This is a genomic window from Mesorhizobium sp. BH1-1-4, assembly GCF_020165665.1.
Taxonomy (GTDB): Bacteria; Pseudomonadota; Alphaproteobacteria; order Rhizobiales; family Rhizobiaceae; genus Mesorhizobium.
In genome coordinates, this window is the sequence record NZ_JAIUIN010000002.1 from 1 (window position 1) to 55,299 (window position 55,299).

General features: G+C 63.6%; 57 protein-coding genes, 2 tRNA genes and 1 pseudogene (1 of these 60 only partly in view). 35 read left to right on the plus strand and 25 right to left on the minus strand.

From position 1 onward, the window contains the following. Positions 1-210: transposase (locus LB569_RS03670; protein WP_224691135.1), on the plus strand; the 210-nt coding region annotated here is incomplete at its 5' end. Between the two features lie 67 nt (positions 211-277). Here the strand turns inward: LB569_RS03670 and purN are convergent. Both purN and purM read right to left on the minus strand, forming a co-directional pair. Then, positions 278-991, minus strand: a complete 714-nt coding sequence (gene purN, locus LB569_RS03675; RefSeq protein WP_224541100.1) for a phosphoribosylglycinamide formyltransferase — start codon at positions 989-991, stop codon at positions 278-280. Then, positions 988-2,097, minus strand: coding sequence for a phosphoribosylformylglycinamidine cyclo-ligase (gene purM / locus LB569_RS03680; protein WP_224691136.1), 1,110 nt, complete (start codon positions 2,095-2,097; stop codon positions 988-990). The genes purN and purM overlap by 4 nt, the downstream gene beginning before the upstream one ends. Positions 2,098-2,314: 217 nt before the next feature. On the opposite strand from purM, the gene LB569_RS03685 reads away from it, so the two are divergent. The 3 genes from LB569_RS03685 (at position 2,315) to hdaA (ending at position 4,830) form a co-directional block, all read left to right on the plus strand. After that, a complete protein-coding gene (locus LB569_RS03685; RefSeq protein WP_224691137.1) occupies positions 2,315-2,869 on the plus strand; it encodes a CDP-alcohol phosphatidyltransferase family protein in 555 nt (184 codons plus the stop codon). 79 nt (positions 2,870-2,948) lie between these two features. Continuing rightward, the gene (locus tag LB569_RS03690) at positions 2,949-4,124 is read left to right on the plus strand and encodes an AI-2E family transporter (RefSeq protein WP_224691498.1); all 1,176 of its coding nucleotides are present in this window, start codon (positions 2,949-2,951) and stop codon (positions 4,122-4,124) included. Between the two features lies 1 nt (position 4,125). Next, positions 4,126-4,830, plus strand: coding sequence for a DnaA regulatory inactivator HdaA (gene hdaA / locus LB569_RS03695; RefSeq protein ID WP_224691138.1), 705 nt, complete (start codon positions 4,126-4,128; stop codon positions 4,828-4,830). A 193-nt stretch (positions 4,831-5,023) separates the two neighbouring features. Here the strand turns inward: hdaA and LB569_RS03700 are convergent, their stop codons facing one another. Then, positions 5,024-5,284, minus strand: coding sequence for a hypothetical protein (locus LB569_RS03700; protein ID WP_224691139.1), 261 nt, complete (start codon positions 5,282-5,284; stop codon positions 5,024-5,026). 45 nt (positions 5,285-5,329) lie between these two features. Further along, positions 5,330-6,291 (minus strand): annotated as a pseudogene (locus LB569_RS03705) (LysR family transcriptional regulator). 125 nt (positions 6,292-6,416) lie between these two features. Between LB569_RS03705 and LB569_RS03710 the strand changes: the two are divergent. After that, complete coding sequence (locus tag LB569_RS03710; protein ID WP_224691140.1) at positions 6,417-7,283, plus strand: NAD(P)H-binding protein; 867 nt, start codon at positions 6,417-6,419, stop codon at positions 7,281-7,283. 21 nt (positions 7,284-7,304) lie between these two features. Here the strand turns inward: LB569_RS03710 and LB569_RS03715 are convergent. Beyond that, a tRNA-Pro gene (locus LB569_RS03715) sits at positions 7,305-7,381 on the minus strand. A 124-nt stretch (positions 7,382-7,505) separates the two neighbouring features. Here LB569_RS03715 and LB569_RS03720 point away from each other — a divergent pair. Further along, entirely contained in the window at positions 7,506-7,811 is a 306-nt protein-coding gene (locus tag LB569_RS03720; protein ID WP_127276639.1) for an ETC complex I subunit, read from the plus strand. A 44-nt stretch (positions 7,812-7,855) separates the two neighbouring features. Further along, positions 7,856-7,932, plus strand: a tRNA-Arg gene (locus tag LB569_RS03725). Between the two features lie 315 nt (positions 7,933-8,247). Here the strand turns inward: LB569_RS03725 and LB569_RS03730 are convergent. Beyond that, positions 8,248-8,523 carry a hypothetical protein gene (locus LB569_RS03730; protein WP_224691141.1) on the minus strand — a complete coding sequence of 92 codons (276 nt, stop codon included), beginning with the start codon at positions 8,521-8,523 and terminating at the stop codon, positions 8,248-8,250. Between the two features lie 440 nt (positions 8,524-8,963). Between LB569_RS03730 and LB569_RS03735 the strand changes: the two genes are divergently transcribed. The 5 genes from LB569_RS03735 to LB569_RS03755 all read left to right on the plus strand — a co-directional run bounded on the left by LB569_RS03735 (position 8,964) and on the right by LB569_RS03755 (position 14,267). After that, the gene (locus LB569_RS03735) at positions 8,964-9,305 is read left to right on the plus strand and encodes an ArsR/SmtB family transcription factor (protein WP_224541114.1); all 342 of its coding nucleotides are present in this window, start codon (positions 8,964-8,966) and stop codon (positions 9,303-9,305) included. 1,237 nt (positions 9,306-10,542) lie between these two features. Next, positions 10,543-10,761 carry a hypothetical protein gene (locus LB569_RS03740; RefSeq protein ID WP_224541115.1) on the plus strand — a complete coding sequence of 73 codons (219 nt, stop codon included), beginning with the start codon at positions 10,543-10,545 and terminating at the stop codon, positions 10,759-10,761. Positions 10,762-10,959: 198 nt separating this feature from the next. Next, on the plus strand, positions 10,960-11,748 hold the full coding sequence (locus LB569_RS03745) for a GGDEF domain-containing protein (RefSeq protein WP_140707228.1): 789 nt from the start codon (positions 10,960-10,962) through the stop codon (positions 11,746-11,748). A 318-nt stretch (positions 11,749-12,066) separates the two neighbouring features. After that, on the plus strand, positions 12,067-12,897 hold the full coding sequence (locus LB569_RS03750; protein WP_224691142.1) for a glycosyltransferase family 4 protein: 831 nt from the start codon (positions 12,067-12,069) through the stop codon (positions 12,895-12,897). A gap of 143 nt (positions 12,898-13,040) precedes the next feature. Beyond that, complete coding sequence (locus tag LB569_RS03755; protein WP_224691143.1) at positions 13,041-14,267, plus strand: anion transporter; 1,227 nt, start codon at positions 13,041-13,043, stop codon at positions 14,265-14,267. Between the two features lie 122 nt (positions 14,268-14,389). On the opposite strand, the gene LB569_RS03760 is transcribed toward LB569_RS03755, so the two are convergent. Beyond that, entirely contained in the window at positions 14,390-14,983 is a 594-nt protein-coding gene (locus LB569_RS03760; protein WP_224691144.1) for a TetR/AcrR family transcriptional regulator, read from the minus strand. An 84-nt stretch (positions 14,984-15,067) separates the two neighbouring features. On the opposite strand from LB569_RS03760, the gene LB569_RS03765 reads away from it, so the two are divergent. Beyond that, entirely contained in the window at positions 15,068-15,964 is an 897-nt protein-coding gene (locus tag LB569_RS03765) for a crotonase/enoyl-CoA hydratase family protein (RefSeq protein WP_224691145.1), read from the plus strand. A gap of 88 nt (positions 15,965-16,052) precedes the next feature. Here the strand turns inward: LB569_RS03765 and LB569_RS03770 are convergent, their stop codons facing one another. Together LB569_RS03770 and LB569_RS03775 are read right to left on the minus strand one after the other, a co-directional pair. Continuing rightward, a complete protein-coding gene (locus LB569_RS03770) occupies positions 16,053-17,132 on the minus strand; it encodes an HPP family protein (RefSeq protein WP_224691146.1) in 1,080 nt (359 codons plus the stop codon). 207 nt (positions 17,133-17,339) lie between these two features. After that, positions 17,340-18,527, minus strand: a complete 1,188-nt coding sequence (locus LB569_RS03775) for a cystathionine beta-lyase (RefSeq protein ID WP_224691147.1) — start codon at positions 18,525-18,527, stop codon at positions 17,340-17,342. 347 nt (positions 18,528-18,874) lie between these two features. Here LB569_RS03775 and LB569_RS03780 point away from each other — a divergent pair, with 347 nt between their 5' ends. The 7 genes from LB569_RS03780 (at position 18,875) to LB569_RS03810 (ending at position 25,981) form a co-directional block, all read left to right on the plus strand. Further along, entirely contained in the window at positions 18,875-19,510 is a 636-nt protein-coding gene (locus LB569_RS03780) for a DUF1326 domain-containing protein (RefSeq protein WP_140707217.1), read from the plus strand. A gap of 9 nt (positions 19,511-19,519) precedes the next feature. Then, positions 19,520-20,419: a DUF2182 domain-containing protein gene (locus LB569_RS03785; protein WP_224691148.1), complete on the plus strand. Its 900-nt coding sequence runs from the start codon at positions 19,520-19,522 to the stop codon at positions 20,417-20,419. A gap of 436 nt (positions 20,420-20,855) precedes the next feature. Beyond that, the gene (locus tag LB569_RS03790; protein WP_140707213.1) at positions 20,856-21,884 is read left to right on the plus strand and encodes an amino acid ABC transporter substrate-binding protein; all 1,029 of its coding nucleotides are present in this window, start codon (positions 20,856-20,858) and stop codon (positions 21,882-21,884) included. Positions 21,885-21,946: 62 nt separating this feature from the next. Next, positions 21,947-23,134, plus strand: a complete 1,188-nt coding sequence (locus LB569_RS03795; RefSeq protein WP_140707211.1) for an amino acid ABC transporter permease — start codon at positions 21,947-21,949, stop codon at positions 23,132-23,134. 4 nt (positions 23,135-23,138) lie between these two features. Next, positions 23,139-24,296, plus strand: coding sequence for an amino acid ABC transporter permease (locus LB569_RS03800; protein WP_224691149.1), 1,158 nt, complete (start codon positions 23,139-23,141; stop codon positions 24,294-24,296). Positions 24,297-24,425: 129 nt separating this feature from the next. Continuing rightward, positions 24,426-25,175, plus strand: a complete 750-nt coding sequence (locus tag LB569_RS03805; protein WP_031240865.1) for an amino acid ABC transporter ATP-binding protein — start codon at positions 24,426-24,428, stop codon at positions 25,173-25,175. A 140-nt stretch (positions 25,176-25,315) separates the two neighbouring features. Next, positions 25,316-25,981, plus strand: a complete 666-nt coding sequence (locus LB569_RS03810; protein WP_224691150.1) for a TIGR02117 family protein — start codon at positions 25,316-25,318, stop codon at positions 25,979-25,981. A 260-nt stretch (positions 25,982-26,241) separates the two neighbouring features. Here the strand turns inward: LB569_RS03810 and LB569_RS03815 are convergent, their stop codons facing one another. Both LB569_RS03815 and LB569_RS03820 read right to left on the minus strand, forming a co-directional pair. Next, a complete protein-coding gene (locus tag LB569_RS03815; RefSeq protein WP_224691151.1) occupies positions 26,242-27,480 on the minus strand; it encodes an FAD-dependent monooxygenase in 1,239 nt (412 codons plus the stop codon). A 10-nt stretch (positions 27,481-27,490) separates the two neighbouring features. Continuing rightward, on the minus strand, positions 27,491-27,736 hold the full coding sequence (locus LB569_RS03820; protein ID WP_015318409.1) for a zinc-finger domain-containing protein: 246 nt from the start codon (positions 27,734-27,736) through the stop codon (positions 27,491-27,493). Between the two features lie 168 nt (positions 27,737-27,904). Here LB569_RS03820 and LB569_RS03825 point away from each other — a divergent pair, with 168 nt between their 5' ends. Then, positions 27,905-30,097, plus strand: a complete 2,193-nt coding sequence (locus tag LB569_RS03825) for an RNA degradosome polyphosphate kinase (RefSeq protein ID WP_140707202.1) — start codon at positions 27,905-27,907, stop codon at positions 30,095-30,097. Beyond that, complete coding sequence (gene ppx, locus LB569_RS03830; RefSeq protein WP_140707200.1) at positions 30,097-31,632, plus strand: exopolyphosphatase; 1,536 nt, start codon at positions 30,097-30,099, stop codon at positions 31,630-31,632. Before LB569_RS03825 ends, ppx begins: the two co-directional genes overlap by 1 nt. Before the next feature lie 7 nt (positions 31,633-31,639). Here the strand turns inward: ppx and LB569_RS03835 are convergent, their stop codons facing one another. The 4 genes from LB569_RS03835 to LB569_RS03850 all read right to left on the minus strand — a co-directional run bounded on the left by LB569_RS03835 (position 31,640) and on the right by LB569_RS03850 (position 34,988). Next, positions 31,640-32,044 carry a DoxX family protein gene (locus tag LB569_RS03835; RefSeq protein WP_140707199.1) on the minus strand — a complete coding sequence of 135 codons (405 nt, stop codon included), beginning with the start codon at positions 32,042-32,044 and terminating at the stop codon, positions 31,640-31,642. A gap of 122 nt (positions 32,045-32,166) precedes the next feature. Beyond that, positions 32,167-32,589 (minus strand): DoxX family protein, encoded by a 423-nt coding sequence (locus tag LB569_RS03840; protein ID WP_140707197.1) that lies wholly within the window; start codon positions 32,587-32,589, stop codon positions 32,167-32,169. Between the two features lie 366 nt (positions 32,590-32,955). Further along, the gene (fumC, locus tag LB569_RS03845; RefSeq protein ID WP_224541138.1) at positions 32,956-34,353 is read right to left on the minus strand and encodes a class II fumarate hydratase; all 1,398 of its coding nucleotides are present in this window, start codon (positions 34,351-34,353) and stop codon (positions 32,956-32,958) included. Positions 34,354-34,508: 155 nt separating this feature from the next. Continuing rightward, positions 34,509-34,988 (minus strand): cupin domain-containing protein, encoded by a 480-nt coding sequence (locus LB569_RS03850; RefSeq protein WP_224541141.1) that lies wholly within the window; start codon positions 34,986-34,988, stop codon positions 34,509-34,511. A gap of 105 nt (positions 34,989-35,093) precedes the next feature. Here LB569_RS03850 and LB569_RS03855 point away from each other — a divergent pair, with 105 nt between their 5' ends. After that, positions 35,094-36,059 (plus strand): LysR family transcriptional regulator, encoded by a 966-nt coding sequence (locus tag LB569_RS03855; protein ID WP_224691152.1) that lies wholly within the window; start codon positions 35,094-35,096, stop codon positions 36,057-36,059. Between the two features lie 12 nt (positions 36,060-36,071). Here the strand turns inward: LB569_RS03855 and LB569_RS03860 are convergent, their stop codons facing one another. Both LB569_RS03860 and LB569_RS03865 read right to left on the minus strand, forming a co-directional pair. Further along, positions 36,072-36,845 (minus strand): SDR family NAD(P)-dependent oxidoreductase, encoded by a 774-nt coding sequence (locus LB569_RS03860; protein ID WP_224691153.1) that lies wholly within the window; start codon positions 36,843-36,845, stop codon positions 36,072-36,074. A gap of 185 nt (positions 36,846-37,030) precedes the next feature. Next, positions 37,031-37,801: an NIPSNAP family protein gene (locus LB569_RS03865; protein ID WP_224691154.1), complete on the minus strand. Its 771-nt coding sequence runs from the start codon at positions 37,799-37,801 to the stop codon at positions 37,031-37,033. Between the two features lie 149 nt (positions 37,802-37,950). Here LB569_RS03865 and LB569_RS03870 point away from each other — a divergent pair, with 149 nt between their 5' ends. Both LB569_RS03870 and LB569_RS03875 read left to right on the plus strand, forming a co-directional pair. Next, the gene (locus tag LB569_RS03870; protein WP_224691155.1) at positions 37,951-38,574 is read left to right on the plus strand and encodes a TetR/AcrR family transcriptional regulator; all 624 of its coding nucleotides are present in this window, start codon (positions 37,951-37,953) and stop codon (positions 38,572-38,574) included. Positions 38,575-38,649: 75 nt separating this feature from the next. Continuing rightward, positions 38,650-39,783, plus strand: coding sequence for a metallophosphoesterase (locus LB569_RS03875; protein WP_224691156.1), 1,134 nt, complete (start codon positions 38,650-38,652; stop codon positions 39,781-39,783). 34 nt (positions 39,784-39,817) lie between these two features. Here the strand turns inward: LB569_RS03875 and LB569_RS03880 are convergent, their stop codons facing one another. After that, complete coding sequence (locus LB569_RS03880) at positions 39,818-39,997, minus strand: CsbD family protein (protein WP_140707182.1); 180 nt, start codon at positions 39,995-39,997, stop codon at positions 39,818-39,820. A gap of 146 nt (positions 39,998-40,143) precedes the next feature. Between LB569_RS03880 and LB569_RS03885 the strand changes: the two genes are divergently transcribed. Beyond that, positions 40,144-40,797, plus strand: a complete 654-nt coding sequence (locus tag LB569_RS03885) for a glutathione S-transferase family protein (RefSeq protein ID WP_140707179.1) — start codon at positions 40,144-40,146, stop codon at positions 40,795-40,797. A gap of 100 nt (positions 40,798-40,897) precedes the next feature. Here LB569_RS03885 and LB569_RS03890 read toward each other — a convergent pair whose 3' ends face one another. Further along, the gene (locus tag LB569_RS03890) at positions 40,898-41,704 is read right to left on the minus strand and encodes a helix-turn-helix domain-containing protein (RefSeq protein ID WP_224691157.1); all 807 of its coding nucleotides are present in this window, start codon (positions 41,702-41,704) and stop codon (positions 40,898-40,900) included. A 399-nt stretch (positions 41,705-42,103) separates the two neighbouring features. Here LB569_RS03890 and LB569_RS31780 point away from each other — a divergent pair, with 399 nt between their 5' ends. The 7 genes from LB569_RS31780 (at position 42,104) to LB569_RS03925 (ending at position 48,786) form a co-directional block, all read left to right on the plus strand. Then, positions 42,104-46,174 carry an autotransporter domain-containing protein gene (locus tag LB569_RS31780; protein WP_263494221.1) on the plus strand — a complete coding sequence of 1,357 codons (4,071 nt, stop codon included), beginning with the start codon at positions 42,104-42,106 and terminating at the stop codon, positions 46,172-46,174. A gap of 240 nt (positions 46,175-46,414) precedes the next feature. Next, positions 46,415-46,624, plus strand: coding sequence for a cold-shock protein (locus tag LB569_RS03900; protein WP_010915421.1), 210 nt, complete (start codon positions 46,415-46,417; stop codon positions 46,622-46,624). A gap of 319 nt (positions 46,625-46,943) precedes the next feature. Continuing rightward, positions 46,944-47,171 carry a hypothetical protein gene (locus tag LB569_RS03905; RefSeq protein ID WP_224541154.1) on the plus strand — a complete coding sequence of 76 codons (228 nt, stop codon included), beginning with the start codon at positions 46,944-46,946 and terminating at the stop codon, positions 47,169-47,171. Continuing rightward, on the plus strand, positions 47,171-47,575 hold the full coding sequence (locus LB569_RS03910) for a hypothetical protein (protein ID WP_140707173.1): 405 nt from the start codon (positions 47,171-47,173) through the stop codon (positions 47,573-47,575). Before LB569_RS03905 ends, LB569_RS03910 begins: the two co-directional genes overlap by 1 nt. Position 47,576: 1 nt before the next feature. Further along, on the plus strand, positions 47,577-47,726 hold the full coding sequence (locus tag LB569_RS03915; protein ID WP_224691158.1) for a hypothetical protein: 150 nt from the start codon (positions 47,577-47,579) through the stop codon (positions 47,724-47,726). A 4-nt stretch (positions 47,727-47,730) separates the two neighbouring features. Further along, positions 47,731-48,090 carry a YkgJ family cysteine cluster protein gene (locus LB569_RS03920; protein WP_224691159.1) on the plus strand — a complete coding sequence of 120 codons (360 nt, stop codon included), beginning with the start codon at positions 47,731-47,733 and terminating at the stop codon, positions 48,088-48,090. Positions 48,091-48,174: 84 nt separating this feature from the next. Further along, positions 48,175-48,786: a LysE family translocator gene (locus tag LB569_RS03925; RefSeq protein ID WP_224691160.1), complete on the plus strand. Its 612-nt coding sequence runs from the start codon at positions 48,175-48,177 to the stop codon at positions 48,784-48,786. A gap of 10 nt (positions 48,787-48,796) precedes the next feature. Here the strand turns inward: LB569_RS03925 and LB569_RS03930 are convergent, their stop codons facing one another. Together LB569_RS03930 and LB569_RS03935 are read right to left on the minus strand one after the other, a co-directional pair. Beyond that, positions 48,797-49,183, minus strand: a complete 387-nt coding sequence (locus LB569_RS03930; RefSeq protein ID WP_140707168.1) for a nuclear transport factor 2 family protein — start codon at positions 49,181-49,183, stop codon at positions 48,797-48,799. Positions 49,184-49,202: 19 nt separating this feature from the next. Then, positions 49,203-49,637 carry an OsmC family protein gene (locus LB569_RS03935; RefSeq protein ID WP_224691161.1) on the minus strand — a complete coding sequence of 145 codons (435 nt, stop codon included), beginning with the start codon at positions 49,635-49,637 and terminating at the stop codon, positions 49,203-49,205. A 173-nt stretch (positions 49,638-49,810) separates the two neighbouring features. Here LB569_RS03935 and LB569_RS03940 point away from each other — a divergent pair, with 173 nt between their 5' ends. Next, entirely contained in the window at positions 49,811-50,419 is a 609-nt protein-coding gene (locus LB569_RS03940) for a TetR/AcrR family transcriptional regulator (protein WP_224691162.1), read from the plus strand. Between the two features lie 246 nt (positions 50,420-50,665). Here the strand turns inward: LB569_RS03940 and groL are convergent, their stop codons facing one another. From groL to LB569_RS03955, 3 genes are all read right to left on the minus strand, one after another. Then, a complete protein-coding gene (gene groL / locus LB569_RS03945) occupies positions 50,666-52,321 on the minus strand; it encodes a chaperonin GroEL (protein ID WP_140707162.1) in 1,656 nt (551 codons plus the stop codon). Between the two features lie 62 nt (positions 52,322-52,383). Beyond that, positions 52,384-52,680 (minus strand): co-chaperone GroES, encoded by a 297-nt coding sequence (groES, locus tag LB569_RS03950; protein ID WP_006203049.1) that lies wholly within the window; start codon positions 52,678-52,680, stop codon positions 52,384-52,386. A gap of 231 nt (positions 52,681-52,911) precedes the next feature. Beyond that, positions 52,912-53,706 carry a class I SAM-dependent methyltransferase gene (locus tag LB569_RS03955; protein WP_224691163.1) on the minus strand — a complete coding sequence of 265 codons (795 nt, stop codon included), beginning with the start codon at positions 53,704-53,706 and terminating at the stop codon, positions 52,912-52,914. A 73-nt stretch (positions 53,707-53,779) separates the two neighbouring features. On the opposite strand from LB569_RS03955, the gene LB569_RS03960 reads away from it, so the two are divergent. After that, the gene (locus tag LB569_RS03960; protein ID WP_224541164.1) at positions 53,780-54,631 is read left to right on the plus strand and encodes a hypothetical protein; all 852 of its coding nucleotides are present in this window, start codon (positions 53,780-53,782) and stop codon (positions 54,629-54,631) included. A gap of 67 nt (positions 54,632-54,698) precedes the next feature. On the opposite strand, the gene LB569_RS03965 is transcribed toward LB569_RS03960, so the two are convergent. Further along, a protein-coding gene (locus LB569_RS03965; protein WP_224691165.1) for a TetR/AcrR family transcriptional regulator crosses the window boundary here: on the minus strand, positions 54,699-55,299 show its 3' portion. It continues 26 nt past the right edge of the window; only the last 601 of its 627 coding nucleotides appear in the window; its start codon lies off the right edge, out of view — the gene reads right to left on this strand; its stop codon occupies positions 54,699-54,701.

The following is a 55,299-nucleotide window of genomic DNA, read 5'->3' on the forward strand; positions in this document are numbered from 1 at the left end:
TCGGCCGGCGCCAGGCTGTTCTTGCTGCCGAAATACTCGCCCGACCTCAACCCGATCGAGAAGCTCTTCGCCAAACTCAAGCATTGGCTGCGCAAGGCTGCCAGGCGAACAGTCGAGGCCGTCTGTGATGCCATCGGCCAAATCCTCGGCACCGTCACTCCAATCGAATGCAGAAATTACTTCATCGAAGCCGGCTATGCGCCAACCTAGATTCATCCCGCTCTAGGTCGCCTTTCGTCCGGATCGCGCTATCGAAAACGTCCATTGGCCTTGGCTCTCAGGGCGTGATCCGCGCCAGATGCTCCAGGTCGGCTTCCTCGCGCAGCGGGTCGGGCGCCATCACCACCGAGGTGCCGTTGTCGGCATCGTCGGCGAAGTGGGCAAGCACCGTGCGGCCGGCCTCCATGCGCGCCTTGCCTTCGGCGACCAGGCCCAGCGCCAGCGGATAGAGCCGGTGCTCGGTTTTCAGCACGCGCGCGGCCAGCGTATCGGCATTGTCGCCGACCATCACCGGCACCGCCGCCTGGGCGATGATCGGGCCGTCATCCATCTCCGACGTGACGAAATGCACGGTGCAGCCATGGATGCGGATGCCGGCGGCCAGCGCGCGCGCATGGGTATCGAGACCCTTGAAGGCAGGCAGCAGGGCAGGGTGGATGTTGATCATGCGGCCCTGCCATTTCTGGACGAAGCCTGATGTCAGGATGCGCATGTAGCCGGCCAACGCCACGATTTCGGTTTTGAAAGCGGCAAGTGCCGCATCGATCGCCGCGTCATGCGCCTGCTTGCTGCCATGGTCGGCGCGGGAAATGACCTGGGTGGCGATGCCGCGTGCCCTGGCGATGCCGAGGCCGGCGGCATCGGCCTTGTCGGAGATGACGCCGACGATCTCGGCCGGGAAGGCCGGATCGCTGGCCGCCGCGATCAGCGCGGTCATGTTGGAGCCGCGCCCCGATATCAGGACGACGGTGCGTTTCCTCTGCGTGCTCATAGGCCGATCGAGCCCCGATAGATGACACCGGCGTCGCGGCGCGGCACGATGCGGCCGATCGGCGTCACCGTCTCGCCGGTTTCCTGCAGCACGGCCGCGACCTGCGCCGCCTGACCCGAAGCGACAGCCAGGATCATGCCGATGCCGCAATTGAAGGTGCGCATCATTTCCTCCGGCGCCACGCCGCCGGTCTTGGCCAGCCACGAGAATACGGGCGGCACGTCGATGGCTTCGAGATCGAGCTCGGCCGAGAAATCCTTGGGCAGCACGCGCGGAATGTTTTCGGGAAAGCCGCCGCCGGTGATATGTGCCAGCGCCTTGATGCCATGCGTGTTGCGGATCGCCTTGAGGATCGATTTCACGTAGATGCGCGTCGGTTCGAGCAGCGCCTGGGCCAGCGTCGCCTCGTCGTTGAACGGCGCTGGATCGCTCCATGCCAGGCCGCTGGCGGCAACGATGCGGCGCACCAGCGAAAAGCCGTTGGAATGGAGGCCGGAGGAGGCAAGGCCGAGCAGCACGTCGCCCTCGACGATATCGTCGGTGGGCAGCAACTGGCCGCGTTCGGCGGCACCCACGGCAAAGCCGGCGAGGTCATAATCCTTGCCGTGATACATGCCGGGCATTTCGGCCGTCTCGCCGCCGATCAGCGCGCAGCCGGCCTGGCGGCAGCCTTCGGCGATACCGCCGACGATCGAAGCGCCCTGGTCCGGATCGAGCTTGCCGGTGGCGAAATAGTCGAGGAAGAACAGCGGCTCGGCGCCTTGTACGACGATGTCGTTGACGCACATGGCGACGAGATCGATGCCGATCGTGTCGTGTTTTCCCGCGTCGATGGCAATCTTCAGCTTGGTGCCGACGCCGTCATTGGCTGCAACCAGCACCGGATCGGTGAAGCCGGCCGCCTTGAGGTCGAACAAACCGCCGAAGCCGCCGATTTCGCCATCGGCGCCCGGCCGGCGCGTCGCGCGCACCAGCGGCTTGATCTTCTCCACCATGAGATTGCCGGCATCGATGTCGACGCCGGCCTCGGCATAGGTGAGCCCGTTTGTGCGCTTGGCCGTTTTATTCTGGCCGGTTTTGGGCTGGCCGGTTTCGCGCTTGCTCATCGCAATTTTCCTGCTCGTTTGCGGGCTCTTCGCATGAACGGTTTCGGTCCGCAAGGATAACGGCCGAACCGGACGCCGTTTGGGCCGACAAAAGCGTGGATAGCCCAAGCTCGATGCACTGTCCCGCCTTGGCCGCGGTCGCGTCATTGTTGCGACGCTTGCGCCAGGCGGTCATCTCCATCATCTATCCCTGACCTGAGAGGACGGGCCCCAGCCTTTGACCATCCCCAACCTGATCACCATCCTGCGCCTTGTGCTGGTGCCCGGCATTGTGCTGGCCATGCTGCAGGCGCGTTGGGACTGGGCCTTTGCCGGCTTCGTCATTGCCGGCATTTCCGACGCCGTCGACGGCTTCATCGCCCGCCGCTTCAACCAGCAGTCGACGCTCGGCGCCTATCTCGATCCGATGGCCGACAAGCTGCTCCTGGTTTCGGTGTTCGTGGTCATGGGCTTCATCGGGCAATTGCCGCTGTGGCTGGTCGTCACCATGGTGTCGCGCGACGCGTTGATCGTCTGCGCGGTCCTGTTGTCCACGGTGATGGCTCATCCGGTCGAGATGAAACCGCTTTTCGTGTCGAAGGCCAATACCGCCATCCAGATCGTGCTGGCGGCGGTCGTGCTGGGCGAACTTGCCTTTGCCGTGCACCTCGACCCCCTGCGGCCAGCCCTCATATTGCTGTCCGGGGTCTTGACCGTGGCTTCGGCCGCGGCCTATCTCGTGGCTTGGCTGAGGCATATGAACGGCTATGGCGAAGGCGGTAAACAGGGCTGACAAGCCCATCGACGGCAAGGCTGTCCGCAAGCCGGCCGCCAGCAAAGCGGTGGCACGGGGCAAGGCTGTCGACGACCAGATGGTCGTCGTCGTGCCGGCCGGCGAGACGGCGGCAGAGGCGGAGGCGTCGTCGACGTTCCGCCGACAGATCTTCTTCTGGCTTGCCGGTGCCGCGATCCTGGCGCTTTTCCTTTATGTCTTCAGCGACATCCTGCTGCCATTCGTCGCCGGCATGGTGCTTGCCTACTTCCTCGATCCGGTCGCCGACCGGTTGCAGCGGCTCGGCCTCAGCCGCCTCATGGCGACGGTGGTCATCCTCATCACCTTCCTCATCGTGCTGGTGCTGGCCTTCGTCATCCTCATTCCGGTGCTGGCGACGCAGATGGCCGATTTCGCGGGCAAGCTGCCGGAGTACCTGACCCGGCTGCAGAGCCTGATCACCTCCTTTGACCCGAAATGGCTGGAACAGAAATTCGGCGTCAACGCCAATGGCCTGCGCGATGGGTTGAACTCGCTGCTGACCTCCGGTTTCGGCCTGCTCACCACGGTTTTCACGTCGATCTGGAGTTCGGGCGTGGCGCTGGTCTCGGTGGTCAGTCTGTTCGTGGTGACGCCGGTCGTGGCCTTCTACATGCTGCTCGACTGGGACCGCATGGTGGCCGTCATCGACAGCTGGGTGCCGCGCGACAACGTGGCGACGGTGCGCGCAATCGCACGCGACATCAACACCGCCACCGCCGGCTTCGTGCGCGGCCAGGGCACGCTGTGCCTTGTCCTGGGCGCCATGTATGCCACCGGCCTGACGTTGACCGGATTGAACTTCGCCATCCTGATCGGCCTGTTCGCCGGGCTGATCTCCTTCATTCCCTATGTCGGCTCACTGACCGGGCTGGTCCTGGCCATCGGCGTCGCCTTCGTCCAATTCTGGCCGGACTGGACGATGATCGTCGCCGTTGCCGTGGTCTTCTTCATCGGCCAGTTCATCGAAGGCAACATCCTGCAGCCCAGGCTGGTCGGCAAAAGCGTCGGCCTGCATCCGGTGTGGCTGATGTTCGCGCTGTTCGCCTTCGGCGCCCTGTTCGGTTTTGTCGGCCTGTTGATTGCCGTTCCGGCATCCGCGGCGGTGGCCGTTCTGGTGCGCTTCGCCATTGCCCGCTATCTGGAATCGCCGCTTTACAAGGGCCACGCGACAGCACCAGCGCCACCGCTGCCGGCCGATCGCGGCGGCGGCCACCGCACGCAACCGCGTCGCTGAAGTGACCGCCCAGCGAACCGATCCGCCGCGCCAGCTGCCGCTCGATCTCGGCCATGGCACTGGCTACTCGCGCGACGAACTGGTCGTCTCCGGCACCAACAACCAGGCCGCCGCACTGGTCGATCGCTGGCCGGATTGGCCAGCACCGGTGGTGGTGCTGGCAGGCCCCGCCGGTTCTGGCAAAACGCATCTGGCCTCGATCTGGCGCGCCCGCGCCAAAGCGGTGGCCGTCGACGCCGGGCGCATGGGCGACGTCATTGCCAATCTCGGTGCGCGGCCGGCGCTGATCGACGATATCGATATCGGCGCGGTCGACGAGCAAGGGCTGTTCCATTTGATCAATGCCGTGCGCGGTGCCGGCTCGACGCTGCTACTGACGGCGCGACGCTTTCCGTCGGCCTGGGGCGTTTCGCTGCCCGATCTGGCCTCGCGGCTGAAGGCGGCGGCGACCGTCGAGATTCACGAACCCGACGATCTCCTGCTCGCCGGCGTCATCACCAAGCTGTTCGCCGACCGTCAGGTCGAGGTCGAGCCGCATGTCGTGCAGTACCTGGTGCGGCGCATCGAGCGTTCGCTGGCAACCGCGATGCGTGTGGTGGAGCGCCTGGACCGCACCGCGCTGGAGCGCAAGATGCCGATCACGAGGACGCTGGCCGCCGAAACCGTCAACGCCATGGACGAGGGGCAGGGCGAATTCGAGATTTAGAGTGCCTCGATGTTTAGCTGGCGGCCCAGCAACCGCCGTCCCATTTCGGGAAATAACGACTGGCACACGTTTTGCAGCGAGAGCTTGCCGGCTGACCCCGGTCCTGGTTGCGTTCCAAACCAGGTTGTAGGCTCGCCGGGAATGAGGTGGTTGGGGTTCTCGCCCGGCGAGCTTGCCTCCACTTGCGGGCCATTCACAGCCACATTCTGACGAAATGCCGGACCAACAGATAGACGGCTGAGTGCGCGGCGATATAGCAGGCCGCGACCACCACAAAAATCCCGATGCTGGCAGGCCAGGAACGGGAAGCGGCCATGCCCGGGGCGAGCCTGGCTTGCCTGCGGCTCTCGCGATTGTTCCACATCGCCAAGGCCGCGCAGGCGATCGCCCACGTCACCATGAAGGGAACCGTCACGCCCGCATAGGCAAAATAGGCCGGCCCGAACAGCGACACCCAAGCATCGATCCCAAGCACCGCAAATCCCCCGTTTGCCGGAGTTTAAGCCGGCAATGGCGAGGGAAGCGAGCCTGAAATTGGCCCAAACCCCTTCGATGTCCGCTCATCCAGATGCGACTGCACGAAATCGATGAAGGCGCGCACCTTGGCCGGCGGCAGGTGGCGCGAAGGGTGGAGCGCGTAGAGCGGAAAGCTCTCGCCGTGCCAGTCCGGCAGGACTTCGACCAGCGCGCCTTGTTGGATGAGAGGCTGGACGCCAATCGCCTTGATCCTGGCGATGCCGACAGCGTCGAGGCAGGCGGCGAGCATCGTGCCGAACTCGGCGACCATAAGCCGGCCCGTGGTCCTGACGTCGACGACCTCATCGCCGCGCCGAAACCGCCACTCCTCGATCGGCTGGCCGGTCAGCGAATCGCGAACCTGGATGCAGGCGTGGTCGAGGAGGTCGGACGGAACGGTGGGATTGCCATGTGTCTTCAGATAGGCCGGTGCGGCAACCGTGATCGTGCGCGTCTCGGTGAGCTTCCTTGCCACAAGCGAAGACATGGGCGGCGTGCCGAAGCGGACAGCGATGTCGAACCCTTCGCCAACCAGATCGCCCAACTGGTCCCGGGCGACCAGTTCCAGCGACAGGTCGGGATAGAGCGCAGGAAGGCGCCGATGTGCGGCGCCAGCAGCTGGCGTGAGAAGAAGGCATCGACATTGACCCGCAACCGGCCACGCACGGCGATCGAGGTGCCGGAGGTCGTCGTCACGGCGTCTTCGATGCCTGTCAGCAACGGCGCGACCTCGGCGTATAGGAGACGACCCTCGTCGGTCAGCGCCACCGCCCTTGTCGTCCGGTCGAGCAGCCGTACCCCGACGCGAGCCTCGAGACGCGAAACCGCGCGGCTGACGCCGGATCGGGACAGGCCGAGCGCGTCCGCGGCTCTCGCAAAGCTTCCGCCTTCGGCGATCGCGGCCAGCACGCCGACATTGGAGATTACGCGCCCATCGAATGCCATGGCACTCACCGTTGATTTCAGATCACCAATCTTATGACTTAATGGCAATCGCTGCAACAGTGAGTGCCGCGCTAGAGATCCGCCATCCCGCATCGCCCGAGACGCGGCAGAGATGGAGACGGATCATGTACGCAATTACTGGCACTACCGGCAAAGTCGGCGGAGCGCTGGCGCGGGCCCTGCTTGCCGCCGGTGAGCGCGTGCGCGCCGTCGTGCGCGACGCCGCCAAAGGCCAGCAATGGGCGGCGCTCGGCTGTGAAGTCGCGATCGCCGCCATGGAGGACGCGGAGGCGCTGACGGAAGCGTTCAAGGGCGCGGAGGCGGCGTTCGTCCTGCCGCCGCCGGTGTTCGATCCCGAGCCCGGCTATCCCGAAGCGCGAGCCGTCATCGACAGTGTCGTGGCGGCGCTGCGGGCCGCGAAACCCAGGAGGGTCGTCTGCCTGTCGACAGTCGGCGCCGACGCGGTCCAGGACAATCTGCTGTCGCAGCGCACGATGATGGAGGCAGCGCTGACCGTACTGCCAATGCCGCTCGCCATCCTGCGGCCGGCCTGGTTCCTGGACAATGCAGCTTGGGACGTAACCTCGGCTCGCGAGATGGGCCTCATCCACAGCTTCCTCCTGCCGACCGAAAGGGCCTTGCCCATGGTCGCGGCGCAGGATGTCGGTCGGCTGGCGGCCGAACTCATGCGCCAGCACTGGACCGGCAGTCGCATCGTCGAACTGGAAGGGCCGAGCCGCGTATCGCCCGAAGACCTTGCCGCCGCTTTCGCCACGGCGCTCGGCAAACCGGTGCGCGCCGTGCCGGTGCCGCGCGAAACCTGGGAAGTGCTTTTCCGTTCGCAAGGCATGAACAACCCGCTGCCCCGCATGCGCATGCTCGACGGCTTCAACGAGGGCTGGATTGCATTCCCCGACGAAGCGAGGACGATCAAGGGCGCCACTAGCATGGCGACCGCGGTTGCGGCTCTCCTGGCCGGCGAGGGCGCCTAGATCGCGTGGGATATGAAGGGATGGTCGGAGTGGAGAGATTCGAACTCCCGACCCTCTGGTCCCAAACCAGATGCGCTACCAGCCTGCGCTACACTCCGAACGGTCTGTTGCCTATTCATTTCGGTGTTACATGGCAAGTGCAAAAACCTTGCCGCCGGTGCCAATGCGCAGTAATGACGGCCCAGGGGCGGCGATGCCGCCTTGCACAACAATGAGGTGGCCATGTCCGCGCGCATTTTCAGCCCAGCCAAAACCGCGATGCAGTCCGGCAAGGCCAAGACCGGCCATTGGGTGCTGGAATTCGATCCCGAGATGCGCAAGAAGATCGACCCTCTGATGGGCTACACGACATCGGGCGACATGAGGAGCCAGATCAGGCTCACTTTCGGCACCAAGGAAGAGGCCGTGGCCTACGCCGAAAAGGAAGGGCTTGCCTTCCGCGTCGAGGAGCCGAAAGAACCCAAGCGCCGCCAGATTTCCTATGCGGAGAATTTCCGCTATGACCGCAGGACGCCCTGGACGCATTGAACTTCGGCCAGCGCCAATATCCAGCCGGCCGTTGGCCGGCCGACGGTCCCGTAGCTCAGCTGGATAGAGCACCGGCCTTCTAAGCCGATGGTCACAGGTTCGAATCCTGTCGGGATCGCCAATCTTTTCAACATCTTAGATGGCATGGACGGGGGCGAAAACATAGCCGTTTACAATCCGTTTACAGGCTTTGTTCGTTTGGTGTTCCGCTCCATGCGCAAAATCACCGCGTCGGAAGCCTGCTGATCGTCGGCCAGATAGTGCCTTTCGAGCACGCCGTTGATCTTTACGCAAAAATAACCTTTGCCGAAATAATCGACTCAAAGATCCGAGCACACTCCAGACCCTGCCTGCTGCTCCCCAAGGACAGCGGGCTTTTTTCTATGCAAAAACCCCGGCTCGATGGCCGGGGCTTCAACGCGTCGATCGGGCAGGATCACTTCGGGCAGTTGGCCGCTTCCTGCTTGGTCGTTGTGCCGTCGGTGGTCGTTGTGGTGCCGTTGGCGCCCGTCTTGCACTTGTCCGGTGCGCCCGATTGATCACCGGAACCACTAGCGTTTGTGGTGCCTGCATTGGTGTTGCCGCTGTTGGTGGCTCCGCCGCTGGCACCATCGGTACCCCCGCTGGCACCGTTGCCCGAACCGTTGGACTGCGCCATCGCCCCGCCAAGCAACCCCAAGGTCAACATTGCTGCCGCGAGAACTCTTACCATCTCTATTCTCCTACCGTCGCTTGATTGCGAACTGATAGGCCAACCTCGATTTTGCACACATGTTCCAAAAATAAAGGCGCAAAAAGTCGCCGAAACCTTGGCCGTCGTTTGCCGTGGCTTCGCGTCACGCCTGAAGAAGACATATGCCAAGCCGACCTTCGCAAAACGCGAGCGCCTCAGTGCAGTGACTGCTACGGTGCCAACCAGCCTGATCCCGATGCTGACTTAATTTGCCAGTCCCATAAAACCAGCCCGCTGGCTCCGGCCGGCGGGTTTTTTTGTGGAACTGACCTTTGCTGACGAAGTTGTTGAGCAGCTCGGTCGTTCCCTCAATCGGGCGTATATTGGAGAGCCCGCCACCGCTCCGCCAGGGTGACGGGCTCTCGATCTTTAGCGGTACAGGCCAAGGGCGAGGGACCGGACGGACTAGATCGGCGCATATGGTTTCGAAAACCTCCAAGGGCAGATGCGTTCAAGCTTGTGAATTCCTTGAGGCAGTCGGCAACCCGACCAGGCTGTTGGTCTTGGCTCATTTGCTCGATGGGGAGCAGTCAGTAAACGAACTGTTGGAGAAGGTAGGTAGCAACCACACCCAAGCGGCGCTCTCCCAAAATCTGGCCAAGCTGCGTAGGGCCGGACTGGTGAGCACCCGGCGGGAAAGCCAGTGGATATACTACTCCTGCGATTCGCCCGCCGTGCGCCAGTTGTTGGCCTTCTTGGAGGATACCTTTGGCGATCTCAGGCCAAAGGCATCCCACCGGGCCGCGCATGTTTCTCGATAGCGATGATATCGAGCCGTTTTGATGCCCTTGACAGAATTCGCATGGAGGGCAGTTTCTGCCCATTGAGGGCAAACGGGGGTCCCATGAGGAAGACATACGAAAAGCCTGAACTGGTGAAGCGCGAACGTCTCTCGGCTGTCACGGCCCTTGGTTCCGGTCCTTCGGTGCCAGTGCTAAAAGAGTAGGAATGCTTGGCCTAAGCGGGCCAGGTAAACCCAGGTTCCGATCCCCTGTCGATATCAGAGCCTTCGCTTGATAGGGTGAGGTGCCCTAGCTGATATGATCGCGCTACTTTTGGAAGACGAAGCCCTCGCCTTGTGCCCGAAGTTGGAACGTTGTCGAGAAACCTTCGCTCTTTCGGCCTTCTAAGCCGATGGTCACAGGTTCGAATCCTGTCGGGATCGCCATAATTTCAAGGGTCCGTTCCGGGCACATGGGTTACGGTTTATACCGGAGATATAGGTAACACTTTTCACCCCTCTTCGTTCTCGCGGATGCGCGCCCGGCCGAGGCTGACATCTGGCGTGTGCAGCGGCGCGAATTCACTTCTCGGTGAGCCTGTCGTCTCCGCAGCGTGGAAATGTCGCGCTCGCCCCTAGCCAAATGGCAGCCGCCCCCGCGGCAGCGGGCTGTTGTGGAACCCAATCCTCCCGACCCTGTTTCTGGCTGGAGAACCAAAGGAGGCCCATGTGGAACCGAAGTCGTCACGTGACATACCAGGCCCAAAGCCCCGCAGGGACAAAGACAGGGATGCCCGAAAGGCGGTTGCCAGAACACCTGACAAAACCAACGATTGGGACCGTGACGCCGTGCATGGGGATGGCGACACGATCGCCATTGAGCCTGAGCCGGGCGTGGAGTCGAAATAGCATCCGGTGGGGAAACATGATCCAGAGTGCCGAGGTCGGGCACAATTCCAGCGGGCCAGCCTGATTGACGGCCAAAAAACCGCCGCTTCGTTCGGATCGCCTCGATTTCAAACGCATGAGCCGATGCGGTCACTTATTTCACCCTTTCCCAACAGTGCTGCCACGGCAGGTAACGAAAGCCACACGGGGCCAGACCCACGCGTGGCTCGCTTGGAATTATTTCGTGATCTGGCCCCGTTGGAACCTTGGCCAAAACTACACGTTCGGGGGCGTTGTATTCGTCAAGCCTCATATAAAGACCTCATAAAGACATGTGCGGTTCGGCGAAGGAGGTGGGGCAAACAAGCGCGGGTTGGGAAGGATAAGCCATGTCGAAACGTGAAATTGGAACGTCCCCTGCCTTGGGGCGGCGTATCGCCGAACTCAGGGAACGTATGCAGAATGCCGAAATTTCGGGCCACGAGATGAAAACATTTCACAAGGTCGCCACCATAATGGGGGCTGGCGACGGTTCCTTGCGACTCGATGCCGACGATCTGATCGCGGCATCCTTCGTGGTCGAGGCGGTTGGTCCGGCGTCCAACTGACTTCGGAATTTTCGTTATTCGAAAATCCGCTGATCAAATCCGCTTCCATCAGCGGGGCACGGCCGCCTGTCGGCGATCGTGCCCCGCTCGCATTTCCTCATCGTCTTTCCGCCACCCGATCTCGAATTGGAAGAAAAGTCTTATCATTTTGTTTGCGTTGGCGCGTCATAGTAGGGGCCGCTAACGGAGTGGAAGAGGATGAAGCTGGACCTGTCGCCGACCAGCTGGGGCAGGGTGATCGCCGTCACCGCCGCCGGCACGGCATTCTTCATTGCGGTGGCGTTTTTCGTCGATTCGTTCAATTTCCCCTATCTTTCGCCCGAGGCTGTCAGGCGCGCGCAACTGACCGACCTGCTGCTGCCCCTCGTGCTGGGTGGCTCGTTTCTGTTTTTCCTGATGTGGAAGATCCGTCAGCTGGCCATTGCCCAGCGCGACCTCAGCGTCATCGCCGCGACCGACAGCCTGACGGCGGTGCTGAACCGAGGCGCCTTCTCGATGCTGGTCGAGGCCTATCTCGAGCAGACCCGCAAGCCCGAAGAGACCCGTTCCGGCGCGCTGCTGATCATCGACGCCGACCACTTCAAGGCGATCAACGACCGCCTGGGCCACGACTGCGGCGACCAGGCGCTCAGACTGATCGCGCAGGCGATCAAGGGTCAGCTGCGCGGCAGCGACATCGTCGGCCGGATCGGTGGTGAGGAGTTCGGCGTGTTTCTGCCGGGTGTCGACCCCTCGCAATCCTGGCTGATCGCCGAAAGCATCCGCCGACGGATTCGCGAAATGGACTTTTCGCCCGGCGGCCTCTCCTGTCCGCTTTCCGTCAGCATCGGCGGCACCAGCTTCAGCGGGCCGACCACCTACGAGGCGATATTCTCCGCCGCCGACAGAAGGCTTTATGCCGCTAAGTCGAACGGACGCGATCAGGTCAGCTTCGATCCGGCGGAAGCCTCGCTGGTGTCTCAGCCCAGCGCCGCCACCGTGCATTGAGGGTTAGGACTGCAACGGGCTGATACTGGCCGCTGCCTTGGCACTCAGCGGACGCTTGCTTGCCTCTATGCTTTCTCAGCGCAAGTGATGTATGAGGCGTCGCCGAAAACATTCGGCCACGGCCTTGGGTGCGGGCAACTGAATGGCGAGACGTCCAGGTAGAGCTCGGTAAGCACCGCAACCATGATCCATTTGTTCAACGGCTTTCAGAACCCGTTTGGCGGCAGTGAGCGCGAAACGCTGGAGTTGTATCGGTTGTTGAGCGCCGATTCGCGGGTGCATCTCTGGGCAACCTCGTCACGCGCGTCCAAAGACTTGATGCGGGAATTTCCGATACGCCGCGTCTCGCCGGCAACACGCAATGTGCCGGATGGCGGCACCTATGTCTTTCTTGGCGCGCATTGGCGCAACAAGCTGTGGCCTTATCTGATCGCGCGGCCGCGCCGGCTGATCTATGTCTTCAACACCTTTCATCCCAAGGTCATGGCGCTGACGACGCGCAGGCAGCGGCTGCTGGGCTGGCCAGCTGCCGAACTGGTGCTGATCTCCGACTTTCAGAAGCGCATGCTGCGGGCCGAAGGCGTCGTCCATCCCTCGCCAATCGATATCGGTCGCTTCTCGCCACGGCGGGCAGGGTCAAATGGTCCGTTCACGGTGGGGCGGCTGAGCCGTGACACCGCGGACAAGCATCATGCCGACGACGTGGCGCTCTATGAGGCGCTGCTGGCCGATGGCGATGTGGTGCGAATCCAGGGCGGCATGCCGCTCAAGGACAGGCTCGCGCCGCATTCGCAGCTCGAACTGCTGCCGCAAGGTGAATTTGCCGCCGAACGGTTTCTGCCGACACTCGACGTGTTCTACTATCGCACCAGCTCTCATGTGGTGGAGACGTTCGGCCGCGTGGTGTTGGAGGCGATGGCCTGCGGCCTGCCGGTGGTCTGTCATTCGCATGGCGGTTACGTCGACCATATCCGCCATGGTGAAAACGGCTTCCTGTTCGAAACGTCGCAACAGGCGGCGAGGATTCTTGCGAACCTCAAAGCCGATCCGGGCCTGCGGGCGACGGTTGGTCGCAAGGCGCGGCAGACCGTCGAGCAGCTGTTTTCGCCGCAGGCGTTGCAGGAACGGCTGGATTTCTACCGGCGGTAGCGGCGTCCGCCGTCTGGCCTGCCAGATCCTCGCGGCCAACAATCCACATTTGGCATCGATCCCGACATCGGGCTAAAGCTGGCATCACGTGAATCACGGGCGGCCGGCATCGGTGCGCAACAGATCGAGCAGGGCTTCTACCGATGACACTGATGGGCGCGGCGGCACTGCTGATCCTGGTCCTGACTTACGCCGGCGTCGCCATCGGCCGCATCCCCGGCTTGCGGCTCGACCGGGCCGGCATTGCGCTGCTTGGCGGCGCGGCGATGATCGCGATCGGCGCGCTCAGCATGGAGGACGCCTATCGCGCCATCAATTTCGACACCATCACGCTTCTGCTCGGCATGATGATCGTGGTGGCGCATCTGAAGGTGTCGGGCGCTTTTAGAGGTCTTGGCGCCATCGCCATCGAGCACGCGCACGCACCGTTCATGCTGCTGGTGATGGTGACGCTTCTGACCGGCGTGCTGTCGGCCTTCCTGGTCAACGACGCCATCTGCCTGGTCATGGCGCCGATCGTCGTCCACGTCACCCGCGTCATCAACCGTAACCCGATCCCCTATCTGATCGCCACCGCCACCGCTTCGAACTGCGGCAGCGTCGCCACCATCACCGGCAATCCGCAGAACATGGTCATCGGCGCATTGTCGGGCATTTCCTATCCGGCCTTTTCGGCCGCGCTGGCGCCGGTCGCTCTGTTCGGCCTCGTCGCGGTCATCGTCATCGTGCGCATCGTCTACCGCGCCGAATTCACGCGCAACGGCGAACTGACGCCGCATGTCTCGCGTGGCCGCATGCATCGCGGCCAGGTGCTGAAGGCGGTGGTCGTCTGCATAGGACTGGCAATCGCCTTCTTCGCCGGCGTTCCCGTGGCCAAGGCGGCGCTCATCGGCGGCGCCATCCTGCTGCTCACCCGCGCCATCAAGCCGGAACGCATCTATCGCGAGATCGACGGGCCGTTGCTGTTCATGTTCGCCGGTCTGTTCGTGGTGGTTGCCGGCGCCGAAAAGACGCTGCTGACGCCGGACATGATCGCCTCGGCCAAGAACATCGGGCTCGACGACGTCTGGAGGCTGTCTGGTTTCACCGCCGTGCTGTCCAACATCATGAGCAATGTTCCGGCCGTGCTGGCGCTCAGGCCATTCATACCCGGCCTGGAAAACCCCGAGCGCGCCTGGCTGGTCGTGGCGATGAGTTCGACGCTCGCCGGTAACTTCACGCTGCTCGGCTCGGTCGCCAACCTGATCGTTGCCGAACAGGCGCGTGCCTCGGGCACGCAGCTTTCGTTTGGCGCTTTCTTCAAGGTCGGTCTGCCACTGACGCTGATCACGCTCCTGGCCGGCACGGCATGGCTGGCGTTCGGGGCCTAGAGCCGTTCCGCATTTCACGGAATCGCCGAACGGCTCCAACTCTTTGTTCTTACGCAATTCCCAAGGGGAAGCGCTACGCGCTTCTCCCGGGAAAACCGTTTCACACTTTTCCTGGAATTGCTCTAGCCCTGGACCTGGCTGACCGACATCCGCGCCCTGACCAGCGTCGCCGCGGCTCGCCCCGCGGCTTCGACGTAGTCGGGATTGCGATGGATCAGCATGATTGAAAAGCAGCCGTCTATCAGCAGCACGATTTCGCGGGCCAGTGCCCGCGGCTCCTCGATATCGTGCCCGGACAATTCCGTGCCCAGCCATGTCTCGAAGTTGGATTTGTGCCGCGCCCCGGCTTTGACCGCCGGGTGTCCAGGCATCGAGGCAAGTTCGGCGGCGGTGCGCAGGAAGCCGCACCCCTTCCATTTCGGATGGCGCGTGGCGCGGGCCAGATTGGTGAAGATGGCTTCGACCTTTTTGTCCACGCCGCCTTGTCCGGCCTCGAACCAGCCGGCCATCCGTTTCAGATTGGGCTGATCGCGGCCGTCGAGATAGGCCGCGATGAGATCGTCCTTGCTCTTGAAGTGGTAGTAGAGCGTCCGCTTGGTGAGGCCCGCTTCCTCGGCCACGGCGTCGACACTGACACGGCCGATCCCTTCCGCGTAGAACAATCTGGTGGCGGCATCGACGATGCGCTTGCGGGTGGGGCTTTGTGCTTCTGGCATGAGTCTAAGTATACCGACTAGTGAATATACACAAGGTGCGAACGGCGTACCTTCCATCTCGTCAACATGCTGGAAGGAAGCCAAATGACCGATCTTGTCCTGAACCAAGCCAGCGATGGCATTGCCGTCCTGTCCCTCAACCGGCCGGAAAAGCTGAACGCGTTGAACTATGCCCTGATCGACCGCTTGCTCGCGATCCTCGACGATATCGAAGTAGACGATGGTATCCGGGCGGTCATTCTGACGGGAGCGGGCGAGCGGGCCTTCTCGGCGGGCGCCGACATCGAGGAGTTCTCGGCCAGCGTGGCGCTGGGCACCGACGTCGCGCTGCGCGACTTCGTCATGCGCGGACAGCGGCTGACGGCAAGGCTGGAAGCCTTTCGCAAGCCTGTCATCGCAGCCGTCAACGGGATTGCCTTCGGCGGCGGCTGCGAGATCACCGAGGCCGTGCCGCTGGCGATCGCCAGCGAGCGCGCGCTGTTCGCCAAACCGGAGATCAACCTCGCAATGCCGCCGACCTTCGGCGGTACGCAACGCCTGCCCAGGCTCGCCGGGCGCAAGCGCGCGCTCGAACTTCTCTTGACCGGCGACTGGTTCCCGCCACCGCGGGCCCTCGAACTTGGCCTCGTGAACCAGGTGGTTGCCCATGACGATCTGATGCCGGCTGCTTTCAATCTCGCCAGGCGGATCCTTCGGCACTCCGGGCTGGCGGTCGCGGCGATCCTTGCGGCGGTGGCGCGCGGGCTCAACCACAGCATTGCCGAAGGCTTGCTGGTCGAGGCAGAGCAGTTCGCCCGCATGGCCCCGACAGCCGATTTGCGCGAGGCGCTGGATACCTGGATCAGCAGACAGAGGCCCGGACACGACGGTTCGTGGACGCATGTCGCGCGACCCGATGAGGCACGGCGGGCCTCCTCGGCCCTGGATCACGGCGCCACCAGCAAGCGTTCCTTCATATTGGGATGGAAGCGGCAGAAATAGTCGATGCTTTCCGCCGCCGGATTGGCGAAGGCGCTGACATAGGCGTCCAAAGGTTCCGGATCGGCAGGATCGATCCAGGCTCGCTATTCTAGGCCGCGGCCAATCCCTTGTCCGCCGTCTGCACGCGCGCGGCCGCCGCCAAAAGGTCGGTCTGCGTGATCAGGCCAAGAATGCGCCGCTCCGCATCGACGATGACCACGGCATGGCTGCGGCCATCGGTCAGCATCGGAAGCAGGCTCATCGCCGGCGTCTCGGGCGAGGCGGTGCCGGCTTTCGCCATCACGCCCTTCACCGTGTCCGTGGCTTTCGTCAGCTCGCGCAGGCCCACCGCGCCAACCAGCCGCGCATCCGCGTCGACCACCGGCAAGGTGCGGATATTGTGATCGAGCAGTTGCTGGCGTGCCGCGTCGGCCGAGGCTTGCTCGGCCACCGAAACCACGTCGCGCGACATGATGTCCTCGCACAACAGCGTCCGGTGCGAGCGCACCATGGCCTGCAGCTCAACCTGCCGCAGCAGCCTTTCGAGGTCGTCACGGTCGATGTCGAAGGTTTCGTCGAGCGCCGTCAGCGCGGCATCGATGTCCTCGGGCCGGAAGCCGGCGCGCTGTTGGGCCGGCGGATCGGCGGTGCCGTGGCTGTTCGCGGCGGGGGCGGCGACATGCGGGTAGCTGCGTCGTGCCAGCTTGTGGAAAAGGAAGCCCAACGCGACCAGGATGGTCGAATTCAGGGCCACCGGCACGAACGGAAACAGGAAGCCCGCGCTGATGACGGCCGGTCCGCCAAGCACCGCCGTCAACGCGGCTGCACCGCCTGGCGGATGCAGGCAGCGCGTGAACGACATCGCGGCGATGGCGAGCGCCACCGCGAGGCCCGATGCCATCACCGGGTCATGGATGAAATGCGCGACGGTGACGCCGACCAGCGCCGATATCGAATTGCCGCCGATGATCGACCAGGGCTGCGCCAGCGGGCTCGCGGGGACGGCAAACAGAAGCACGGCCGACGCGCCCATCGGCGCGACCAGCAGGGCCACATGCGGCCCGCCGCCCATCGCCAGCCCGCTGATCACGCCCGTCAGGGCGATGCCGATCGTGGCGCCGATACACGCCAGGAGGCGTTCGCGCAGCGTCGCGCCGGCAAGGATGGGGACAAAAAGACGAAAGGCCATTGGAAAACTTTGCGAGGACTGGATCTGTCGAGAATGCGTGCGGCACGCAATGCAGCCGAATTCGCCGATTTGAAAGTCAAACAAATCCGCAAAGTCATGACGTGAGAGAATAATATTGCGCGCCGGCCTTCGCCGGCGTGCTGGCAGCGGCTTGCGCTTTGTCATCAGCGTCAAGGGCTTGCGGCCCTTTGCTGACTCTGTTTGAGATCAATCCGCGCGTGCCGCTGCCGCCAGCCCGCGCATGATGTCGGCTTTCAGGTCGTCGACATCCTCGAGGCCGATCTGCAGGCGGATCAAGGGACCCTCGTAGGAGGCTTTCGCGACGACGCGGTCGCCAAGCCAGACCGGCACCGCGAGGCTCTCATACCCGCCCCAGGAATAGCCGAGCCCGAAGATTTTCAGCGCATCGAGGAAGGCGTGCTGCTGCTTCTGACCGCCGCCGGCAAGCACGATGGAAAAGATGCCGCTCGAACCGCGGAAGTCGCGCTTCCAGAGATCGTGGTCCGGATGGCTGGGCAGGGCGGGGTGCAGCACCCGCGCCACGCCCTTCTGGCCTTCCAGCCACGACGCGATGGCCAGCGCGCTGCGCTGATGGTGATCGAGGCGTACGCCCATCGTGCGCAGGCCACGCAGCACCTGATAGACGTCGTCGGGACCCGCGCAGCAGCCAAGCGTGCAAAAGCTCTCGTAGAGCTGCTTCCAGCAGGCCTCATTGGCGGAAACGGTGCCGAGCAGCACGTCGGAATGGCCGGCCGGATATTTCGTCGCCGCGTGGATAGAGATGTCGACACCGTGGTCGAGCGGCCGGAAATAGAGCGGCGTGGCCCAGGTGTTGTCCATCATCACGATGGCGCCGGCCGCGTGCGCCGCCTTGGCGATCGCCGGGATGTCCTGCACCTCGAACGTGTTGGAGGCCGGCGATTCGGTGAACACCACCTTGGTGTTCGGCTTGATCAACGCCGCGATGCCCGCGCCGATTTCAGGCGCATAATACTCGACCTCGACGCCCAGCCGCGTCAGCATCGTGTCGGCGAAGTTCCTCGTTGGGTGATAGACGGAATCGACGATCAGCAGATGGTCGCCGGCCGACACGAAGGCGAGCAGCGGGATGGTCACCGCCGCCAGGCCCGAGGGCACCGCGATCGTGCCGGCCGAGCCTTCCAGCGCGTCCATGGCCTGGGTAAGGGCATCGGTCGTCGGCGTGCCGCGCGTGCCGTAAGTGTATTTCTGGCTGCGTCCTGCCATCGCCGCGGCATTGGGAAACAGCACGGTCGAGGCATGCACCACCGGCGGGTTGACGAAGCCGAAATAGTCATGCGGGTTGTTGCCTGAATGGGCAAGCAGCGTGTTGATGCCCACCTTGCCGGAACCCTGCTTGCCGCCGTCTTTCGCCATTCTTGGTCGCCTTGTTTTGACAAGGCGCTAGCCATAGTGCGGCGTCGTGGGCCGTGCAACAGCCCTCCGCCCGCCAGGAATGGACTTCGAATATGCCAATTCCCGGGCTGAAAGACACCTCCGTGATCACGTCCTGAACCTTTCCAGCCACCGGCGGCGGGCGTCGTCGGAAGCTCGGTTATCAACCGGGCAACCTATTGTAGCCGGCTGCAAAAGATATATAATCAATTCCTAATACTAATCGCCGGATTGCCTCGATCAGATGCGCCGGATGGTTCTTCGCCGGCTACCTCCTGGTCTCCGATCCGGGTTCGCGCTCCACCGAGCGCGGCAAGGGGAGGAATGCCATGCCTGACGTCAAATGGACAATGAAGGCGCGCGAATTCATCAACTGCAATTGCGCCTATGGCTGCCCGTGCCAGTTCAACGCCATGCCGACATACGGATTCTGCCAGGCCGTCGCCGGCATGGAGATCGAAACCGGCCATCATGGCGACACCAAGCTCGACGGGTTGCGCTTCGTCGGCATTTTCAGTTGGCCCGGCGCCATACACCAGGGCAGAGGTCAGGCCGCGGTGGTTATCGACGAGAGGGCCAGCGAAGCTCAGCGTGAAGCCCTGCTTCGCATACTGGGCGGTCAGGACACCGAGCCGGGCGCGACGATATTCCAGGTCTTTTCGACCACGCTGGAAAAATTCCACGATCCGATCTTCGCCGCGATCGATTTCGAGGTCGACGTCGGCGCGCGAACCGGCCGGCTGCACGTCAAGGGCGTAACCGACGGCCATGGCGAGCCGATCAAGAACCCCGTTACCGGCGCCGAGCACCGGGCGCGCATCGACTTGCCGCATGGCTTCGAATACGCGATCGCCGAGATTGGGCGCGGCTGGACCAAGGCGACGGGGCCGATCAAGTTCGAGGTGGCCGACACGCACAGCCATTTCGCCAATCTGCATCTCACGCAGAGCGGCGTCGTGCATTGACCTGACGCAATGGGCGACACGGCTCTCGAGGCGGTGCTGCGGCGCGACCGCGCGGTCGTGACGGCCGCGCTCGTCGTGATCACCGTGCTCGCCTGGGCCTATGTCTTGTGGCTCGCCGCCGACATGGTCATGCCTGTTACTCCCGCCTCGGATAGCGCGGCGGGCGACATGGCAGGGATGGACATGTCGAACATGAGCGGCATGGACATGGGCGGCAAGGACATGAGCGGCAATGACATGGGCGGCATGGATATGAGCGCCGCCATGGAGCCGGGTTTGCGGGCCTGGGCAACGGCCGATTTCGCTTTCATCTTCACGATGTGGGCGGTGATGATGGTCGGCATGATGACGCCTTCGGTCGCGCCGATGCTGCTGCTCTATGCCGGCGTCGGCCGCAAGGCGCTGGCGGATGGCAGCCCCATCGCTTCGACGGCGTGGTTTTTTACCGGCTATCTCGTCGTCTGGGTCGCCTTCAGCATCGTGGCGACCGGTGCGCAATGGCTGCTCGCCCGTCTCGCTTTGCTCAATGCCTCGATGGCGACCGACAGCGCGGTCCTCGGAGGCCTCGTCCTGATCGCCGCCGGCCTCTATCAATGGGCACCGATCAAGGGCGTTTGCCTGCGCCAATGTCAGGCGCCGATCGCGTTCCTGGCCAGCCACGGTGGGTTCCGCACCACCGCGCCCGGCGCGCTTCGGCTCGGCATCGATCACGGCGCCTATTGTCTCGGCTGCTGCTGGGCGCTGATGGCCCTGCTGTTCGTCGGCGGTGTCATGAACGTTCTGTGGATCGCCGGCATCGCCATCCTCGTTCTCCTGGAGAAGATGATCCCGACCGGGCAGTTGATCCCGCGCCTCTCCGGGGCATTGATGGCCGCGATCGGCGTCTGGCTCGTCTTTCCTCCGCTTTGAGCGTGGGCACCGGCTTTTGTCCGCAAGCAATATTGCCCGGCAATCGCCTGGTAACGGTCAGACGGCGACCTTCCGCCACGTCAATTCAATGCGCGCCCACTTCAGTAACGTGGAGGTATTTCTGATGACGGATTTCATCGCCGCGACCCGCCTTTGCGTCAAATGAGCTTTGCCGATTTAATTCGCGCTTCCGATTAAATCGGGGGCGCGTCCGTCTGCAATTCAGGCATTTCCGGCTATCGATTTTCAAACGGGTTCGGTTTCGGTCATTTTCCTTGACCTCACAGGAATTATCGCCTTCGATGCTGTTCGTGAATGCTAGGCGGCGCGTCGATTTGCGATGCGGGGTTTCGGGAATGGGCCGGGATGGGAGCTGCGTTCACACGGGAGAAAAAGATCAGGGTTTTGCCTGAAAACAGAAAAGGGTCTGTGGGTCATGAAACATATTGCTATCGGCATTCTTGGCGCCGCCACGCTTGGATTGATGGCGTCGGCCGCTTCGGCCGGCACGCTCGACACTGTCAAGGCGAAGGGCTTCATCCAGTGCGGTGTCTCGACCGGTTTGGCCGGCTTCTCGGCACCCGACGACAAGGGTGATTGGCAAGGCATCGACGCCGATTTCTGCCGCGCCGTCGCGGCCGCCGTCTTCGGTGACGGCACCAAGGTCAAGTTCACGCCGCTCAGCGCCAAGGAACGCTTCACCGCGCTACAGTCGGGCGAGGTCGATATCCTGTCGCGCAACACCACCTGGACCATCAACCGCGACACCGCGCTTGGCCTGAATTTCATCGGCGTCACCTACTATGACGGCCAGGGTTTCATGATCAACGCCAAGAAGCTGCCGGGCGTCAATTCCGCGCTGCAGCTTTCGGGCGCCGCCGTCTGCGTGCAGAGCGGCACCACCACCGAGCTCAACCTCGCCGACTACTTCAAGGCGAACAAGATGGAGTACAATCCGGTCGTCTTCGAGAAGCTGGAAGAGGTCAACGCCGCCTATGATGCCGGCCGCTGCGACGTCTATACCACCGACCAGTCGGGCCTCTACGGCATTCGGCTGACGCTCGGCTCGCCGGCCGATCACGTCGTGCTGCCCGAGATCATCTCCAAAGAGCCGCTCGGACCCGCCGTCCGCCAGGGCGACGACCAGTGGTACCACATCGTCAAGTGGACCTATTTCGCGCTCCTCGACGCCGAGGAACTCGGCATCACCAAGGCCAATGTCGACGAGATGAAGAACTCCGCCAGCCCGGAAATCAAGCGCGTGCTCGGCCAGGAAGCCGACACCAAGATTGGCACCGATCTCGGCGTCTCCAATGACTGGGTGGTCAACATCGTCAAGGCCACCGGCAATTACGGCGAGATGTTCGACCGCAACGTCGGTTCGGGCAGCCCGCTGAAGATCGCCCGTGGCATCAATGCGCTGTGGACCAAGGGCGGCCTGCAATACGCTCCGCCGATCCGCTGATCGAAATGTGATCCGGAAGGCAGGCACCTGCCTTCCGGTTTCTCTTTCACAGGGGACGTGAAATGGCATCGCAGGAAATTCTACGCGAGGAGCCGAGCCGCGGCTCCTTCGTCAATGACCCGAGAATACGCGGTCTGTTCTTCCAGACGCTGGTCGTCATCGTGCTGTTCGGCTCCGTCTGGTGGATCGTGCAAAACGTCATCGACAATCTGCAGCGCCTGCACATCGCCTCCGGTTTCGGCTTCCTCAAGGGGCGCGCCGGCTTCGACATCTCCGACACGCCGATCGCCTACACATCGGATTCGACCTATGGCCGCGCCATCGTCGTCGGCCTCATCAACACCATCATCGTCGCCGTCGCCGGCATCATCACCGCCACCATCATCGGCTTCGTCATCGGCATCGGGCGGCTGTCGCAGAACTGGCTGATCCAGAAGATCTGCACGGTCTATGTCGAGATTTTCCGCAACATCCCGCCGCTGCTGGTCATCTTCTTCTGGTATTCGGGCGTGCTCGCCGTGCTGCCGGCGCCGCGCGACTCCTATCATCTGCCGTTCGGATCCTTCCTGAACCAGCGCGGCTTCTATTTCCCGCGCGCCGTCTGGGGCGAGGGCTCCTGGCTGATCCTGGTTGCGCTCATTGTCGGCATCGCCATGGCCTGGTTCGTCGCCCGCACGGCGCGTCAGCGGCAGATGGCGACAGGCCAGCAATTTCCCGTGTTCTGGACTTCCGCCGCGCTGATCGTCGGCCTGCCGCTGCTGGCTTACGTGCTGAGCGGCTTTCCATTGAGCTTCGATCTGCCGAAGCAGTCGACCTTCAACCTGACCGGCGGCTTTCAGGTCAAGCCGGAGTTCCTGTCGCTCTATCTGGCGTTGTCCTGCTACACGGCGGCCTTCATCGCCGAAATCGTGCGTGCCGGCATCAGGGGCGTCAGCAAGGGGCAGACCGAGGCGGCCGCCGCGCTTGGCCTGCGGTCCGGATCGATCCTGCGGCTGGTCGTGGTGCCGCAGGCCATGCGCATCGTCATTCCGCCGCTGACCAGCCAGTATCTCAACCTGACCAAGAACTCCTCGCTGGCGATCGCCATCGGCTATCCCGACCTGACGGCGACCGCCGGCACGGTTCTGAACCAGACCGGACAAGCGGTCGAGGGCGTGCTGATCATGATGATCGCTTATCTCATACTCAGCCTGGTGACCTCGGCCGTCATGAACGTGGTCAACGCCAGAATGGCGCTGGTGGAGAGGTAGGACCATGCAGGAACACGATATGTCCTGGGTGCGCACCGAAATGGCGCTGGCGCAGCCCGCGCCGGCGAGCGTCAGCGGTCCCGTCGCCTGGGTGCGCAGGAACCTGATCGGTTCGGTCGGCGACACCATCCTCACCATCCTGGGCATCGTCATCGTCGCCTGGGTTCTGCCGCAAGTCATCAACTGGGCGTTCATCAACGCACAGTGGACCGGGCCGGACCGCACGGTCTGCGCCACCGTTGCCCAGGGCGGCATTCAGCCCGACGGCTGGAGCGGCGCCTGCTGGGCTTTCGTCAACGCCAAGTTCGGCCAGTTCATGTTCGGAACCTATCCGGTCGAGGAGCGCTGGCGGCCGATCCTGGTCGCCATCCTGTTCGTCGCGCTGCTGGTGCCGATGCTGATGCCACGCGTGCCGCGCAAGGGGTTGAACGCGATCCTGCTTTTCCTGGTGCTGCCGGTCGTTTCCTTCTTCCTGCTGGTCGGCGGCGTGTTCGGCCTGGCGCATGTCGAAACCTCGCGCTGGGGCGGGCTGCTGATCACGCTCAGCCTGTCCTTCGTCGGCATCGCCGTGTCGCTGCCGCTAGGCACCGTGCTGGCGCTCGGCCGGCGCTCGAAGATGCCGATCATCAAAATGCTGTGCGTCATCTTCATCGAAGCCGTGCGTGGCATACCGCTGATCACGGTGCTGTTCTTCGTCAGCGTCATGCTGCCGCTGTTCCTGCCGGCCGGTGTCACCTTCGACAAGTATTTGCGGGCGCTGATCGGCGTGTCGCTGTTTGCCGCCGCCTACATGGCCGAAGTGGTGCGCGGCGGCCTGCAGGCGATCCCGAAAGGCCAGTATGAAGGCGCCGATTCGCTCGGCCTCGGCTATTGGCAGAAGATGGGGCTGATCGTGCTGCCGCAGGCGCTGAAGCTGGTCATTCCCGGCATTGTCAACACCTTCATCGGCATGTTCAAGGACACCAGCCTGGTCCTCATCATCTCGATGTTCGACCTGCTCGGCATCGTCAAGCAGAACTTCTCCGATGCCAATTGGGCAACGGCGCAGACCGCGAAGTCAGGTCTTGTCTTCGCCGCCTTCGTGTTCTGGCTGTTCTGCTTCGGCATGTCGCGCTATTCAATGTACACCGAACGCCGGCTCGACACCGGTTACAGACGCTGATGCATGTCGCCCAAAAGTGTGTAGCGGTTTTGGGATAACGACATGCATCAAATTCAACGATAAGGGGAATTGGCCATGGCCACCGAAAATGCCGTCAGCGCCGAAGAGATCAAGGTCAACGCCGCCAAGATGCATATCTCGACCACCGATGTCGCCATCGACATCATCGCCATGCACAAATGGTATGGCGAGTTCCATGTGCTGAAGGACATCAACCTGAAGGTGATGCGCGGTGAGCGCATCGTCATCTGCGGCCCGTCCGGCTCCGGCAAGTCGACCATGATCCGCTGCATCAACCGGCTGGAAGAACACCAGAAGGGCAAGATCATCGTCGACGGCAAGGAACTCACCAACGATCTGAAGAAGATCGACGAGGTGCGCCGCGAGGTCGGCATGGTGTTCCAGCACTTCAACCTGTTCCCGCATCTGACGATCCTGGAGAACTGCACGCTGGCGCCGATCTGGGTGCGCAAGACGCCGAAGAAGCAGGCCGAGGAAATCGCCATGCATTTCCTCAAGCGCGTCAAGATTCCCGAGCAGGCCAACAAATATCCGGGCCAGCTGTCCGGCGGCCAGCAGCAGCGCGTGGCGATTGCCCGCTCGCTGTGCATGAACCCGCGCATCATGCTGTTCGACGAGCCGACCTCGGCGCTCGACCCGGAAATGATCAAAGAAGTGCTGGAGACCATGGTTGGCCTTGCCGAAGAGGGCATGACCATGCTGTGCGTCACCCACGAGATGGGCTTTGCGCGGAAAGTCGCCAACCGGGTGATCTTCATGGATCAGGGCCAGATCGTCGAGCAGAACACGCCGGCCGAGTTCTTCGACCATCCGCGCCATGAGCGGACAAAGTTGTTCCTGTCGCAGATCCTGCACTGAGCGCTTGGACGATTACGAAGAGCCCGGCTGAAACAGCGCCGGGCTCTTTCGCGTATGGATAGTCAGAGCAATTCCGGGAAAATTGTGAGACGGTTTTGCCGTGCGCGTCGCGCCGTGATGCGTTTGCAAGGCTGCCATTGATGAAAAAGCTCGGCCGTTTTCTTGCTCTGCTGTTGATCGCGGTCGCGCTCGCCGTGACGCTCGGCACGCTGGTGCCACGGCCAATCTGGCCGGCGGCGGCCGCCGGCGAGGGCACGCGGCGCATATTTGTGCTGAAGAACCCGATCCACACCGACATCGCCATTCCGGTCGACGACGCGGTGCGCCGGCGCTTCCGTTTCCTGGCCGATGCCGGCCTGCCTTCGGACGCACCCGAAGTGCGCTACCTCGTCTTCGGCTGGGGCGGGCGCGCCTTCTATCTGGAAACGCCGACCTGGTCGCGATTGAAGGCGGTGCCCGTCTTCAAGGCGCTGACCCTCGATGCCTCGGTGATGCATGTCGACGTCGCCGGCGATATCACCGAGCCGCACCCCAATGTCGCCGGTTTCGAAGTCAGCGATGACCGTTTCGCCGCATTGCTCGACTTCATCGACGCGAGTTTTCAGCAGGGACCGGGCGGCCCGGTCGTCATCGACAATGCCGCCTATTCCAATTTCGACCGCTTCTATGAGGCCAATGGCCATTTCAACGCGCTGATCGGCTGCAACACCTGGACAGCGGCTGCCCTGCGCACCGCCGGCCTGCGCACCGGCTGGTGGAACCCGCTGCCGGCTTCGCTTGGGCTGTCGATGCGGCTGTATAATTGAGGCGAGCGCTCTAGGGTTTAGGCCGTCTGCGCCAAGTCACAGCTCGCCGCCAAAACTTCTTGCTCAGTTCGGGAATATCGCTGGTATCGACATCACCTTCGGGCCGAGCCTTCAGCTTGGCGATTTCCGCCTTCTGAGCTTCCGTCAGCGGTGGCGGGTTCGCCGGATCGATCCGATATCGGATAACTTTGCTCATATGCGCATTTTACTGCCTGCGGTGACCGTTTGTCGAATACGAGCTTGGTTGTCGCGATTGCATTTCACCGCCTTACAACCTTTCGCGCCTCCCAGCCGTAGAGCCAGTCCAAATCCGCGGCGAGCTTCTCTCCCGGCCGCGCCGCCAGGACGAGATTGCGCACCAATGCCACCGGTCCCCGGGCGTGCCAGGCGAGGCGGTTGACCGCGCCGCGTTTCAGCACCTTTTCGATGCGCGGCCGTCTCAGCTTCTCCCAGATGGTGAGGCTTTGCGCCAAGTCGCCGGGGAAGTCGGCAACGAGGTTGGCAAGCGTCGCCGCATCCTCGATCGCCATGGCAGCGCCCTGTGCCGCGAATGGCGTCATTGCGTGCGCGGCGTCGCCGATCAGCGCGATGCCTTCCGGCGCCGTCCAGCGTCGCTGTTCGACCGTGTGGATGGGAAAGGCGCTCCACGGTTCGGCGAGTTCCACCAACCTCGCCAGTGCCGGCGCGGTGCGGCGCATGGCGCCGGAAAGGATGACGGGATCGGCATGGCCTGACCAACCCTCGGCAATGCGCTCGCCTGGGGTGAAGGCGGCCAGGTTGAAGGCGCGGCCGCCGCTGACGGGGTAGGCGACCATGTGGAATCCTGGGTGCAGCAAGGTGGTGACGCAGTCGCCGGCGCCGATCGCGGCAAAGGCCTGCCCGGCTTCGCTGTCGGCGCTTATCGTCGCGCGCCAGGCCAGTTCGCCCGAGAAGCGGCTGTTCGCGAAGCCGGCTCCGTCGCCTGGGCTGGCAAACCTCCGCACCGCTGACCAAACGCCATCGGCACCGACCAGCAGAGAGCCTTCGGTGCCGATGATCTTGCGGCCGACTCCGTCCGTCCTGGTGATGCCGAGTGAACCGGAGGCGACGCTGCTGACCTGCGCGCCGGTGGTGAGGTGGATGTCGGGCATTTGCGCGACGCGCGCCATCAGGGCGTCTTGCAGATCAGCCCGGTGGGTGACGAGATAGGGCGCGCCCCACCGCTGCTCGCCGGCTCCGCCCAGCGGCACGCGCGCCAGTTGGCGTAGGCTTGCTGCGTCCCTCAGCACCACGGCTTCCGGCTTGACGGCGTTGGCGACAAGCGTGTCGAGCACGCCAAGCTGGCGCAGGATGCGTGTCGCGTTGGGCGAGAGCTGGATGCCGGCGCCGGCTGCTTCCAGGCGCTGCGCCTGTTCGAAAATCCGTACAGAGTAGCCGCGTTCGGCAAAGGCAATCGCCGCTGTCAGCCCGGCGATGCCAGCCCCGGCGATGACGACTTGCCGGGACCGCGTCTCGCTCATGATCGGGAGGTCAGGCGGCCTGGTCGATATAGAGGCAGCCCGCCGGCAGCGTTTCCGTCGCCTTCAGCTTCGGCGAATAGCGGTAGAGGGTCGAGCAGTAGGGGCAGACTTTCTCATTGTCGTCGCCCATGTCGAGGAACACATGCGGATGGTCGAAAGGCGGGTTGGCGCCCGTGCACATGAATTCCTTGACCCCGATGTCGATCGCCGGATGGCCCGCATCGTTCTGGAAATGGGGAATGGAACCGCCTGCCATCGTCGTCTCCTTAACGCAGTCTCTTCTGCATCTGGATCATATCAGGCCTGTTTGCAAGTTCGATGAAATCAAACTGTCGCAAAACCCTGTCAGAGAACTGTCGCAAAAGCCTGCCACAGGATAAGTTAAGCCGGTTAACCGGCCAAGGCGCGCGGAAGAGCAGGAATCATGAACGAATTGAAGCCGGTACAGAGCGAATTCAACAATGTCGCGGCAGCGAGCCCGGAAGGCAATCCGGACCGTTTCGTCAACCGCGAGTTCTCCTGGCTGCAGTTCAACCGCCGCGTTCTCGAGGAATCGCTGAACACCCATCACCCGCTGCTGGAGCGCGTCCGCTTCCTGTCGATTTCGGCCGCCAATCTCGACGAGTTCTTCATGGTGCGCGTCGCCGGCCTTGCCGGCCAGGTGCGCGAGGGCATCGTGCTGAAGAGCCCGGATGGACGCACTCCCGAGCAGCAGCTCGAACAATTGCTGCGTGAAGTCGAGCGCCTGCAGGAGGACCAGCAGAAGAGCCTTTCGGCACTCACCGTGCTGCTCAACAAGGAAGGCATCGAGACCATTACCCGGGATGCGCTGACCAAGGACGAGAAAGTCTGGCTGGAAGAACATTTCCAGGACCAGGTGTTTCCGGTGCTCACCCCGCTGTCGATCGACCCGGCGCATCCGTTTCCGTTCATTCCCAATCTCGGCTTCTCCATGGCGCTGCAGCTTCGCCACCGCAAGAACGGCGAGGAGATGAGCGCGCTCTTGCGCCTGCCGGTGGCGCTGAAGCGGTTCATCCGTCTGCCGGACCGCAAGCATCACGTCCGCTTCATTCCGCTGGAGGAGGCGGTCGGCCTTTACATCGGCAAGCTGTTCCCCGGCTACGAGGTCAAGGGCTCCGGCACGTTCCGCATCATCCGCGACAGCGATATCGAGGTCGAGGAAGAATCGGAAGACCTGGTACGGCTGTTCGAAACGGCGCTGAAGCGCCGCCGCCGCGGCTCCGTCATCCGCATCGAGTTCGACATGCTGATGCCTGGCGAATTGCGCGACTTCGTCGCCGGCGAGCTCGGCGTCTCGTCGAGCCGCATCAGCGTGTTGACGGGTCCGCTGGCGCTCAGCCAGATCTCCGAGATCGTCTCCGTTCCCCGCGACGACCTGAAATTCATACCCTACAACCCACGCTTTCCCGAGCGCATCCGCGAGCATGGCGGCGACTGTTTCGCCGCCATCCGCGAGAAGGACATCGTCGTCCATCATCCCTACGAATCCTTCGATGTCGTGGTGCAGTTCCTGCGCCAGGCGATGGCCGATCCCGAAGTGGTGGCCATCAAGCAGACGCTTTACCGCACCTCCAACGACAGTCCGATCGTGCGCGCGCTGGTCGACGCCGCCGAGGCCGGCAAGTCGGTGACGGCGCTGGTCGAGCTCAAGGCGCGTTTCGACGAGGAAGCCAATATCCGCTGGGCGCGCGATCTCGAGCGCGCCGGCGTGCAGGTCGTGTTCGGGTTCCTCGAACTCAAGACCCACGCCAAGATGTCGCTTGTGGTGCGGCGCGAGGACGGCAAGCTGCGCAACTACGTCCATCTCGGCACCGGCAACTACCATCCGGTGACCGCGCGCATCTACACCGACCTGTCCTTCTTCACCACCGATCCGACGATCGCCCGCGACGTCGCCCAGCTTTTCAATTTCATCACCGGCTATGCCGAGCCGACCGATGAGATGCGACTGGCGATCTCACCGTTCACGTTGAGAAGCCGTATCCTGAAGCACATTTCCGGTGAAGTCGCCCACGCCCTGGAGGGGCGGCCGTCGCGCATCTGGATGAAGATGAACGCGCTCGTCGACCCGATCATCATCGACGCGCTCTACGACGCCAGCCGCGCCGGTGTGGAGATCGATCTCGTCGTGCGCGGCATATGCTGTCTCAGGCCACAGGTGCCGGGCCTGTCGGAAAACATCAGGGTCAAGTCGATCGTCGGCCGGTTCCTCGAGCACAGCCGCATCTATTGTTTCGGCAACGGCCATGGCTTGCCGTCGGACGAGGCGATCGTCTACATCTCCTCGGCCGACCTCATGCCGCGTAATCTCGACCGCCGCGTCGAGACCATGGTGCCGATCACCAATCCAACTGTGCATGAACAGATTTTGGGCCAGATCATGCTGGGCAACATCATGGACAATCAGCAAAGTTTCGACGTATTGGCTGATGGAACCTCCCGGCGCGTGGTGCTGGAGGAGGGCGAGGAACCGTTCAACGCGCAGGAATATTTCATGACCAATCCGAGCCTGTCGGGACGGGGTGACGCGCTGAAATCACATGCGCCCAAGCGGATCGCGCAGTTCAAGCGCCGCAAGAAGAACGCCACCACCTGATGCTGTCCAATTCCCAGGGCCGGCTGCAGGACCGCCGACCGCTGTCCATCATCGACATCGGATCCAATTCGATCCGCCTCGTCGTCTATGAGGGACTGGCGCGTTCGCCGACCACGCTGTTCAACGAAAAGATGCTGGCCGGCCTAGGCCGCGGCATCGTTTCGACGGGAAAACTCGACCCCGAGGGTGTGGCGCGCTCGATGGACGAGTTTCGCCGTTTCCGCGCGCTATCCGATCAGGCCGGCGCCGAACACATGTACGTGCTGGCGACCGCCGCCGCCCGCGAGGCAATCAACGGTCCCGATTTCATCCATCGCGCCGAGGATGTGCTCAAGACCGAGATCCGCGTGCTCTCGGGCCGCCAGGAAGCGCATTATTCCGCGCTCGGCGTCATCTCCGGCTTTCATCCGGCCAACGGCATCGCCGGCGACCTTGGCGGCGGCAGCCTGGAGCTGATCGACATCGATGGCGAGGCGATCGGCGACGGCATCACGCTGCCGCTCGGCGGCCTGCGGCTGCAGGACATGGCGAAGAACTCGCTTGTCCAGGCGCAGAAGATCGCGCGCCAGGAACTGGCCCGGGCCAAGCTGTTGAAGGGCGGGCAGGGCAGGACCTTCTACGCCGTTGGCGGCACTTGGCGAAACCTCGCCAGGCTCCACATGGAGATGAACAACTACCCGCTCGGCGTCATGCACCACTACGAAATCTCGGCCGAAAGCGCTCAAAGCTTCCTCAAGCAGGTGGCCAGGGGCGAGGTCGAAAAGGTGAGGGGTATCGAGGGCGTCTCCAAGAACCGCCGCTCGCTGCTGCCATATGGCGCTCTCGTCCTGCAGGAAATCATGACGGCCATGCAGCCGTCCAGGATCGTCGTTTCGGCGCAAGGCGTGCGCGAAGGCTTTCTCTATTCGTTGCTCGACGCGGCCGAGCAGAAGGCCGATCCGCTGATCTCGGCCGCCGAGGAGCTTGCGCTTTTGCGCTCGCGTTCGGTCCACCACGCGCATGATCTGGTCGAATGGACCGGCAAGGCCTTCAAGGCCTTCGGCATCGACGAGACGGAAGACGAAGCGCGCTATCGCCACGCCGCCTGCCTGCTGGCCGATATCGGCTGGCGAGCCCATCCCGAATATCGCGGCAAGCAGTCGCTAAACATCATCGCGCATGCGTCCTTCATCGGTGTCGATCATCCCGGCCGCGCCTATCTCGCGCTGACCAACGCCTACCGCCATGACGGCGTCTTCAACGAGGGGATCGCGCCCGAGATCAAGGCGCTGGCACCGCCGAGCCTGCTGGAGCGGGCCCGTGTGCTGGCGGCGATGATGCGGGTTGTCTATCTGCTGACGGCGGCGATGCCCGGCGTCATGCCGAGGCTGAAATGGGAGAACCGCCCCAACGGCGTGCTGGCGCTGGTGTTGCCGGCTTCGCTCTCGAACCTCTATGGCGAGCGTCCGGCTGGCCGGCTGGCGCAACTGGCACGGATCACCAACCGCCGGCTGGTGCTGTCGGTCGAAGGCGGACCGAGCGTGTCGGTGAAATAGGGCGGCCTCAGGCCGCACCCCGCCCGTCGGCCGACCATGCGCCGGCGCCGGCCATGGCAAGCGCCAGGAAACCGCCTGCGATCGCAATATCCTTCATCAGCATCTGCTGGTGCAGGAAAGCCAACGTCGCGTCACCGCCGCCCTGGCCATAATGGCCGATATAGCCCGCCGCAATGCAGAAGGCGGCCAGCAGCAGCGCCACGATTCGCGTCTGGAACCCGACGAGGATCAGCAGCCCCGCGATCAGCTCGAAAAGCCCGGTGCCCCAGGCGGCGAGCGCCGGCAGCGGCAGGCCAAGGCCGGCGAAATAATTGATTGTGCCGGCAATGTTGGCGAGTGCCTGGAAGCCGGACGGCACGAACAGCACGGCAAACAGCAGCCGCGAAACCAGAAGCAATGCGTTGCGGACCATGGCGACCTCCCTTGCCGGCGCGGGCCACCGGCAGCCAATCGCAGTCTACGCCTGCAATCGGACAACGAAAAAGCGGCACGGAAAATTCCGCGCCGCTTTTTCAGGTCCTTGGAAGGAAGGGCTCAGCCGCGCTTGGCGTCGATCGAATAGGCACCGGCGCCCGAGGAGGCCAGCAGCAGGAAGCCGCCGGTGATGGCGACGTTCTTGAGGAACTGGATCATCTGCATCTGGTCGGCCCAGCCGGTGTGGGCGACAAGACCGGTCGCGATCGTGAAGACAGCGAGCACCCAGGCGGCGATCCTGGTCTGGAAACCGACGAGTACGGCGAGGCCGCCAAGCAGTTCGATCAGGCCGACGATGACGGCCGTGGCCGTCGGTACCGGCAGGCCGAGGCCGCCGAAATAGGCGGCGGTGCCGGAAATGGCCGTGAGCTTGCCGAATCCGGAAAGCAGGAAAATGACCGCGAGCAGGATACGGCCGATAAGGATGGTGACAGCGCTGTTGGACGTGGTGCCGGCGCCGGCGGCGGAAGCGTTGATGGACATGAGTGACTCTCCGAAGGGGTTTGAATGACCCCAGAGATAGACGATGCCGACTGTTCACCAAAGTCGGCTATGCGGCGACACATTGTTCACAGGGCATACATTTCCGTGACCGGACAGGATGCGCGAAATTTGTATCGGACGATGCGGCGACGGGAGAAAATTCTCACCCCGAAAAATGTTGGTTACTCGGCCTGACAGGATGGCGCTTGTATCGTCGCATCGCTTGCCTTGGAAATAGGCCGAAACGCTCACCCCGTCGTCATCCTAGGGTCTGCGCCGCTTCGCGTCGCTGCGCCAACGATGACGAGAGGTCCCGGCAAATGTCGAACGTTTGCGATGGCTGCGAAGACAAACAGGTGGATCGCTTCATCCCGGATGCGTCATGTCCTCCGGCCGCACCAGCCGGTCATAATCGGCTTCGCTGACCAGTCCGGTGGCCAGCGCTTCCTCGCGCAGCGTCGTGCCGTTCTTGTGCGCGGTCTTGGCGATCTTGGCGGCGTTGTCGTAGCCGATGCTCGGCGCCAGGGCCGTCACCAGCATCAGCGAGCGGTCGAGCGCCGCCTTGATGTTGTCCTCCCGCGCCTCGATGCCGACGACGCAATTGTCGGTGAAGGAGACCGAAGCGTCGGCCAGCAGCTGCACCGACTGCAGGAAATTATACGCCATCAGCGGGTTGTAGACATTGAGCTCGAAATGGCCCTGGCTGCCGGCGAAGGTCAGCGCCGCATTGTTGCCGAATACCTGCACGCAGACCTGCGTCATTGCCTCGCACTGGGTCGGGTTGACCTTGCCGGGCATGATCGAGGAGCCGGGCTCGTTCTCCGGCAGAGAGAGCTCGCCAAGGCCCGAGCGCGGACCTGAGCCAAGGAAGCGGATGTCGTTGGCGATCTTGAACAGTGCCGCGGCCGCCGCGTTGATGGCGCCGTGCGAGAACACCATGGAATCGTGGGCGGCGAGCGCTTCGAACTTGTTCGGCGCGGTGACGAAGGCGATGCCCGATATGGCGGCGATCCGATCGGCCACCCGCTCGGCGAAGCCGACCGGCGCGTTGAGGCCGGTGCCGACGGCCGTGCCGCCCTGCGCCAGTTCCTGCAGGCCGGGCAGCGTCTGCTCGATGCGCTTGATCGACGAGGCGACCTGCGCGGCATAGCCGGAAAATTCCTGGCCCAGCGTCAGCGGCGTGGCGTCCTGCGTGTGGGTGCGGCCGATCTTGATGATGTGGTTGAAGTCCCGGCTTTTGGCTGCGAGCGCCTTGTGCAGATGGTGCAGAGCCGGGATCAGGTCATGTATGATCCGCTCGGCGCAAGCGATGTGCATGGCCGTCGGATAGGTGTCGTTCGACGACTGGCTCATATTGACGTGGTCGTTCGGATGCACTGGCTTCTTCGAGCCCATGACGCCGCCCAGCATCTCGATCGCCCGGTTCGAGATCACCTCATTGGCGTTCATGTTGGACTGCGTGCCCGAGCCGGTCTGCCAGACCACCAGCGGAAAGTGGTCGTTGAGCTTGCCGTCGATGACCTCTTGCGCGGCCTCGATGATCGCCTTGCCGATGGCCGGGTCGAGCCGCTTCAGCTCCATATTGGCTTCCGCCGCCGCCCGCTTGACGATGCCCAGCGCGCGCACGATCGAAGCCGGCTGCTTTTCCCAGCCGATCTTGAAATTGCCCAGCGAGCGTTGCGCCTGCGCACCCCAATAACGGTCGGCGGCAACCTCGATGGGGCCGAACGTATCGGTTTCGGTTCTGGTCTTTGGCGCGCTCACGGCAAGTCTCCGGTCTGTCGATTTGCGGAAGGGCGTATCGCGTTGCACAAATGGCTTCAAGCGGAGAATAACGCGGCTGCGGATGCAAATCGGTTGAAGATGCTTCCGATCTCCCCACTGGAACCCTTCGAGGAGAGATCGGCGGCTTCGCGTTCTCAACTCATGGGCGAACCGACAATATCGATGCCATTTTCCGCGCAGATCCGCACCAGAGCCTCGATCATCTCGGGCGTCGGCTCCGACAGCGGCGGCAACTCCGGCTTTCCGGCGGGGCGGCTCGCCTGACGCAGCATCGTCTCGAACCCGGGGCCGCGTGTGACGGTCAGAGCGCGCGCACCTTCTGGAGATTCGACCCTGTATGTGTGGGGCAGGCCTTTCGGCGCAATGAGGGTCTCGCCGGTACCAGCGACCCGCTCCTGTCCGTCGATCCGAAAGCGCAGCTGTCCTTCTAGGATATGAAACACCTCGTCCTCGTGTCGATGCACATGCATCGGCGGAGAGTCGCCATGGGGCATACGGTGCTCGACGACACAGATGGCGTCCTCGCCCTCGGCCGACGAGATCCGAACGGCAACCAGTGTGTTGTTGAACCAGAAGAGTTCCTTGCCTGTAATGGTCCCGACGGTCATTGTCATGGTTCTTCCTCCTTTGTTGCCCTCGGACGGGTCGCCGTCGGAAGGATCTGATCAGGTGCATGCCGCCGATGGAAATCCAATGATCGTATGGGGCGGATTGATGCCATGAATTTAAATGCGCTCGACCTCAATCTGATCAGGGTGCTCGATGCGCTTTTGCGCGAACGAAGCGTAACGCGCGCCGGCGAGCAGATCGGGCTGAGCCAGCCCGCCGTGAGCGCCGCGCTCAATCGTCTGCGTCATGTCCTCAACGACCAGCTGTTCGTGCGGCGCGGCAACGACATGGTGCCGACCCCGCGCGCCGAAAGCCTGACGGAGCCGGTGCGCGCGGCACTGCGCGAGATCGAACGCGCCTTTCATTCGGCGTATTCGTTCGATCCGGCGGAACTTGAGCGAACCTTCACGCTCATGGGGGCGGACTTCTTTTCCATGCTGCTGATGCCGACACTGGCGGCGCGCGTCGCGGCTACCGCGCCGCATGCGTCGTTACGGTTTCTCGACAGCGCGCGCGGCGATGTTTCGCGGCTGCTCCAGGACGATGAAATCGATGTGGCTCTCGAACGTCCGCTGGAGGTCTTGGACTGGGTCTCCAGTGTACCGCTGTTCCATTCGCCCTTCGCAATCATTGCGGCGCAAAACAATGCTGCGATCAGACTGGCGGGGATCGCAGGCGGCGAGCCGATTCCGCTTGAGCTTTTTTGCGAACTGCCGCACGTTCTTCGCTCTATCGACGGATCGATGTCGGGCTCCACCGACGAGGCGCTCCGCAAAATCGGGCGAAGCCGCCGTGTAAGCCTGGCACTGCCTCACTTTCAGGCTGTCGCGTTGGCCGTCGCAAACGGAAACTACCTTTCCGCGGTTCCCAGGCAGTTCGCGGTGTGGGCAGCCAAGACCCTGCCTCTCGCCATCTTCGAGCCGCCACTTCCCATTGCCGTTCCTGAAATCAGGATGTACTGGCACGCACGCCGAGACGACGAGCTCCCTCATCGCTGGATTCGCCTTCAGATCCTGGACGTTGTGGGCGCTCTTGGATTTGTGGAAAGCGCCGCTGGTGAAGTTGCCGCGCCATAGCGGCCAGGCAGTTCACCCGGCCGTGTACCCGCCGTCGATGGCAAAGATCGCGCCGCTGGTCCAGGCGGCCTCGTCGCTGGCAAGATAGATCGCCATGCCGGCGATGTCTGCGGGTCGACCGATGCGGCCCAGCGGATAGCTGCGCTCGACATAGGCTTTCAGCTCCGCCTTCGCCTCGACCGGCAGATTGTCGACGGTCTTGCGCCGCATGGCGGTGTCGACCGTGCCGGGCGCGATGGCATTGACGCGGATGCCGCGCGGGCCGAGTTCGAAGGCGAGCGATTTGGTCAGCGAATTCAGCGCGCCCTTGGACAGGGAATAGAGGCTGGACGGCCGCTTCGGGATCATCTTGTTGGCGAAATAGGACGAGATGTTGATGACGGATGCGCCGGCGCCGAAATACCGCAACAGCCCCTGGGTGAGGAAAAAGGCAGCCGACACATTGAGCGCGAAGGAGTGCTGGAACTGCGCCTCGCTTGCGGTCTCGAACGGCACGAGATAGGCGACACCGGCATTGTTCACGAGAACGTCGAGCGGCCGGCCGGCAGCCTTTACGTGCTCGACCACCGCAGCGACGCCGGGGCTGGCGGCGAGATCGGCCGATACTGTCTCAACGCTGCCGATTGGGCCAGAAGCCGTCAGCTTTTCGCGAGCGGCTTCGAGCTTGCCCGCGTCGCGGCCGACGATCAGGATCTCTGCGCCCTCGCGCAGAAACGCCTCGGCGATCGCCAGGCCGATGCCGTCCGAGCCACCGGTGATCACCGCCCGCTTGCCGCGAAGCCTCATCGCTCACCTCACCATGCGCTTGTCCCCATGCACTTGTCACCATGTACTTGGTATCAAACAGAGGGATCGCACCGCATGTGCGCGACGGGGTCAAGCCATCAGGCTCTCGCAGGGTATGAACTTCGGTGGTCGACCGGCCAAGATCCGGCCTTTGCGGCGATCGCGGCAATGTCGTCGGCCGCTGATCACCTCAACAGCGATCGGGCCGTGGGCACCAGCCGCAACGTCTCGGCCGGTTTTGTGCAAACCGCTTGCATGCTCTGGCCGAGCGCCCGCCACGCCGGCGAAGCGGCGAGGCGATGGCTGGCATCGGCGTCATGGAGGCCGATGACGTCGATGAAGACGTTTTCTCCGGCGCGTACGGGAAGCCGCGGGAAGGTGTTCGCGGCCGGCTCACTCAGCAAGGCGCCGAGCAGGCGGGCGCCGTTTTGGGCAAGCCGAGGGACCATCTCGACCCGGAAGTGCTCGGCAAAGCCGGCCTCGGCGCCCGTCCGCAAATGATGAATCGAAATCTCAACCACACCGGGCAAGCGATTCCGATCGCTTGTGCTTTTGGCCATGGCGGCCGTTGGCCGGCGCAACCTCGAGAGACCGAAGCCGGCATCCGGCCATGCCGGCCGTAGCAGCAGCACATCGTCGGAATCGATCATCGTCGCATTGGCGGCATCGCGGTGCGCCGCCCATACCGGGCCGTCATAGAACGCGACCAGAGCGTCCTTCCTGGCCTCCATGCTCTCGAAACCGCGCATCCAGACGAACATGTCGGGGCGGTCCAGGTCACGGAATTGGCCGATGATGGTCATCCCCGCGTCCTCCTGGCTTTCGACGAACTCTGTGTCGAAGATCTCGATCAACGTTTCGCGCCGGCCAGGTTTCAACGTGTACTGGCGCAATTCGACGATCGGCGAGGCGCGTGCTGCCGCCGGCTTCGGCGTGGCATTCGGTGTCTGGCTCATCCGCGTTCTCCAAAACAGGGTGATCGTCCTGTTTGACAAAACAGACCGGTTGCCCTGTTTTGTCAACATGCTACTGTTCGGCAATGTCAGCAGAGATCGACGACAGGCCAAGACGAGCTCGGGGAAAACGCAGCAACGACCCCGAAGGCATGCGCAGGAAAGTGCTCGATGTCGCCGAAGCCGCGTTTCAGGCAAGCGGCTACCATGCTTCCAGCCTTGGCGACCTGATGGCGGCGGCGGGCGTCAGCGGTGGCGCGCTGCATCATCATTTCCCGACCAAGAAGGCGCTGGCGCTGGCCGTCATCGAAGAGCGCGTGGCGGCGGCTGTCGACGAGACGTGGATCGCGCCGGTGCGGCAGGCGGCTTCGGCGCGCGAGGGCGTGCGTCAGGTGTTCGAGGCCGTTGCCGCGGAACTGGAACGGCAAGGTTTCGTGCGCGGCTGCCCGCTCAACAATCTGGCGCATGAACTCTCGCTCGCCGATCCCGAATTCCGGATCGCGCTTGCCGGCATCTTTTCGGCATGGCGCCAGGCGATAGCCGACAAGGTCAGCGCCGACCAGCAGGAGGGCAGGGAGCAAGGCACGGATCCCCAGCATTTCGCGGTATTCGCGGTCGCCGCCTATTCCGGCGCCATGTCGATGGCCAAGACGGCGCAGGACGCCGGCCCGTTGCGCGATTGCCTTGCGGCGTTGGAGCGGAGCGCCTCGCAGGCCACATCATCGCCGGGCGCGAGGCGACGGCGCAGGGTGCTGCGCCGGCACAGCGACATTTGAGGCAGGCAGGCCAAAGCCGGCCGATGTCTCGACCAAACTGGACGGACAGACGCCGCTTGTGCTGAAGTCCGGCCGATGATGAATCACCCGCCGCCAAAATCGCTTTCACGCCGCAGCTTTCTGATACAGACCGCCGGTCTCGCCGCGGCCGGTGCGCTTTCGCGCCCGGCGCTCGGCCAGACCGGGCAGCGCGTTCAGGCCATCGACGCCACCTTTCTGTTCGTCGCCGATGTTCATGCCTGCCGCATGGCGAGCGGCCTGAGCCCCAATTGCCAGCAGGAAGGCAAGACTGACGCGGCGCTGCTGCGTAACGTCGCGGCGTTGAACGCCATCGGTGACAAGGATTGGCCGGCGCAGATCGACGGCATCGCCACGAGCCTGCGGTCGGCCGGCAGCCGCATCGGCACGCCGCTCGGCCTTGTCGTCGGCGGCGACATCACCGACGACGGCGGCGGCCAGATCACCGAACCCAGCGAGGGCACTCAGCTCCTGCAGTTCAGCCAGCGCTATCAGCAAGGCATGGGGCCCGACCGTGTGCATGTTCCGGTTTATGTCGGGCTCGGCAATCATGACCTCGACCAGAATGGCCCGCCGCACCATGTCGACTGGTATCGACGCGAAATGCGCGACTATGTCGAGGTCAATCACCGTGCCGGCGTGTTCTTCAAGCCGCCGGTGCCGGCCACCAGCTACGACGTCGACACCGACTGCTATTCATGGGACTGGGGCGGCCTGCATCTGGTGCAGACCCATCGCTTCGCCGGCGACAGCGGCCATGGCGCCGACAACAGCCTGCCCTGGCTCAAGCAGGATCTGGCGACCTATGCGGCGGACGGCCGCCCGGTCATCCTGTTCCAGCACTATGGTTGGGACGTTTTTTCGACCGAGCGATGGGACCCCGTCAAAAGAGCATTCGACGACGACGGCAAGGGCGCGCCGCATTGGTGGAGCGATGCGGATCGCCAGGCGTTGCTGGCGACCTTGAAGGGCTACAACGTCATTGCCGTTTTCCACGGTCATCAGCACGAGGTGCCGATGATCTATCAACGGGACGGTCTCGATCTCTTCAAGCCAAAGGCCGCCTATATGGGCGGCTTCGCCCTGGCCCGTGTCACCGGCGACAGCCTGGACGTCGTGCTGGTCGAAGCCAGCGACGATCATGGCGACGTGATTTTCACCAATGCCTTCAGCAAATCGTTGAGGACATGAAAAGGGCCGCTCGACGCGGCCCTTTTCACAGTTGTCAAAGCGATTTCTTGACCTTGTCCTTCACGTCGCCATAGGCCTTCTGCACCTTGCCGGTAGCTTTGTCGGCCGTGCCTTCCGCCTGCGTCTGCCTGTCGCCGGTCGCTTTGCCGGCGGCTTGCTTGACCGAGCCTTTTACCTGCTTGGCCACACCGGCGACCTGATCCTTGTTCACCATTTCGCATCTCCCGGGTTTGGTTCGCCTGGGCAAACGAGCCGGCGCGGTTTCGGTTCCAACGGTGGCTGCCCGTGCCGGCAAAACTGGTGCCTTTCGGTCGCCGGGCCGGCAAGCTAGGGTGCGGGTAACAATTAGAAGGGGGACACATGTCGGAATTCACGCTCCATATCGGCAACAAGTGCTTTTCGTCATGGTCGCTCAGGCCTTGGGTGGCGATGCGGCACCTGGATATACCGTTCGAAGAAGGGTTCGTGCGGCTGCGCACGCCCGAAACCGCGGCCAACCTGGCGAAAGTGTCGCCGACCGGTCAGGTGCCCGTCTTGAATCACAAGGGCAGGATTGTCTGGGAAACCCTTGCCATCCTTGAATATCTCGCCGACCTGTTTCCGGACAAGAACCTCTGGCCGGCCGATATCGGCGCCCGGGCGCTGGCACGCGCGGCGGCGACCGAGATGCATTCCGGTTTTCGCGAGGTGCGCTATGGCTGGCCGATGAACCTGCGCCGGCCAAAGGCGCACAAGCCGCTCGATGCCGAAGGCGAGGCGCAGCGGACGCGCATCGAGGCGCTGTGGCGCGAATGCCGGGAGAAGTACGGCAAGGGCGGCCCGTTCCTGTTCGGCCATTTCACCGCCGCCGATGCCATGTATGCACCCGTTGTCACCCGTTTCGACACCTATGGCGGGGATCTGGCGCCCGACACCAGGGCCTATGTCGATGCGGTTCTGGCAACGCCGGCCATGCGCCAATGGTATGCCGAAGCAGCCAGGGAGACATGGCCGGAGCCGGGACCGGACGAATAGGCTGATCGGTCCTGCGTGCAAGCCGAGGCAAGGGCCGTGATCGCCGGCGATCCCGTGTCGTGTTCGGGCCGTGGTTTTCACCACGAGATCCTGCCGCCGATCAGCTCGATCCTGTAGGACCTTTGCACCCGATCGCGGTGCTGTTTGCCATCTCGGGAGAACTCATCGCGAAGTGGAACAGGGCGTGGAATCCCGCCATGCAGTCGGCGAGGAAACGATCGAAGGCCGCGACGAGACGCGGTTCGAGGGTGACGCTGGCCTTCGACAATCCAAGCAGTCCTTCCTGTTCGGCGTCCCGCAGCAGCCGGCGGACATGTGTCCGCGAGATGCCAAACCGTTTCGCGAGGTCGCTGAAGTCCAGAGCGGCTGGGCCCGCGGCGGCCCCGGTCTGCACCAGCTTGATCAACACCATCATCCCGGCATCCCTGTTCATGATGAAGGTGATCGCCGGATTGTTTGCCAGCAGCTTCACCGCGTCTCCAAGACCTGGGCGGCTCGCGCGCCTCACGGCAGTCCTGAATATCGGATCGCGCCGCATTGGCGGTGCGTAGCCGCAGCCAGGAAACATCACGGCCAGCGGTGAATAATAGACCCTGACCCAATCGAGGTCGTGCGCAACCATCTTTTCGGTGGGCACCAAGAGGCGCACGCGCCTGTCCGCGGCAACTTCATGGCGGGACAGAAAGCCTGTCTCGACGAACCTTGCGACGATCGTCTCGATGTTGCGGCGGCTCGATACGCCATAGGGGGCCATCACCTCCTGCACGAGGGCGATCGTGGGCCAGGTCGAACGGTCGGTCGGGTCGTGCGCGGCATCCAGGACGAGCGTGTTGAAGAACACCGCCGAGCGCTGGGTCGCGGCGAGCAGCCGGCTGAGAAATGGATTGTTCTCGTAAAGGCCGAGCATGCCTTCGATCCAGACGGCGCGTGCCTCGGCGAAGGCCTGATGCGCGAGGATCTCGTCTGGCGAATGAAAGCGAAGCTCTTGCTGGATCATGCGATCCCATCCACGCCGGTTGTTACCGATACGACTGCGCCAAAATGTAGGGCACTCGTCGTCCCCGACGACCCGGCTTTACCCACATAGCCGATCGCGTCAACAACATACGTGCAGGTAGTGGCTCAGATGCGACACCCGCGAGCGCTTCGAAATACACGCAAAAGAGTCCGTTCTCGCGCGAGCCATGCCGATGCATGAATCGAGCCGGCGTTTGAAGTTTTTTGAGTATGCAAAGCCGGGGGCCAAATGAACTGCAAGATCGAAAGGTATGCGCGCCCGACGGTTGCGGTTCGGGACCACCTTCTAATGACCATCGCCTGCGGCGTCGTCATGGCATCGCTGTTCACCGCTTCCGCGCATGCCGACGATGGTGGCAGCGGCGGTCTGATCTTCGGGAACGGCGGCATAGGTGGCGCTAGCGGCAATGACGGGGCAAGCGGCTCCGGCGGCAATGGCGCTGGCGGCGGTACGGTTATCGATGCCGGTGGTGGCGATGGTGGCAATTCCGGCGTGGCAACGAGCGGCGGCGGCGCGGGCGGTGTCGGTTACTCCGGTGCCGCTGGCACGGATGGCACCGGCTTCGGCGGCGGTGGCGGCGGTGCGGCGGGCAGCAGCGCGGGCGGCGCCGGCGGTGCCGGCGACGGTGGCACGCCTGGCGGCCTCGGAGGCACCGCCGGCAGTGCCAACGGCAAGCCGGGATCGAACGGCAACAGCGGCGACGAGACGGCCGGCGGCGGCGGCGGTGGCGGCTTCGACGGCAACGGCGTTGTCGCTGCGGGTAATGGGGGCAATGGCGGCAAGGGCGGCAACCGCTATTCCGACGGCGGCACAGGCGGCGGTGGTGGTGGCGCTGGAGGCGCCGGGCGCGAGTTCGTTGCTCCCGGCAGCACGTTCACGAACGCCGCCGTGTCGGCGGCGGGCGGCATCGGCGGGAATGGCGGCAACGGCGGCGCTGCCTATCCGACCGCCCAGACAGCCACGGGCGGAACCGGCGGCATGGGCGGTAGCGGTGGTGCCGGCCTGTTGTTTTCAGGGCCCGGCGCATCCTTCACCAATCAGGTCGCCGGCAGCGTTACCGGAGCCAGGGGCGGCGCCGGCGGGATTGGCGGGCAAGGCGGGCCTACATTCAATACGGGCACAGTGACGGGTATCGGCGGCAATGGCGGCTCCGGCGGCTCCGGCGGCGCCGGCGTCCTGTTCTCGAACGCCAACGCCACGCTGCTCAATGGCGGCGCAATCACCGGCGGGGCCGGAGGGACAGGCGGACAGGCCTCATCCGGCGTTCCCGGCTCTATCGGCGGCAACGTTGTTCTGAAGGCGTTCACCGGCACCGGCGGCACCGGTGGCACCGGAGGAACCGGGGCAATTTTCGCCGGGGGCAGTCTTGGGACCAGCACCGGCAGCATCACGGGTGGTGCCGGAGGCCTAGGCGGCGCCGCCACGACACCGAATCTTGGCGGTAAGGGCGGCACCGGCGGCACAGGCGGCACCGGCCTGCAGGTTGCGGCCGGCGTCACCATCGCAATTTCCGGCCAGGTCAGCGGCGGCGTCGGCGGCGCCGGCGGGCGTAGCAACGGCTTCGCTACATCTGTCGGCGGCTCAGGCGGAACGGGCGGCGCCGGCATAGTTGGGCAAGGCGCAAACCTTCGCATCGGCGCCGGCGGCTCGGTCCAGGGCGGCTCCGGCGGCGCGCCCACAACCGGGGGAACGAACGGCGCGGATGGCGGCGGCGGAGTCGCCATCACCGGCGGTTCCTTGGCGATCGTCAACGCCGGCACCATCACCGGCGGTTTTGCCAGAAACGGCGTGACACAGACCAGCGCCATCCAGTTCACCGGTGGCGTCAACAGCCTTACCCTCGCCTCCACATCCGTCATCAGTGGCCGCGTCGTCGCCTTTTCGACTGCCGATACTTTCGCGCTGGGCGGCGACACCGACGGCACGTTCAATGTCTCGGCCATCGGCGCGTCGGCGCAGTATCGCGGCTTCGGCATCTATCAGAAGACCGGCACCGGCACCTGGATGCTCACCGGCACGACGACGGCACTGACACCGTGGACCATCAGCCAGGGCACGCTCTCGATCTCGCAGGACGCCAATCTCGGTGCGATCGCCGGTGGAGTGACCCTCGACGGCGGCACGCTGGTCACGACCGCGAGCTTCGCGACCAATCGCGACATCGTGCTTGGCGCCGGCGGCGGTAGCTTTGCGCCGGGCGCGAACACCACGCTTACCGTCGAGAGCGTCATCTCCGGCAATGGTGCGTTGACGATGCTGGGGCCGGGCACGCTCACGCTGTCGGGTGCAAACACCTACACGGGCCTTACGACGATAAGTGCCGGCACGCTTGCGCTCGCGGCCAGTGGACGCATTGTCGGCGGTGTCGACAACGCCGCGACTTTCACCAGCGCTGGGGCCGTCTCCGGCGGCTTTGCCAACAGCGGCACGGTCACCGCGACCGCCGGCTCGATCGACGGCGTGATCGCCAACAACGCCGGCATCTTCAATGTCACCGGAGCGGTTACCGGCAATTCGACCTTCGTCAACGCCAGTGGCGCGACACTCGCGATCGGCACGGCCGGCAACTACACGCTGCAGGGCAACCTTTCCAACTCGGGTTCGCTCACCGTGGCAGGAGGTGGAGAGCTGACCGCGACCGCTGCCGGCATCGCCAACGCGGCGACCGGATCGATCGAGGTGGCAGCCGGTGGCACGCTCTCGGGACTTGTCGTCAACAGCGGTACGCTGACCAATGCCGGCGCGCTGAAGGACGGGCTGATCAACAATGCCGGCGTGGCCATCAACAACGGCGGCATCGCGGGGCTGACCACGCTCAATGGCGGGACGCTGAGCGGCACCGGCAGCGCCGCCGATATCAACGTCACCGGCGGCACGTTCGCGCCTGGCGATGGCACGCCTGGCTCGTCGATGACAGTGTCGGGATCGCTGACCATGGCTGCCGCGGCGACATACCGCGTCGATCTCGATCCGCAGACGGCTTCGGCGGCCAATGTCGGCGGCGCTGCCGCGCTCGGCGGGGCAACGGTTGACGCGGTCTACGCCAACGGCGGTTACATCGAGCGCCGCTACGTCATCCTGACCGCCGATGGCGGCGTGACCGGCACTTTCGGCACCTTGAGCGATGCAAACCTGCCGCGGAACTTTTCTGCTTCGCTCGGCTACGACGCCAACCACGCCTATCTCGATCTCAGTCTGGCCTTCGCGCCAGGCGGCCTCAATCAGAACCAGCAGGCTGTCGCCGACACGCTGACTGGCTATTTCAACATCAACGGCGGCATTCCGGCCGCTTTCGGCACACTCTCGCCCGCCGGGTTGACCGAAGTCTCGGGCGAGCTCGCCACCCGCACGCAGCAGACGACTTTCAACGCCATGGATCTGTTCCTGTCGCTGCTCACCGACCCGGCCATTGCTGGTCGTGGCGGGCTGTCGGCCACGGGCATGGAGGCCGGCGACGTGCCTGCGCTAGCCTATGTCGACGAGGCGGCGGGCCCGTCCGCGCAGGCTTTCGCGGCGGCGTCATTGGAGCCGCGTTGGAGCATGTGGACGGCCGGCTTCGGTGGATCGCAGGCCAGCGACGGCGATACGGCGCTTGGCTCCAACGCTGCTCATGGCAATATCCACGGAGCTGCCTTCGGAGGCGACTACTGGCTGTCGCCGGATACGGTCGCCGGCTTTGCGTTGGCCGGCGGCGGCACCAGCTTCAGCGTCGACAATGGCGGCTCTGGCCGCTCGGACCTGTTCCAGGCCGGTGCCTTCTTCCGCCACAATGCCGGGCCGGCCTACATCACCGCTGCGCTGGCCTATGGCTGGCAGGATATCACCACCGACCGCACCATCGGAGGCGACCGGCTGCGGGCGCGCTTCGATGCCAACGCCTTCTCAGGCCGGCTGGAAGGCGGCTATCGCATGCCGACACCGTGGATCGGGCTCAGCCCCTATGCGGCCGGCCAGTTCACCAGCTTCGACATGCCGGCTTACAGCGAGCAGGCAATTGCCGGCGCCGACACTTTCGGGCTTGGCTACAATGCGAAGAAGATCACCGCGACGCGCGGCGAAATCGGACTGCGCGCCGACAAATCCTGGCAGCTCGACGGCCCTATCTTGACGCTGCGTGGTCGTGCCGCCTGGGCTCACAATTTGGATCCGGATCGCAGCGTCTCCGCCACTTTCCAGACTTTGCCCGGAACCTTGTTTACGGTCGGCGGCGCTGCCGAGGCGCGCGATGCGGCGCTGACCAGCTTGTCGGCCGAGATGAGCTGGCACAACGGCCTTTCCCTTGCGGCGACCTTCGAAGGCGAGTTCTCCGACACCACGCGCAGCTACGCCGGCAAGGGCGTGCTGCGCTACAACTGGTGAGAGATCATCTTGTGGCGAACGGGCGGGTTTGAATGAATGGGATCCGCTGCCCTTTGCAGCAAAATTTGACATCGTGCCAAAATGCCTCTACAAGCAAATCATCGATATTTGTTTGACTGACTTTTGTTATTCGCGCTTTTGAGCGCGCCTTTGACGAACTTCCCACATCAAAAATCGGGACAGACGGCGTTGTGCATCCGCATGACGGCGAACGAATATTTGCCATGGAAAGGGTTCGTCATGAGCACCGGCACGGTTAAGTGGTTCAACGCCACCAAAGGTTTTGGTTTTATTCAGCCTGACGACGGCTCCGCCGACGTTTTCGTCCACATCTCGGCCGTGGAACGCGCCGGCATGCGCGACATCGTCGAGGGCCAGAAGCTCGGCTACGAGATGGTCCGCGACAACAAGTCGGGCAAGATGTCGGCCGACCAGTTGAAGGCGGCCTGAAGAAAGAATTCAGCCGTCCCGGTGACCACGGATGTACTGGCACCGGTGAACGGCGAATTCGGGCGCATGGCCGCGGGAACCTGAGTTTCCAAGGCCTTTGCCCATGAGGAGCCTGCTTGTGCGTCCATCTGGATGCGCGGCGCTCCAGGGAAGGTCAGGCGGTGCCTGGCCTTTTTCATTTTACGCTTGTTGCCGCCGAAAATGCGCTGCGCATCGGGCTGAACGTGCTAAGGGACGCTGCAGCATTGCCTTGTGCATGGTTCTGACCGAAGACCCGGTGTCCCCCTATCGGTGCCAGGCTCCTGACAGGAGAAAGATTTTGACCGCCCATTCGAAGACAGCCGTCGATCCGGCCGTGTCGCTGTTCAGCAAGACGCAGACCCAGTCGATGTCGCTTAACCGTATTATCTCCGAGCGCGACGCCGTCAGCCAGGCGCGGGAAGCCAAGACCGCGCGCCTGCGCGAACTGCGGCTGGAGAAGGAGGCCGACGACATGGCCGCCGCCGCCGCGCTCGCGGCGCTGCCAAAACGAGCCGGAAAACGCTGATGGCCACCAAGCGCGTACCGCCAACGCCGATCGCGGCCGATGCGACCATCGCCGACATGGTCGAAACCCTGGACAAGCCGGTCGAATATGTCCGGCGCGTGCTGGAGAAACTCGAGCGCTGCAAGCGCGCCCATGGCGATGCCCAGGTGCGCGTCGGCGTGCGCGGCCGCGCCGAAGCCCCGAACTACCTGATCGAATATGTCCGCGAGGACAAAAAGACCCAGGAGCGGGTGACCTATCAGGACGCCGCCTACAGCGGCAGCACCCATCGTGAGCTGGCGCCGCACCACATCGCGGAAGCGAGGAACTGGTCGCCCGAGGAGATGAACATCACGGCGGTTTCCGCCCTGATCGGCCGCTTGCGCAATCCACGCGCGCCGTCGCGTTCCGACAACGAGGACTGACATGGCCATTAAATTCTCCGCCAAGGACCAGCCCGCGGCGCCGGTATCCGCCGCGAAGCCAGCCAAGCCGGCAGCCGCGCCGAAGGCCGCCGAGCCAGCGACCGATCTGTTCAAGTCGCCGGTCGACGCACCGAAGGGCAAGAAGAAGTAGCGTCTTGCCGCCGGACGCCGATCGCAACCTTGCCACTCCGGGTCTGCCGGCCCCGGTGGCCACGTCCAGCCCTCCTGCCTTCGACTGCCAGAGTTGCGGGGCATGCTGTTCCTATTCGGCCGAATGGCCGCGCTTCTCCACCGAGGATGACGCGCAGCTCGACCGTATTCCTGAAAAATACGTGGCGGCCGACCTGTCCGGCATGCGCTGTGAGGGCGTGCGCTGTTCGGCCCTCTCCGGCGAAGTCGGCAAGTCGACCGCTTGCGGCATCTATGAATTACGGCCGGATGTCTGCCGTGCCTGCATGCCCGGCGATGCTGAGTGCCTGATGGCGCGCAAGGCGCATGGGCTGCCTATAAGCTAATGCCTCGCGGGGGCAATGCGCCGCTTGCCGACATCCGCGCCTCCCGGTACTTTGCTCTTCGCGGGCAGGGCTGTGGAGGATGGCTTGAGCATCGAATTTCTGTTGACGTCGCTGATCGTCGTGGCTTCGCCCGGCACCGGCGTTCTCTACACGCTGAGCGCCGGGCTTTCGCGCGGTGCGCGTGCGTCGATCATCGCGGCCTTCGGCTGCACGCTGGGCATCATCCCGCATATGGCGGCCGCCATCACCGGCCTTGCGGCGCTGCTGCACACCAGTGCCGTCGCCTTCGAGACGCTGAAATATCTCGGCGTCGCCTATCTGCTCTACATGGCCTGGAACACGCTGAAGGAAAAGGGCGGCCTGAGCGTCGAGGACAATGTCGCGCCGCGCTCTCCCGGCAAGGTGATCGCCACCGGCATCCTCGTCAACGTGCTCAACCCGAAGCTGTCGATCTTCTTCTTTGCTTTCCTGCCGCAATTCGTCAGCACCACCGAACCCAACGCGCTGTCGAAGATGCTGGAGCTGAGCAGCGTGTTCATGCTGCTCACCTTTGTCGTGTTCGTCGGTTACGGCATTTTCGCCGCTTCGATCCGCAGCCATGTCGTGTCGCGGCCAATGGTGCTGACCTGGATGCGGCGGACCTTTGCCGGCGCCTTCGTCATGCTCGGCGCCAAGCTGGCGCTGGCCGACAGATGATCGACCCGGTTCAGCCCTTCACATAGCCCATAGCCTCGACGATCCGCCCGTCCGCGACGCGCATCAAATTGACGCCGCGCAGCGAATGGCCGTCGGCCATCCAGTAGCGCCAGCGGATCGTGGCGCGATCGCCAGCCACGAAAGTCTCCTCGAGATCGAATCGCGTGCCGGGTCCGGTGGCGATCGCCGACCATAGCTCCACGCACGCGGCCTTGCCCTCGCGGCGCGCGCCATCCGGGGCCGGTGTGGTGTTTTCGATCACGCAATCCTGCGCCACCAGATCGTTGAGTGACGAGGGATCATGACGCTGGAACACGTCGTTGAAGCGCCGCATGATTTCGGCCGTTGCGCCGGAACGGTTGGCCGCGGCCATGTCGATGATCAATTCCTGGGTCACTGGATTTTTCTCCTTCCTTTCATGGTGTTACGAGGTTTGCTTTCAGCGTGATCGTGGCCACGCCAGCCAGCGCCCGCGAGACGAGGCAGCCCGCCTTGGCCGACTGCGCCAGCCGCTCGAAGTCGTCGGCGGCGAGCCCCGCGACATTCGCCTGCGTCTCCAACTCGATGCGGGTAATCGTCGGGCCGGCCGAGGTTGCGCCCAGATGCACCTTGGCGATCGTGTGGATATCGGTTGCGATATAACCTTCAGCGCCGAGCATGGCGGTGAGCGCCATCGAGAAGCAGCCGGCATGGGCGGCCGCGATCAGCTCTTCCGGATTGGTGCCGGGGCCGTTTTCGAAGCGTGACGGGAACGAGTAGGCGCCCTCGAAAGCGCCGCTGCCCAGCCTGAGCCGGCCGGATCCTTTCTTGAGTGTGCCGTGCCATTCGGCCGATGCGTCGCGAATTGTCATTGCTCTTTCTCCTGTGCTGATGATTCGAGTTCATGCGCCGGAACCACTTCCTCTCGCTGCCAGCCAACAGCGCATTGACCTTCTCAAAATATGTAGACCGATTTACATATTATGTAGACCGATTGTCATATTCGATGCAAGCCCTATAATGCGATTTCCTGACAGAGGCTGACATGGCGACAGACACACGCAACCGTATGATCGAGGCGACGGCACTGCTTTTGCGGCGGCGCGGCTATCACGGCACTTCGCTCAACGACATATTGAGCGCCAGCGGCGCGCCGCGAGGCTCGCTCTACTTCCATTTCCCCGGCGGCAAGGACCAGCTGGTCGTCGAGGTGACGCGCGACAGCGTCGACAAGGTGACGCAAAGACTGGGCGAGGCATTGTCCGCCGAGCGAGATCCGGCGGTGGCCGTCCATCATATCTATCAGGAGGTCGGACACATGCTCGAGGAGAACCAATTCACGCTAGGCTGCCCGATCGCACCCGTGGTCCTGGATTCGCCGACCGATGTGCCGGAGCTGGCTGAATTGTGCCGCTCCGCTTTCGAGCAGTGGATCGGCTTGCTCCGCGAGGCCTTCGTCAGGGCAGGGGTGCCCGAGCGCCGCGCGCGTGCTTTGGCGCTGCTGGTCGAATCGTCGCTGGAAGGGCTGATGGTGATCGCGCGCGCCACCCGCGACCGCGCCCCGCTACAGGCGGTGGCCGACGAGGTCGCGGTGCTTGTCGAACAGGCCGTGCTGGCCGGCAAGGTGGCACAGCGGGCGGAGAGTGCCGCGTAGATCAGTCTACAATTTCTTTGCGAGCGGCTGAAGCAAGGAAGGCCGAGCGCGTCTGTCCGCGCTCACGGGCAGCGGCATCGAGCCAGCACCCACTCTGAGGCTTTCGGAAACATCAGTTCGGTGTCGCGCCATGCTGCCTTAAATTGTCATAGTGGTTATCGAAGCTCGGGGCCTTGAATTGCCTGGGAGAACGAAAAAGGGCGACCCGAGGGCCGCCCTTCCGTAAGCTCAGCCATGTTGGCTGGATTAGAAATCCATGCCGCCCATGCCGCCCATGCCGCCGCCGCCCATGCCGCCAGGCATGCCGCCGCCAGCCGAGTCCTTCTTCGGAGCTTCGGCGATCATGGCTTCGGTGGTGACGAGCAGGCCGGCGACCGAGGCCGCGTCCTGGAGAGCCGTGCGCACGACCTTGACCGGATCGACGATACCCATGACGATCATGTCGCCATACTCGCCGGTCTGGGCGTTGTAGCCGAAGGTCGCGCCCTTGTTCTCGAGGATCTTGCCGGCAACGATCGATGCTTCCGCACCGGCGTTGGCCGCGATCTGGCGGGCCGGAGCCTGCAGCGCGCGACGCACGATGTTGATGCCAGCGGCCTGATCGGCGTTGGCGCCGGTCGACTTGATGTTGGCCGAAGCGCGCAGCAGGGCAACGCCACCGCCAGCAACGATGCCTTCTTCCACGGCCGCGCGGGTCGCGTTGAGGGCGTCATCGACGCGGTCCTTCTTTTCCTTGACTTCGACTTCCGTCGCACCGCCGACGCGGATCACGGCAACGCCGCCGGCGAGCTTCGCCAGACGTTCCTGCAGCTTCTCCTTGTCGTAGTCCGAGGTGGTCTCCTCGATCTGCTGCTTGATCTGGGCAACGCGGCCCTGAATCTCGGCCTTCTTGCCGGCGCCGTCGACGATGGTGGTGTTCTCCTTGGAGATCGACACCTTCTTGGCGCGGCCGAGCATGTTGAGGCCGACGTTCTCGAGCTTGATGCCGAGGTCTTCCGAGATGACCTGGCCACCGGTGAGGATGGCGATGTCTTCCAGCATGGCCTTGCGGCGATCACCAAAGCCCGGCGCCTTGACGGCGGCGATCTTCAGGCCGCCACGCAGCTTGTTGACGACCAGCGTGGCCAAAGCCTCGCCTTCGACGTCTTCCGAGATGATGAGCAGCGGCTTCGAGGTCTGCACGACGGCTTCGAGAACCGGCAGCATCGCCTGCAGGTTGGAGAGCTTCTTCTCGTGCAGGAGGATGTAGACGTCCTCGAGCTCCGCAACCATCTTGTCGGCATTGGTGACGAAGTAGGGCGAGAGGTAGCCGCGGTCGAACTGCATGCCTTCGACGACTTCCAGCTCGGTCTCGGCGGTCTTGGCTTCCTCGACGGTGATGACGCCTTCGTTGCCGACCTTCTGCATCGCTTCCGCGATCATCTTGCCGACCGACTCGTCGCCATTGGCCGAGATCGTGCCGACCTGGGCGACTTCCTCGGAGGTCTTGATCTTCTTGGCGGCCTTGCCGAGCGCGGCGACCACTTCGGTGACGGCGAGATCGATGCCGCGCTTCAGGTCCATCGGGTTCATGCCGGCGGCAACCGACTTGTGGCCTTCCTGGACGATCGACTGCGCCAGAACGGTCGCGGTCGTGGTGCCGTCGCCGGCGATGTCGTTGGTCTTCGAAGCAACTTCGCGGACCATCTGCGCGCCCATGTTCTCGAACTTGTCCTCAAGCTCGATTTCCTTGGCGACGGTGACGCCGTCCTTGGTGATGCGCGGCGCGCCGAACGACTTGTCGATGACGACGTTGCGGCCCTTGGGGCCGAGCGTGACCTTCACCGCGTCGGCGAGGATGTTGACGCCGCGCAGCATGCGCTCACGGGCGTCGCGGGAGAATTTTACGTCTTTGGCAGCCATGTTTTAGCTCCTGGCAAGGGCTTGGGGTCAAGCCCGAATTCAGTTGACGATGAGGCCGATAATCAGCCGATGATGCCCATGATGTCGGATTCCTTCATGATCAGAAGGTCTTCGCCATTGAGCTTGACTTCGGTGCCCGACCACTTGCCGAACAGGATGCGGTCGCCGGCCTTGACGTCCAGCGGGACCAGCTTGCCAGCTTCGTCGCGGGCGCCGGAGCCGACGGCGATGATCTCGCCTTCCTGCGGCTTTTCCTTCGCCGTATCCGGGATGATGATCCCGCCGGCGGTCTTGGATTCGGATTCGACCCGGCGAACGACCACGCGGTCATGAAGCGGGCGGAACTTCGACTTTGCCATTTTTTCTTCCTCGAATGAGAACGGTGAGAACAGTTCCTCCGTCCGGCGATGCCGGACATGTGGTTAGCACTCACTGATGGCGAGTGCTAACGTGGCGCTGAAATAGGCTGGTGACCCGTGAGAGTCAAGGCGCTCGCAATCGCTCTGTCGCGCGAAATTTTGCTCTCGCTGTATCGTGGCGAAGAATGCGGCGGATACCGGTAGCGAAAGCGAAGAATTTCATCAGGTCATTTAGCACCTCGGCGACCGCAGCACCAGAAGCGGGCATCGCTCGGCGAGCCCGTAGCTGCCGGTTGGAACAATGCAGACGTTATCGAAGAACGCTTCCGCCTCGCCGATGAGCGTCATGGTTGGCGCAAAACTGTAGATGGCCGGGGAGTTCCGATAGACATCGATTGTGGCGATGACGGGCATTTCCCAGCCCGTACGCGCGGAAAGCTCTTGGCGATCAGGGAATAGTGCGTCGAACCTTTCCGCTATCGTCTTTACTGGAATTGCATGGTCGGGAGCGGGGCCTGTCGCCGTCATGGCGATGCGCCATTTGAGCTCGTGGAAAGTGGAGACACCGCCAGAAAGCGCAAGCGCTTGCATCGCTGCCGGATGGTCCGGTGTCTCGGGACAGGCAAAGAGACGCAGGCCCGCGCGCCCGTCAAAGTGCAGCACCCTGGCGATCGCCGCGAACAGCGCCTCGCGCGCGGCTGAAAAGCCTAGCGCCGACAGGCAGCCGTCGCCGATCACCGCGTCGACGCTTGCGCCGGAATCCGGCAGGTCGAGCCAGTTGCCGATGATGGCTCTTCGCGACGCTGTATCGCCTGGCCAAATTCCGGCGACCATGTCGGAGGATTCGTCGACGGCTATCATGGTCGCGCCGAGCCCGGCGAGTTCCGGCGTCACGCCGAGCAGAACGACATGTGCCTCCGAAAGGTAGAGTTCACGCTGGTAAGTTTCCACAGCTTCGGCAGGCGGTCGCAGCGGTGGCCCGAGCAATTCCCAGTGCCGGCGAATGGCATTCCAATGGTCGGTCATCCCTGGCCCCCCAAGCCGGCATTGTATTCAAACGCATAATCGAGGACGCTTATGAAACCAAGTGCGGGGGCGCATGACACGCATCGCGGTTATTACGCATGAGTTCGACAGGTTCCAACGCTGGCGCGGCCCACTGTTGCGCCGCGACAGTCCCTATATGCTCTTCGATCTGCTGGAAGAACTGAAGCGGCGCGGCCATTCCGTCCGCATACTGTCAGGAACGTCGGCAAAGCCCGAGGCGGATATAGCGGTGCTGCATGTCGATGCGACCGTGACGCCGCCCGAATATGTCGAATACGCGCGTGCTTTTCCCTTCTGCCTGAACGTCGGGGCAGCCGACATCTCCAAGCGCCGTGTCAGCGGCGCCGTGATCGGTAGGGATGACGACTGGCCAGGGCCGGTCATCGTCAAGAGCAATCTCAACAATCTGGGAATGCGTGAGCAGTCGCTTAACCGGCGATCGCGACGTGCCGGAAAGCCGGAGCCATTTCCCGGCACCAAGCTTGTCGAGGGCTACCGCGTCTGTGCGTCCCTTTCGGATGTCGAGCCCGCGGTGTTCGACCGTGGGGACCTCGTCGTCGAAAAATTCATTCCCGAGCCTGAACCGGACGGCTTTGGCGCCCGCTTCTGGATATTTTGCGGGGAGCGCGAGCGCTGCACCCGCCATGTCTCGCCGCAAAGCCTCGTCAAGGGCGACGACACGATCCGTCGTGAGGCGGTTCCGGTCCCTGAGGAGCTTCGCGCGCTGAGGCGCGAGCTTGGCTTTGACTACGGCAAGTTCGACTTTGTCATGCACGAGGGCAGGGCGGTGCTGCTCGACGCCAACAAGACACCCGGCGGCGCCCGCAACCTTTCCGCCTTTCTTGCCGCCGGCAATGCCAATCTTGCGGACGGCTTCGAGAGCCTCATCCGCGAGGTAACATGACCGGCGTTTGGACCTTCATGCCGGCAGACACGTCTTACTCGGGTAGGTTCACTGTGATCACCAGCGCCTACAAAAACCCCCGCAATTGGGTGTGGATGATCGACCGGTAGTCCTCGATCGTGCGCCGGCCCTCTTCCTCGTCCTGCGTCAGCGCCAGGCGCACGACGCCGCCGGCAAGCTGGAATATCAGAAAGACCAGGCGTGCGAACGGCTCGCGCTGCCCGGCCTGGAGCATCGGGCCGACATGGTCGCAGAATATCTTCGACTGATGCCGCGTCTCGGCGATGTCGAGATGCTGCAGCGCCTTGTCGGCCTGGATGGCGTTCTGCAGATCCTGAATGGCAGGGTCCGCCGAGACACGGCCAAAATAGTCGTCGAGCAGGCGGTCCGCGGCAGCGGTCACGTCGCCCGGCTCCTGGATTTCGGCGATGATCGTGCCGAAGCGCGCGCGGCTGACCTCTGAAAACCGCTCATAGAGCATCGCCAGGATCGCCGACTTGTTGGGGAAGTAGTGGTAGACGGTGGCGATCGGCCCGCCCGCCAGCGCCCCGACCTCCTTCATGGTGACGGCGTCGATGCCCTTCTCGCCGATCAGCCGCATGGTGGTCGACAGGATGGCGTCGATGCGCTCGCGGCTGCGCTCCTGCTTGGGTCGGCGCCTGGGTTCG

Coding starts and splice junctions, on each gene's coding strand:
- purN (WP_224541100.1), bottom strand. CDS start 991: ATGAGCACGCAGAGGAAACGCACCGTCGTCCTGATATCGGGGCGCGGC.
- purM (WP_224691136.1), bottom strand. CDS start 2,097: ATGAGCAAGCGCGAAACCGGCCAGCCCAAAACCGGCCAGAATAAAACG.
- LB569_RS03690 (WP_224691498.1), top strand. CDS start 2,949: ATGGTCGTCGTCGTGCCGGCCGGCGAGACGGCGGCAGAGGCGGAGGCG.
- LB569_RS03710 (WP_224691140.1), top strand. CDS start 6,417: ATGTACGCAATTACTGGCACTACCGGCAAAGTCGGCGGAGCGCTGGCG.
- LB569_RS03720 (WP_127276639.1), top strand. CDS start 7,506: ATGTCCGCGCGCATTTTCAGCCCAGCCAAAACCGCGATGCAGTCCGGC.
- LB569_RS03730 (WP_224691141.1), bottom strand. CDS start 8,523: ATGGTAAGAGTTCTCGCGGCAGCAATGTTGACCTTGGGGTTGCTTGGC.
- LB569_RS03735 (WP_224541114.1), top strand. CDS start 8,964: ATGGTTTCGAAAACCTCCAAGGGCAGATGCGTTCAAGCTTGTGAATTC.
- LB569_RS03740 (WP_224541115.1), top strand. CDS start 10,543: ATGTCGAAACGTGAAATTGGAACGTCCCCTGCCTTGGGGCGGCGTATC.
- LB569_RS03745 (WP_140707228.1), top strand. CDS start 10,960: ATGAAGCTGGACCTGTCGCCGACCAGCTGGGGCAGGGTGATCGCCGTC.
- LB569_RS03750 (WP_224691142.1), top strand. CDS start 12,067: ATGCGGGAATTTCCGATACGCCGCGTCTCGCCGGCAACACGCAATGTG.
- LB569_RS03755 (WP_224691143.1), top strand. CDS start 13,041: ATGACACTGATGGGCGCGGCGGCACTGCTGATCCTGGTCCTGACTTAC.
- LB569_RS03760 (WP_224691144.1), bottom strand. CDS start 14,983: ATGCCAGAAGCACAAAGCCCCACCCGCAAGCGCATCGTCGATGCCGCC.
- LB569_RS03765 (WP_224691145.1), top strand. CDS start 15,068: ATGACCGATCTTGTCCTGAACCAAGCCAGCGATGGCATTGCCGTCCTG.
- LB569_RS03770 (WP_224691146.1), bottom strand. CDS start 17,132: ATGGCCTTTCGTCTTTTTGTCCCCATCCTTGCCGGCGCGACGCTGCGC.
- LB569_RS03775 (WP_224691147.1), bottom strand. CDS start 18,527: ATGGCGAAAGACGGCGGCAAGCAGGGTTCCGGCAAGGTGGGCATCAAC.
- LB569_RS03780 (WP_140707217.1), top strand. CDS start 18,875: ATGCCTGACGTCAAATGGACAATGAAGGCGCGCGAATTCATCAACTGC.
- LB569_RS03785 (WP_224691148.1), top strand. CDS start 19,520: ATGGGCGACACGGCTCTCGAGGCGGTGCTGCGGCGCGACCGCGCGGTC.
- LB569_RS03790 (WP_140707213.1), top strand. CDS start 20,856: ATGAAACATATTGCTATCGGCATTCTTGGCGCCGCCACGCTTGGATTG.
- LB569_RS03795 (WP_140707211.1), top strand. CDS start 21,947: ATGGCATCGCAGGAAATTCTACGCGAGGAGCCGAGCCGCGGCTCCTTC.
- LB569_RS03800 (WP_224691149.1), top strand. CDS start 23,139: ATGCAGGAACACGATATGTCCTGGGTGCGCACCGAAATGGCGCTGGCG.
- LB569_RS03805 (WP_031240865.1), top strand. CDS start 24,426: ATGCATATCTCGACCACCGATGTCGCCATCGACATCATCGCCATGCAC.
- LB569_RS03810 (WP_224691150.1), top strand. CDS start 25,316: ATGAAAAAGCTCGGCCGTTTTCTTGCTCTGCTGTTGATCGCGGTCGCG.
- LB569_RS03815 (WP_224691151.1), bottom strand. CDS start 27,480: ATGAGCGAGACGCGGTCCCGGCAAGTCGTCATCGCCGGGGCTGGCATC.
- LB569_RS03820 (WP_015318409.1), bottom strand. CDS start 27,736: ATGGCAGGCGGTTCCATTCCCCATTTCCAGAACGATGCGGGCCATCCG.
- LB569_RS03825 (WP_140707202.1), top strand. CDS start 27,905: ATGAACGAATTGAAGCCGGTACAGAGCGAATTCAACAATGTCGCGGCA.
- ppx (WP_140707200.1), top strand. CDS start 30,097: ATGCTGTCCAATTCCCAGGGCCGGCTGCAGGACCGCCGACCGCTGTCC.
- LB569_RS03835 (WP_140707199.1), bottom strand. CDS start 32,044: ATGGTCCGCAACGCATTGCTTCTGGTTTCGCGGCTGCTGTTTGCCGTG.
- LB569_RS03840 (WP_140707197.1), bottom strand. CDS start 32,589: ATGTCCATCAACGCTTCCGCCGCCGGCGCCGGCACCACGTCCAACAGC.
- LB569_RS03850 (WP_224541141.1), bottom strand. CDS start 34,988: ATGACAATGACCGTCGGGACCATTACAGGCAAGGAACTCTTCTGGTTC.
- LB569_RS03855 (WP_224691152.1), top strand. CDS start 35,094: ATGAATTTAAATGCGCTCGACCTCAATCTGATCAGGGTGCTCGATGCG.
- LB569_RS03860 (WP_224691153.1), bottom strand. CDS start 36,845: ATGAGGCTTCGCGGCAAGCGGGCGGTGATCACCGGTGGCTCGGACGGC.
- LB569_RS03865 (WP_224691154.1), bottom strand. CDS start 37,801: ATGAGCCAGACACCGAATGCCACGCCGAAGCCGGCGGCAGCACGCGCC.
- LB569_RS03870 (WP_224691155.1), top strand. CDS start 37,951: ATGCGCAGGAAAGTGCTCGATGTCGCCGAAGCCGCGTTTCAGGCAAGC.
- LB569_RS03875 (WP_224691156.1), top strand. CDS start 38,650: ATGATGAATCACCCGCCGCCAAAATCGCTTTCACGCCGCAGCTTTCTG.
- LB569_RS03880 (WP_140707182.1), bottom strand. CDS start 39,997: ATGGTGAACAAGGATCAGGTCGCCGGTGTGGCCAAGCAGGTAAAAGGC.
- LB569_RS03885 (WP_140707179.1), top strand. CDS start 40,144: ATGTCGGAATTCACGCTCCATATCGGCAACAAGTGCTTTTCGTCATGG.
- LB569_RS03890 (WP_224691157.1), bottom strand. CDS start 41,704: ATGCTCGGCCTTTACGAGAACAATCCATTTCTCAGCCGGCTGCTCGCC.
- LB569_RS31780 (WP_263494221.1), top strand. CDS start 42,104: ATGACCATCGCCTGCGGCGTCGTCATGGCATCGCTGTTCACCGCTTCC.
- LB569_RS03900 (WP_010915421.1), top strand. CDS start 46,415: ATGAGCACCGGCACGGTTAAGTGGTTCAACGCCACCAAAGGTTTTGGT.
- LB569_RS03910 (WP_140707173.1), top strand. CDS start 47,171: ATGGCCACCAAGCGCGTACCGCCAACGCCGATCGCGGCCGATGCGACC.
- LB569_RS03915 (WP_224691158.1), top strand. CDS start 47,577: ATGGCCATTAAATTCTCCGCCAAGGACCAGCCCGCGGCGCCGGTATCC.
- LB569_RS03935 (WP_224691161.1), bottom strand. CDS start 49,637: ATGACAATTCGCGACGCATCGGCCGAATGGCACGGCACACTCAAGAAA.
- LB569_RS03940 (WP_224691162.1), top strand. CDS start 49,811: ATGGCGACAGACACACGCAACCGTATGATCGAGGCGACGGCACTGCTT.
- groL (WP_140707162.1), bottom strand. CDS start 52,321: ATGGCTGCCAAAGACGTAAAATTCTCCCGCGACGCCCGTGAGCGCATG.
- groES (WP_006203049.1), bottom strand. CDS start 52,680: ATGGCAAAGTCGAAGTTCCGCCCGCTTCATGACCGCGTGGTCGTTCGC.
- LB569_RS03955 (WP_224691163.1), bottom strand. CDS start 53,706: ATGACCGACCATTGGAATGCCATTCGCCGGCACTGGGAATTGCTCGGG.
- LB569_RS03960 (WP_224541164.1), top strand. CDS start 53,780: ATGACACGCATCGCGGTTATTACGCATGAGTTCGACAGGTTCCAACGC.